64 protein-coding genes and 5 tRNA genes (2 of these 69 only partly in view) are annotated in these 52,795 nt (G+C 64.9%); 54 read left to right on the top strand and 15 right to left on the bottom strand.

The window, feature by feature from the left end:
* From U5N23_RS18330 to U5N23_RS18235, 20 genes are all read left to right on the top strand, one after another.
* Positions 1 to 656 carry the 3' portion of a VanZ family protein gene (locus tag U5N23_RS18330; RefSeq protein WP_322594171.1) on the top strand. The gene continues 442 nt to the left of window position 1, outside the view, so only the last 656 of its 1,098 coding nucleotides appear in the window; its start codon lies off the left edge, out of view; it ends in the stop codon at positions 654 to 656.
* 58 nt (positions 657 to 714) lie between these two features.
* A complete protein-coding gene (locus U5N23_RS18325) occupies positions 715 to 1,080 on the top strand; it encodes a (2Fe-2S) ferredoxin domain-containing protein (protein WP_322594170.1) in 366 nt (121 codons plus the stop codon).
* A gap of 89 nt (positions 1,081 to 1,169) precedes the next feature.
* On the top strand, positions 1,170 to 1,811 hold the full coding sequence (locus U5N23_RS18320; protein ID WP_322594169.1) for an alpha/beta hydrolase: 642 nt from the start codon (positions 1,170 to 1,172) through the stop codon (positions 1,809 to 1,811).
* A 96-nt stretch (positions 1,812 to 1,907) separates the two neighbouring features.
* The gene (locus U5N23_RS18315) at positions 1,908 to 3,077 is read left to right on the top strand and encodes a D-alanyl-D-alanine carboxypeptidase family protein (protein ID WP_322594168.1); all 1,170 of its coding nucleotides are present in this window, start codon (positions 1,908 to 1,910) and stop codon (positions 3,075 to 3,077) included.
* Between the two features lie 310 nt (positions 3,078 to 3,387).
* Positions 3,388 to 3,765 (top strand): 30S ribosomal protein S12, encoded by a 378-nt coding sequence (rpsL, locus tag U5N23_RS18310; RefSeq protein WP_007851137.1) that lies wholly within the window; start codon positions 3,388 to 3,390, stop codon positions 3,763 to 3,765.
* Positions 3,766 to 3,928: 163 nt separating this feature from the next.
* Positions 3,929 to 4,402: a 30S ribosomal protein S7 gene (gene rpsG / locus U5N23_RS18305; protein WP_005798541.1), complete on the top strand. Its 474-nt coding sequence runs from the start codon at positions 3,929 to 3,931 to the stop codon at positions 4,400 to 4,402.
* Positions 4,403 to 4,553: 151 nt separating this feature from the next.
* On the top strand, positions 4,554 to 6,656 hold the full coding sequence (gene fusA, locus U5N23_RS18300; protein ID WP_322594167.1) for an elongation factor G: 2,103 nt from the start codon (positions 4,554 to 4,556) through the stop codon (positions 6,654 to 6,656).
* Positions 6,657 to 6,837: 181 nt separating this feature from the next.
* Complete coding sequence (tuf, locus tag U5N23_RS18295; protein WP_322594131.1) at positions 6,838 to 8,028, top strand: elongation factor Tu; 1,191 nt, start codon at positions 6,838 to 6,840, stop codon at positions 8,026 to 8,028.
* 27 nt (positions 8,029 to 8,055) lie between these two features.
* A complete protein-coding gene (gene rpsJ, locus U5N23_RS18290) occupies positions 8,056 to 8,367 on the top strand; it encodes a 30S ribosomal protein S10 (protein WP_005796953.1) in 312 nt (103 codons plus the stop codon).
* 255 nt (positions 8,368 to 8,622) lie between these two features.
* Positions 8,623 to 9,297 carry a 50S ribosomal protein L3 gene (gene rplC, locus U5N23_RS18285; RefSeq protein ID WP_322594166.1) on the top strand — a complete coding sequence of 225 codons (675 nt, stop codon included), beginning with the start codon at positions 8,623 to 8,625 and terminating at the stop codon, positions 9,295 to 9,297.
* Complete coding sequence (rplD, locus tag U5N23_RS18280) at positions 9,297 to 9,917, top strand: 50S ribosomal protein L4 (RefSeq protein WP_322594165.1); 621 nt, start codon at positions 9,297 to 9,299, stop codon at positions 9,915 to 9,917. The genes rplC and rplD overlap by 1 nt, the downstream gene beginning before the upstream one ends.
* Positions 9,914 to 10,228 carry a 50S ribosomal protein L23 gene (gene rplW, locus U5N23_RS18275; RefSeq protein ID WP_007847815.1) on the top strand — a complete coding sequence of 105 codons (315 nt, stop codon included), beginning with the start codon at positions 9,914 to 9,916 and terminating at the stop codon, positions 10,226 to 10,228. Before rplD ends, rplW begins: the two co-directional genes overlap by 4 nt.
* Positions 10,229 to 10,230: 2 nt before the next feature.
* Positions 10,231 to 11,055, top strand: a complete 825-nt coding sequence (gene rplB, locus U5N23_RS18270; protein ID WP_007847814.1) for a 50S ribosomal protein L2 — start codon at positions 10,231 to 10,233, stop codon at positions 11,053 to 11,055.
* Between the two features lie 10 nt (positions 11,056 to 11,065).
* On the top strand, positions 11,066 to 11,341 hold the full coding sequence (gene rpsS / locus U5N23_RS18265) for a 30S ribosomal protein S19 (RefSeq protein WP_027997031.1): 276 nt from the start codon (positions 11,066 to 11,068) through the stop codon (positions 11,339 to 11,341).
* Positions 11,342 to 11,350: 9 nt separating this feature from the next.
* Entirely contained in the window at positions 11,351 to 11,683 is a 333-nt protein-coding gene (rplV, locus tag U5N23_RS18260) for a 50S ribosomal protein L22 (RefSeq protein ID WP_007847806.1), read from the top strand.
* A 14-nt stretch (positions 11,684 to 11,697) separates the two neighbouring features.
* Positions 11,698 to 12,582 (top strand): 30S ribosomal protein S3, encoded by an 885-nt coding sequence (gene rpsC, locus U5N23_RS18255; RefSeq protein ID WP_305743748.1) that lies wholly within the window; start codon positions 11,698 to 11,700, stop codon positions 12,580 to 12,582.
* A 2-nt stretch (positions 12,583 to 12,584) separates the two neighbouring features.
* Positions 12,585 to 13,001 (top strand): 50S ribosomal protein L16, encoded by a 417-nt coding sequence (gene rplP, locus U5N23_RS18250; protein WP_007847799.1) that lies wholly within the window; start codon positions 12,585 to 12,587, stop codon positions 12,999 to 13,001.
* 16 nt (positions 13,002 to 13,017) lie between these two features.
* Positions 13,018 to 13,212 (top strand): 50S ribosomal protein L29, encoded by a 195-nt coding sequence (rpmC, locus tag U5N23_RS18245; protein ID WP_226446519.1) that lies wholly within the window; start codon positions 13,018 to 13,020, stop codon positions 13,210 to 13,212.
* Between the two features lie 9 nt (positions 13,213 to 13,221).
* On the top strand, positions 13,222 to 13,491 hold the full coding sequence (gene rpsQ / locus U5N23_RS18240; RefSeq protein ID WP_007847796.1) for a 30S ribosomal protein S17: 270 nt from the start codon (positions 13,222 to 13,224) through the stop codon (positions 13,489 to 13,491).
* 132 nt (positions 13,492 to 13,623) lie between these two features.
* Positions 13,624 to 14,133, top strand: a complete 510-nt coding sequence (locus tag U5N23_RS18235) for a peroxiredoxin (protein WP_322594164.1) — start codon at positions 13,624 to 13,626, stop codon at positions 14,131 to 14,133.
* Positions 14,134 to 14,255: 122 nt separating this feature from the next.
* On the opposite strand, the gene U5N23_RS18230 is transcribed toward U5N23_RS18235, so the two are convergent.
* Together U5N23_RS18230 and U5N23_RS18225 are read right to left on the bottom strand one after the other, a co-directional pair.
* The gene (locus tag U5N23_RS18230) at positions 14,256 to 14,747 is read right to left on the bottom strand and encodes a GNAT family N-acetyltransferase (protein WP_322594163.1); all 492 of its coding nucleotides are present in this window, start codon (positions 14,745 to 14,747) and stop codon (positions 14,256 to 14,258) included.
* Between the two features lie 69 nt (positions 14,748 to 14,816).
* The gene (locus U5N23_RS18225; protein WP_322594162.1) at positions 14,817 to 15,491 is read right to left on the bottom strand and encodes a cytochrome b/b6 domain-containing protein; all 675 of its coding nucleotides are present in this window, start codon (positions 15,489 to 15,491) and stop codon (positions 14,817 to 14,819) included.
* A gap of 165 nt (positions 15,492 to 15,656) precedes the next feature.
* On the opposite strand from U5N23_RS18225, the gene U5N23_RS18220 reads away from it, so the two are divergent.
* Positions 15,657 to 16,112 carry a cytochrome c gene (locus U5N23_RS18220; RefSeq protein WP_322594161.1) on the top strand — a complete coding sequence of 152 codons (456 nt, stop codon included), beginning with the start codon at positions 15,657 to 15,659 and terminating at the stop codon, positions 16,110 to 16,112.
* Positions 16,113 to 16,194: 82 nt separating this feature from the next.
* On the opposite strand, the gene U5N23_RS18215 is transcribed toward U5N23_RS18220, so the two are convergent.
* Positions 16,195 to 16,698 carry a TlpA disulfide reductase family protein gene (locus U5N23_RS18215; protein ID WP_322594160.1) on the bottom strand — a complete coding sequence of 168 codons (504 nt, stop codon included), beginning with the start codon at positions 16,696 to 16,698 and terminating at the stop codon, positions 16,195 to 16,197.
* 172 nt (positions 16,699 to 16,870) lie between these two features.
* On the opposite strand from U5N23_RS18215, the gene U5N23_RS18210 reads away from it, so the two are divergent.
* From U5N23_RS18210 to U5N23_RS18185, 6 genes are read left to right on the top strand one after another with little or no spacing between them, the layout of a single operon-like run.
* Positions 16,871 to 17,407 carry a hypothetical protein gene (locus U5N23_RS18210; protein WP_322594159.1) on the top strand — a complete coding sequence of 179 codons (537 nt, stop codon included), beginning with the start codon at positions 16,871 to 16,873 and terminating at the stop codon, positions 17,405 to 17,407.
* Complete coding sequence (locus U5N23_RS18205) at positions 17,404 to 18,651, top strand: MFS transporter (RefSeq protein WP_322594158.1); 1,248 nt, start codon at positions 17,404 to 17,406, stop codon at positions 18,649 to 18,651. The genes U5N23_RS18210 and U5N23_RS18205 overlap by 4 nt, the downstream gene beginning before the upstream one ends.
* Positions 18,648 to 19,097, top strand: coding sequence for a PTS fructose transporter subunit IIA (locus tag U5N23_RS18200; protein WP_322594157.1), 450 nt, complete (start codon positions 18,648 to 18,650; stop codon positions 19,095 to 19,097). The genes U5N23_RS18205 and U5N23_RS18200 overlap by 4 nt, the downstream gene beginning before the upstream one ends.
* Positions 19,066 to 19,335 (top strand): HPr family phosphocarrier protein, encoded by a 270-nt coding sequence (locus U5N23_RS18195; protein WP_057203523.1) that lies wholly within the window; start codon positions 19,066 to 19,068, stop codon positions 19,333 to 19,335. Before U5N23_RS18200 ends, U5N23_RS18195 begins: the two co-directional genes overlap by 32 nt.
* A gap of 30 nt (positions 19,336 to 19,365) precedes the next feature.
* Entirely contained in the window at positions 19,366 to 21,123 is a 1,758-nt protein-coding gene (gene ptsP / locus U5N23_RS18190; protein ID WP_322594156.1) for a phosphoenolpyruvate--protein phosphotransferase, read from the top strand.
* 55 nt (positions 21,124 to 21,178) lie between these two features.
* Positions 21,179 to 22,441, top strand: coding sequence for an MFS transporter (locus tag U5N23_RS18185; RefSeq protein WP_322594155.1), 1,263 nt, complete (start codon positions 21,179 to 21,181; stop codon positions 22,439 to 22,441).
* A 23-nt stretch (positions 22,442 to 22,464) separates the two neighbouring features.
* Here the strand turns inward: U5N23_RS18185 and U5N23_RS18180 are convergent, their stop codons facing one another.
* The 5 genes from U5N23_RS18180 to U5N23_RS18160 form a co-directional block, all read right to left on the bottom strand.
* Complete coding sequence (locus U5N23_RS18180; RefSeq protein WP_322594154.1) at positions 22,465 to 23,298, bottom strand: DMT family transporter; 834 nt, start codon at positions 23,296 to 23,298, stop codon at positions 22,465 to 22,467.
* Positions 23,299 to 23,365: 67 nt separating this feature from the next.
* Complete coding sequence (locus U5N23_RS18175) at positions 23,366 to 24,070, bottom strand: AraC family transcriptional regulator (RefSeq protein WP_322594153.1); 705 nt, start codon at positions 24,068 to 24,070, stop codon at positions 23,366 to 23,368.
* Positions 24,071 to 24,102: 32 nt separating this feature from the next.
* Entirely contained in the window at positions 24,103 to 25,083 is a 981-nt protein-coding gene (gene lipA, locus U5N23_RS18170) for a lipoyl synthase (RefSeq protein ID WP_322594152.1), read from the bottom strand.
* A gap of 14 nt (positions 25,084 to 25,097) precedes the next feature.
* Complete coding sequence (lipB, locus tag U5N23_RS18165; RefSeq protein ID WP_322594519.1) at positions 25,098 to 25,736, bottom strand: lipoyl(octanoyl) transferase LipB; 639 nt, start codon at positions 25,734 to 25,736, stop codon at positions 25,098 to 25,100.
* Between the two features lie 61 nt (positions 25,737 to 25,797).
* Positions 25,798 to 26,118: a YbeD family protein gene (locus U5N23_RS18160; protein ID WP_322594151.1), complete on the bottom strand. Its 321-nt coding sequence runs from the start codon at positions 26,116 to 26,118 to the stop codon at positions 25,798 to 25,800.
* Between the two features lie 273 nt (positions 26,119 to 26,391).
* Between U5N23_RS18160 and U5N23_RS18155 the strand changes: the two genes are divergently transcribed.
* The 9 genes from U5N23_RS18155 to U5N23_RS18115 all read left to right on the top strand — a co-directional run bounded on the left by U5N23_RS18155 (position 26,392) and on the right by U5N23_RS18115 (position 33,572).
* A complete protein-coding gene (locus tag U5N23_RS18155; RefSeq protein WP_322594150.1) occupies positions 26,392 to 26,865 on the top strand; it encodes an ATP synthase subunit I in 474 nt (157 codons plus the stop codon).
* 19 nt (positions 26,866 to 26,884) lie between these two features.
* On the top strand, positions 26,885 to 27,763 hold the full coding sequence (gene atpB, locus U5N23_RS18150) for a F0F1 ATP synthase subunit A (RefSeq protein WP_322594149.1): 879 nt from the start codon (positions 26,885 to 26,887) through the stop codon (positions 27,761 to 27,763).
* A 59-nt stretch (positions 27,764 to 27,822) separates the two neighbouring features.
* Complete coding sequence (gene atpE / locus U5N23_RS18145; protein WP_007847749.1) at positions 27,823 to 28,092, top strand: F0F1 ATP synthase subunit C; 270 nt, start codon at positions 27,823 to 27,825, stop codon at positions 28,090 to 28,092.
* 34 nt (positions 28,093 to 28,126) lie between these two features.
* On the top strand, positions 28,127 to 28,597 hold the full coding sequence (locus U5N23_RS18140; protein WP_007847746.1) for a F0F1 ATP synthase subunit B: 471 nt from the start codon (positions 28,127 to 28,129) through the stop codon (positions 28,595 to 28,597).
* Positions 28,598 to 28,607: 10 nt separating this feature from the next.
* Entirely contained in the window at positions 28,608 to 29,150 is a 543-nt protein-coding gene (locus U5N23_RS18135) for a F0F1 ATP synthase subunit delta (protein WP_322594148.1), read from the top strand.
* Between the two features lie 42 nt (positions 29,151 to 29,192).
* Positions 29,193 to 30,746 carry a F0F1 ATP synthase subunit alpha gene (gene atpA / locus U5N23_RS18130; RefSeq protein ID WP_322594147.1) on the top strand — a complete coding sequence of 518 codons (1,554 nt, stop codon included), beginning with the start codon at positions 29,193 to 29,195 and terminating at the stop codon, positions 30,744 to 30,746.
* 18 nt (positions 30,747 to 30,764) lie between these two features.
* Positions 30,765 to 31,631, top strand: coding sequence for a F0F1 ATP synthase subunit gamma (gene atpG / locus U5N23_RS18125; RefSeq protein ID WP_322594146.1), 867 nt, complete (start codon positions 30,765 to 30,767; stop codon positions 31,629 to 31,631).
* 33 nt (positions 31,632 to 31,664) lie between these two features.
* Positions 31,665 to 33,071 (top strand): F0F1 ATP synthase subunit beta, encoded by a 1,407-nt coding sequence (gene atpD, locus U5N23_RS18120; protein ID WP_305743730.1) that lies wholly within the window; start codon positions 31,665 to 31,667, stop codon positions 33,069 to 33,071.
* Positions 33,072 to 33,155: 84 nt separating this feature from the next.
* Positions 33,156 to 33,572: a F0F1 ATP synthase subunit epsilon gene (locus tag U5N23_RS18115; RefSeq protein WP_057203545.1), complete on the top strand. Its 417-nt coding sequence runs from the start codon at positions 33,156 to 33,158 to the stop codon at positions 33,570 to 33,572.
* 78 nt (positions 33,573 to 33,650) lie between these two features.
* Here U5N23_RS18115 and U5N23_RS18110 read toward each other — a convergent pair whose 3' ends face one another.
* The 3 genes from U5N23_RS18110 to U5N23_RS18100 all read right to left on the bottom strand — a co-directional run bounded on the left by U5N23_RS18110 (position 33,651) and on the right by U5N23_RS18100 (position 35,338).
* Positions 33,651 to 34,487, bottom strand: a complete 837-nt coding sequence (locus U5N23_RS18110) for a hypothetical protein (RefSeq protein WP_322594145.1) — start codon at positions 34,485 to 34,487, stop codon at positions 33,651 to 33,653.
* Between the two features lie 202 nt (positions 34,488 to 34,689).
* Positions 34,690 to 34,983 (bottom strand): DUF4148 domain-containing protein, encoded by a 294-nt coding sequence (locus tag U5N23_RS18105; protein ID WP_322594144.1) that lies wholly within the window; start codon positions 34,981 to 34,983, stop codon positions 34,690 to 34,692.
* A 61-nt stretch (positions 34,984 to 35,044) separates the two neighbouring features.
* Positions 35,045 to 35,338, bottom strand: coding sequence for a DUF4148 domain-containing protein (locus U5N23_RS18100; RefSeq protein ID WP_322594143.1), 294 nt, complete (start codon positions 35,336 to 35,338; stop codon positions 35,045 to 35,047).
* Positions 35,339 to 35,717: 379 nt separating this feature from the next.
* On the opposite strand from U5N23_RS18100, the gene U5N23_RS18095 reads away from it, so the two are divergent.
* The 3 genes from U5N23_RS18095 to U5N23_RS18085 are packed head-to-tail and all read left to right on the top strand — an operon-like array spanning position 35,718 to position 37,731.
* A complete protein-coding gene (locus U5N23_RS18095; RefSeq protein WP_322594142.1) occupies positions 35,718 to 36,167 on the top strand; it encodes a YybH family protein in 450 nt (149 codons plus the stop codon).
* Positions 36,168 to 36,179: 12 nt separating this feature from the next.
* Positions 36,180 to 37,205 carry a YheT family hydrolase gene (locus U5N23_RS18090; protein ID WP_322594141.1) on the top strand — a complete coding sequence of 342 codons (1,026 nt, stop codon included), beginning with the start codon at positions 36,180 to 36,182 and terminating at the stop codon, positions 37,203 to 37,205.
* Positions 37,198 to 37,731 (top strand): DUF2946 family protein, encoded by a 534-nt coding sequence (locus tag U5N23_RS18085; protein ID WP_322594140.1) that lies wholly within the window; start codon positions 37,198 to 37,200, stop codon positions 37,729 to 37,731. Before U5N23_RS18090 ends, U5N23_RS18085 begins: the two co-directional genes overlap by 8 nt.
* Positions 37,732 to 37,791: 60 nt before the next feature.
* Here the strand turns inward: U5N23_RS18085 and U5N23_RS18080 are convergent, their stop codons facing one another.
* From U5N23_RS18080 to U5N23_RS18065, 4 genes are all read right to left on the bottom strand, one after another.
* Positions 37,792 to 38,358 (bottom strand): c-type cytochrome, encoded by a 567-nt coding sequence (locus tag U5N23_RS18080; RefSeq protein ID WP_322594139.1) that lies wholly within the window; start codon positions 38,356 to 38,358, stop codon positions 37,792 to 37,794.
* A gap of 153 nt (positions 38,359 to 38,511) precedes the next feature.
* Positions 38,512 to 39,948 carry an efflux transporter outer membrane subunit gene (locus U5N23_RS18075; RefSeq protein WP_322594138.1) on the bottom strand — a complete coding sequence of 479 codons (1,437 nt, stop codon included), beginning with the start codon at positions 39,946 to 39,948 and terminating at the stop codon, positions 38,512 to 38,514.
* Positions 39,941 to 43,096, bottom strand: a complete 3,156-nt coding sequence (locus tag U5N23_RS18070; RefSeq protein ID WP_322594137.1) for an efflux RND transporter permease subunit — start codon at positions 43,094 to 43,096, stop codon at positions 39,941 to 39,943. The genes U5N23_RS18075 and U5N23_RS18070 overlap by 8 nt, the downstream gene beginning before the upstream one ends.
* 9 nt (positions 43,097 to 43,105) lie before the next feature.
* Complete coding sequence (locus U5N23_RS18065; protein ID WP_416208631.1) at positions 43,106 to 44,407, bottom strand: efflux RND transporter periplasmic adaptor subunit; 1,302 nt, start codon at positions 44,405 to 44,407, stop codon at positions 43,106 to 43,108.
* Positions 44,408 to 44,568: 161 nt separating this feature from the next.
* On the opposite strand from U5N23_RS18065, the gene U5N23_RS18060 reads away from it, so the two are divergent.
* From U5N23_RS18060 to rplA, 15 genes are all read left to right on the top strand, one after another.
* Positions 44,569 to 45,219 carry a TetR family transcriptional regulator gene (locus tag U5N23_RS18060; protein WP_322594136.1) on the top strand — a complete coding sequence of 217 codons (651 nt, stop codon included), beginning with the start codon at positions 44,569 to 44,571 and terminating at the stop codon, positions 45,217 to 45,219.
* A 67-nt stretch (positions 45,220 to 45,286) separates the two neighbouring features.
* Positions 45,287 to 45,362 (top strand) — tRNA-Arg (locus tag U5N23_RS18055).
* Between the two features lie 260 nt (positions 45,363 to 45,622).
* Positions 45,623 to 45,964, top strand: coding sequence for a hypothetical protein (locus tag U5N23_RS18050; RefSeq protein WP_322594135.1), 342 nt, complete (start codon positions 45,623 to 45,625; stop codon positions 45,962 to 45,964).
* Positions 45,965 to 46,199: 235 nt separating this feature from the next.
* Positions 46,200 to 46,442: a FeoA family protein gene (locus U5N23_RS18045; RefSeq protein ID WP_322594134.1), complete on the top strand. Its 243-nt coding sequence runs from the start codon at positions 46,200 to 46,202 to the stop codon at positions 46,440 to 46,442.
* On the top strand, positions 46,439 to 48,334 hold the full coding sequence (gene feoB, locus U5N23_RS18040; protein ID WP_322594133.1) for a ferrous iron transport protein B: 1,896 nt from the start codon (positions 46,439 to 46,441) through the stop codon (positions 48,332 to 48,334). The genes U5N23_RS18045 and feoB overlap by 4 nt, the downstream gene beginning before the upstream one ends.
* Before the next feature lies 1 nt (position 48,335).
* The gene (locus U5N23_RS18035; RefSeq protein WP_322594132.1) at positions 48,336 to 48,593 is read left to right on the top strand and encodes a DUF6587 family protein; all 258 of its coding nucleotides are present in this window, start codon (positions 48,336 to 48,338) and stop codon (positions 48,591 to 48,593) included.
* Between the two features lie 235 nt (positions 48,594 to 48,828).
* Positions 48,829 to 48,914 (top strand) — tRNA-Tyr (locus U5N23_RS18030).
* Between the two features lie 69 nt (positions 48,915 to 48,983).
* A tRNA-Gly gene (locus U5N23_RS18025) sits at positions 48,984 to 49,057 on the top strand.
* A gap of 64 nt (positions 49,058 to 49,121) precedes the next feature.
* Positions 49,122 to 49,196 (top strand) — tRNA-Thr (locus U5N23_RS18020).
* Positions 49,197 to 49,272: 76 nt separating this feature from the next.
* Positions 49,273 to 50,463 carry an elongation factor Tu gene (gene tuf / locus U5N23_RS18015; protein ID WP_322594131.1) on the top strand — a complete coding sequence of 397 codons (1,191 nt, stop codon included), beginning with the start codon at positions 49,273 to 49,275 and terminating at the stop codon, positions 50,461 to 50,463.
* 9 nt (positions 50,464 to 50,472) lie between these two features.
* Positions 50,473 to 50,548: transfer RNA gene (locus tag U5N23_RS18010), tRNA-Trp, on the top strand.
* 89 nt (positions 50,549 to 50,637) lie between these two features.
* The gene (gene secE / locus U5N23_RS18005) at positions 50,638 to 51,021 is read left to right on the top strand and encodes a preprotein translocase subunit SecE (protein WP_322594130.1); all 384 of its coding nucleotides are present in this window, start codon (positions 50,638 to 50,640) and stop codon (positions 51,019 to 51,021) included.
* A 4-nt stretch (positions 51,022 to 51,025) separates the two neighbouring features.
* Entirely contained in the window at positions 51,026 to 51,622 is a 597-nt protein-coding gene (nusG, locus tag U5N23_RS18000) for a transcription termination/antitermination protein NusG (RefSeq protein ID WP_007850053.1), read from the top strand.
* Between the two features lie 120 nt (positions 51,623 to 51,742).
* Positions 51,743 to 52,174, top strand: a complete 432-nt coding sequence (gene rplK / locus U5N23_RS17995) for a 50S ribosomal protein L11 (RefSeq protein ID WP_322594129.1) — start codon at positions 51,743 to 51,745, stop codon at positions 52,172 to 52,174.
* A 1-nt stretch (position 52,175) separates the two neighbouring features.
* On the top strand, positions 52,176 to 52,795 hold the 5' portion of the coding sequence (rplA, locus tag U5N23_RS17990) for a 50S ribosomal protein L1 (protein ID WP_007850049.1). Its footprint extends 76 nt past the window's final position; 620 of the gene's 696 nt are visible here — the first part of the coding sequence; it begins with the start codon at positions 52,176 to 52,178; its stop codon lies off the right edge, out of view.

Below are 52,795 nucleotides of genomic sequence, written 5' to 3'. Positions count from 1 at the left end.
AGGATGCCCATGGCGCGCTGGTGCTGCTGGCCTTGTGGCCGCTGGCCCTGCTGTTCCCGGCGGCCCTGCCCTTTGGCCTGGGGCAGGTGCTTGAGCGGCTGGAAGGGGCCCTGGTCGAGATCCTGGCCGACACCCCGTTCCTGGACTGGCTGCCCATGCGCGACACCGCGCTCGACCCGCTGTCCCCCGGCGGCGAGCTGCTGTGCGTGACGCTGGGTCTGCTGATTCCCTGCCTGCTGGGCTACTGCGTGATCCGCCAGGCATCGCGCCGGGCGCTGTTCGCGCTGGCCGTGGTGGTGGTGGGCGTGGTGCTCACGGCGCTGTCGGCGGCGCTGAGCTGGGGCCCTGCCCATGCATGGGAATGGATGGGTTTGCCCGTGCGCGTGGGCGTGTGGAGCGCGCTTGCTCTTGCGGTCGTGCTGCTGGCTTTGCCCCGGCGCGCCTGCGCGGCCGTGCTGCTGCTGGTGCTGGTGTGGCACCTGGGCCTGCTCAACCAGGCGCCCACCAGTGCCTATTTTGCCCAGACGCTGCAGGCCTGGGAGCAGGGGCGCTTCATCCGCTTCTACGGCCTGGGCCAGTGGCTGGGCTGGGTCTGGCCCTATGCGGCGCTGGCCTATGTGGTGGTGCGCGTGGCCCGGCGCGACGGCCCGGCCTGAGCTCCTTTTGGGGGTTATGGGCATAGGCCGTGCCGGGCGCCGCTCCTAAAATGGCTGCATGACCGACACTTCCACGACAACCGCACCGGCTGCACAGCCGGGCTACTACCAGCGCCACATCTTCTTTTGCCTGAACGACCGCATCAACGGCGAGGACAGCTGCGCACACCACGGCGCGCAGGCGGCCTTCGACCGCTGCAAATCGCAGGTGAAGGCGGCCGGCCTCTCTGGCGCCGGCAAGGTGCGCGTGAACAAGGCGGGCTGCCTGGACCGCTGCGCGGGCGGGCCGATCGCGGTGGTCTACCCCGAGGCGGTCTGGTACACCTTCGTGGACAACGCCGACATCGACGAGATCGTCGAGTCGCACCTCAAGAACGGCCAGGTGGTGGAGCGCTTGCGCACACCACCGGAACTTGGCCGCTGATTTCCATTCAGAGCGCTGTCCACCCCTGATTTCCAGCCGCCGGATCGGCCAGATCTGCGCAGGCTGCTATTGACCTGGTAGCAAACCCCGTGAATTCACAGACCGAACGCCTGACCCTCACCGGCGCCGCCGGCGCCATCGAGGCGGTGCGCGACGCTGCCGTGCTGCCCGAGGGCGCGGCCCCGCGCGGCATCGCCGTCATCGCCCACCCCCATCCGCTGTTCGGCGGCACCATGGACAACAAGGTGGTGCAGACCCTGGCACGCGCCTTCGTGCACAGCGGCTGGACGGCGGTGCGCTTCAACTTCCGCGGCGTGGGCGGCAGCGCCGGCACACACGACGAAGGCCGGGGCGAAGCCGAGGACTTTCTGGATGTGGTGCGCCAGGCGGCGCCCGAGGGGCCGTTGGCGCTGGCCGGCTTCTCCTTTGGGGCCTTCGTCACGAGCCAGGCGCTGGCCAGCCTGTGGGGCGAGCGCGCCATCGAGCGCGTGGTGTTGGTGGGCACGGCGGCCAGCCGCTTCACCGTGGCCCCGGTGCCGCCCGAGGCGCACGACCGCACCCTGGTCGTGCATGGCGAACAGGACGACACGGTGCCGCTGGCCGCCGTGATGAACTGGGCGCGCCCCCAGATACTCCCTGTGACAGTCGTTCCCGGTGGGGGGCATTTCTTTCACGGACAATTGCCGCTTTTGAAAAACCTGGTGACCCGCCACCTGCTGGCCGGGGCCTGACCTCCTGCAGCTTCTGGGCATGCCGCGCAGGCTGCTCGCCGCTTTTTGCTGCTTTCTGTCGCCTTCTTTCTTTTTCTCACCTGAATGCCCGTTTCCATGAAGTCCCTTTTGCCCACGTTGCGCTCTGTCTTTCTCGCTGCGGTGCTCGCGCCTGCCGCCCTGTGGGCGCAGGTGCAGGCCCCGCAGCCGCCCGAGATCGCCGCGCGCAACTACCTGCTGCTGGACATCACGGCCGGGCAGGTGCTGGCCGCCAAGGACATCGATGCGCCGGTGGAGCAGGCTTCGCTGACCAAGCTGATGACCGGCTACCTGGTGTTCGACGCCTTGCGCGCCAAGAAGGTCGCCCTGGACCAGAAGCTGCCGGTGAGCGTGCTGGCCTGGAAGATGCCCGGCTCGCGCATGTTCATCGACCCCAAGATGCAGGTGCCGGTGGATGACCTGATCAAGGGCATGATCGTCCAGTCGGGCAACGACGCCACGGTGGCGCTGGCCGAGGGTGTGGGCGGCACGGTCGAAAACTTCGTCAAGCTGATGAACGACCAGGCCAAGGCCCTGGGCATGAAGAACACCGCCTACAAAAACCCCGAGGGCCTGACCGAGCCCGGCCACACCACCACCGCGCGCGACCTGGGTGTGCTGGCCAGCCGGCTCATGAAGGACTTCCCGGAGTACATGCACTACTACGCGACGAAGCAGTACAGTTACCCGGGCACGCCGGTTTCCAACGGCAACAACCGCAACGCGCTGCTGTTCCGCGACCCGACGGTGGATGGCCTCAAGACCGGGCACACCGCCGCCGCCGGCTACTGCCTGGTGGCCACCTCCAAGCGCGATTTCCCCAATGTCGGCCAACGCCGCCTGCTGTCCATCGTGCTGGGCGCCGCCAGCGAGAACGCCCGCGCCAATGAAAGCCAGAAGCTGTTGAACTGGGGCTACACGGCCTTCGAGGCGGTCAAGCTGTTCGATGCCGGCCAGCCCGTGGCGACCCCCGCCGTCTGGAAAGGCACGGAAAACACCCTCAAGATCGGCCGTGCCGAAGCCATCGTGGTGGCCGTGCCTTCGGGCAGCGGCGGCAAGATCAAGACCGAGATCGCCCGCCCCGATCCGCTGGTCGCCCCTTTTACCAAGGGCCAGGCCGTGGGTACGCTGAAGGTGGTGTTGGGTGACCAGGCGCTGGCCGAAGTGCCGCTGGTGGCGCTGGATGGGGTCGAGCAGGCCGGCATCCTGGGCCGCGCCTGGGACTCCATTCGCCTCTGGATAAAGTAAGGCTACCCCTGGGGCGCTTGCGCGCCTTCACCCCTTCTCTCGATTGGCTGCGCCATTCGGGCAGGGGGGCGCAGTCTATGCGGCGGGGCGGCCCTTGTACGGTTGCCCTGGCATGGGCCGCGCGCTTTCAATGGCCATCGGCGAAGCATCGCACGCTGGCTGTGCTCAATTTGCCCCAGTCTTGTGTACACCCTTCCAGGGGAAAGTCGCATGGTGCTTGCCTGGTGGGACCCATGCTGCTACATTAGAAGGCTTTTCGGAAATTCCGAAGGGTTTCACGTTTTCGTTTTTTACGTTTAGGGACGTATTCATGCCAACCATCAATCAACTAGTCCGTCAGGGGCGCGAGGTCGAAAAGATCAAGTCCAAGAGCCCTGCGATGGAAAACTCTCCCCAGCGCCGCGGCGTGTGCACCCGTGTGTACACCACGACGCCAAAGAAGCCTAACTCCGCGCTGCGCAAGGTCGCCAAGGTTCGCCTGACCAACGGGTTCGAAGTCATCTCCTACATCGGCGGTGAAGGCCACAACCTGCAGGAACACAGCGTGGTGCTGGTTCGTGGCGGTCGTGTCAAGGACTTGCCCGGTGTGCGTTACCACATCGTGCGCGGTTCGCTCGACTTGCAAGGCGTGAAAGACCGCAAGCAGTCGCGCTCCAAGTACGGTGCCAAGAAGCCAAAGGCCAAGTAAGCCCTGGCGCTTGTGTCTCCATCGGTGTTTGATTCGCCTGGCAGGCGCAGTCAAGCGAAGTGACCCCAAGCGCGGAGTGTTCCGTGTGGGTCGAGTAAGTGGGGTTCTGAATGAATCTCGCGGTGTCTGAAAAGATGCCAACTGAAGCAATATGAGGTGAAAAATGCCACGTCGTCGCGAAGTCCCCAAACGTGAAATCCTGCCGGATCCCAAGTTCGGCAATGTAGAGCTGTCCAAATTCATGAACGTGATCATGGAAGGCGGCAAGAAAGCTGTTGCAGAACGCATCATTTACGGTGCCCTGGAACTGATCGAGAAGAAGCACCCTGACAAGGACCCGCTGGAAGCGTTCACGGTTGCCATCAACAACGTGAAGCCCATGGTCGAAGTGAAGTCCCGCCGCGTCGGCGGTGCCAACTACCAGGTGCCCGTCGAAGTGCGCCCTGTCCGTCGCCTGGCCCTGTCCATGCGCTGGATCAAGGAAGCCGCCCGCAAGCGCGGCGAAAAGTCGATGGCCCAGCGTCTGGCCAACGAGCTGCTCGAGGCCACCGAAGGCCGTGGTGGTGCCATGAAGAAGCGTGACGAAGTTCACCGCATGGCCGAAGCCAACAAGGCATTCAGCCACTTCCGCTTCTAAATCGACGAACTGCTTTCGTCGCCAAGCGCAAGGCTGCCGGCATTTTTGCCTGCAGCCTTGTGGCGATTGAGGCGGTCACAAAATTGACGGGTTGCAGCGCCACAATGCTGGGCCCCTCCCCCGAATAACACGACCCATCCAAGGATCCACCATGGCTCGCAAGACTCCCATCGAGCGCTACCGCAATATCGGTATCTCGGCCCACATTGACGCTGGCAAGACCACGACCACCGAACGTATCCTGTTCTACACGGGCGTGAGCCACAAGATTGGTGAAGTGCACGACGGCGCTGCCACCATGGACTGGATGGAGCAGGAACAAGAGCGCGGCATCACGATCACCTCGGCTGCCACGACCTGCTTCTGGAAGGGCATGGACAACTCCTACGAGGAGCACCGCTTCAACATCATCGACACCCCCGGTCACGTGGACTTCACGATCGAAGTGGAGCGTTCGATGCGCGTGCTCGACGGCGCCTGCATGGTGTACTGCGCTGTGGGTGGCGTGCAGCCCCAGTCGGAAACCGTCTGGCGCCAGGCCAACAAGTACAAGGTGCCCCGTCTGGCCTTCGTGAACAAGATGGACCGTACCGGTGCCAACTTCTTCAAGGTCTACGAGCAGATGAAGCTGCGCCTGAAGGCCAACCCCGTGCCCGTGGTGATCCCGATCGGCGCCGAAGACAAGTTCACCGGCGTGGTCGACCTGCTCAAGATGAAGGCCATCCTGTGGGATGAAGCCTCGCAGGGCATGAAGTTCAGCTACGAAGAAATTCCAGCCGACCTGCTCGAATCCGCCAAGGAATGGCGCGAGAAGATGGTGGAAGCCGCTGCCGAAGCCTCCGAAGAGCTGATGAACAAGTACCTGGAAGAGGGCGACCTCTCCGAAGCCGAAATCAAGTTCGGCCTGCGTACGCGCACCATCGCCACGGAAATCCACCCGATGCTGTGCGGTACCGCCTTCAAGAACAAGGGTGTGCAGCGCATGCTGGACGCCGTGATCGACTACCTGCCAGCACCGACGGACATCGCTGACGTGACCGGTACCGATGAAGACGAAAACCCCGTCACCCGCAAGGCGGACGACAGCGAGAAGTTCTCGGCCCTGGCATTCAAGCTGATGACCGACCCGTTCGTGGGCCAGCTGACCTTCGTGCGTGTGTACTCCGGCGTTTTGAGCAAGGGCGATACCGTCTACAACCCCATCAAGGGCAAGAAGGAACGCATCGGCCGTATCGTGCAGATGCACGCCAACGAGCGCCAGGAAGTCGAAGAAATCCGTGCCGGTGACATCGCTGCCTGCGTGGGCCTGAAGGATGTGACGACCGGTGAAACGCTGAGCGACATCGACTCCCAGATCATTCTGGAGCGCATGGTGTTCCCTGAGCCCGTGATCACCCAGGCCGTGGAACCCAAGACCAAGGCCGACCAGGAAAAGATGGGCATCGCACTGCAGCGCCTGGCTGCAGAAGACCCATCCTTCCGCGTGAAGACCGACGAAGAATCGGGCCAGACGCTGATCGCCGGGATGGGCGAGTTGCACCTGGAAATCATCGTCGACCGCATGAAGCGTGAATTCGGCGTGGAAGCCAACGTGGGCAAGCCCCAGGTTGCCTACCGCGAAACCATCCGCAAGACGGTGGAAGAGGCCGAAGGCAAGTTCGTGCGCCAGTCCGGCGGCAAGGGCCAGTACGGTCACGTCGTGCTCAAGATCGAACCCAACGAAGCCGGCAAGGGCATCGAGTTCGTCGACGCGATCAAGGGCGGTGTGGTTCCTCGCGAATTCATCCCCGCCGTGGAAAAGGGTATCAACGAAGCCGTCACGCAAGGCGTGCTGGCCGGCTACCCCGTGGTGGACGTCAAGGTCACGCTGCACTTCGGTTCGTACCACGATGTGGACTCGAACGAACTGGCGTTCAAGATGGCCGCCATCTTCGGCTTCAAGGAAGGCTGCCGCAAGGCCAACCCGGTCATCCTGGAACCCATGATGGCCGTGGAAGTGGAAACGCCTGAAGACTACGCTGGCACGGTGATGGGTGATCTGTCCTCCCGCCGCGGCATGGTCCAGGGCATGGACGACATCCCGGGCGGTGGCAAGGCCATCCGCGCCGAGGTGCCGCTGTCGGAAATGTTCGGCTACTCGACCTCGCTGCGTTCCGCAACGCAAGGCCGCGCCACGTACTCGATGGAATTCAAGCACTACAGCGAAGCGCCTCGCAACGTGTCCGAAGCCATCATGGCTTCGCGCGCCAAGTAAGCAGCCCGCTGCGAGACTGCCGCCAGCGCCTGCCTGCAGGTGCCGGTGGCCGCCTCGCCCCTCTTGCGCAAGATTTTGCAGTCTGCGATCCGGTGCCGCCCCGTTGCCTGTGCAGGGCGAACCAGCAACCGGATGCAGACGTTAAACCACAACACAGGCATTGCTCTTTGGAGAACTGAAAATGGCAAAAGGTAAATTCGAACGGACCAAGCCCCACGTCAACGTGGGCACGATCGGCCACGTGGACCACGGCAAGACGACCCTGACGGCGGCCATCGCCACGGTGCTGTCTGCCAAGTTCGGCGGCGAAGCCAAGGCATACGACCAGATCGACGCAGCACCTGAAGAAAAGGCCCGCGGCATCACGATCAACACCGCACACGTGGAATACGAAACGGCCAACCGCCACTACGCCCACGTGGACTGCCCCGGCCACGCCGACTATGTGAAGAACATGATCACCGGCGCTGCCCAGATGGACGGCGCCATTCTGGTGTGCTCGGCCGCTGACGGCCCCATGCCCCAGACCCGCGAGCACATCCTGCTGGCCCGCCAGGTGGGCGTGCCTTACATCATCGTGTTCCTGAACAAGTGCGACATGGTCGACGACGAAGAGCTGCTCGAACTCGTCGAAATGGAAGTACGCGAACTCCTGGACAAGTACAACTTCCCAGGCGACGACACCCCCATCGTGCGCGGTTCGGCCAAGCTGGCCCTGGAAGGCGACAAGGGTCCCCTGGGCGAAGAAGCCATCATGAAGCTGGCTGAAGCGCTGGACACCTACATCCCCACGCCAGAGCGCGCTGTGGACGGTGCCTTCCTGATGCCCGTGGAAGACGTGTTCTCGATCTCCGGCCGCGGCACCGTGGTGACCGGCCGTATCGAGCGCGGCATTGTCAAGGTCGGCGAAGAAATCGAAATCGTCGGTATCAAGGACACCGTCAAGACCACCTGCACCGGCGTGGAAATGTTCCGCAAGCTGCTGGACCAAGGCCAGGCTGGCGACAACGTTGGCCTGCTGCTGCGCGGCACCAAGCGTGAAGACGTGGAACGCGGCCAAGTGCTGTGCAAGCCCGGCTCGATCAAGCCACACACCCACTTCACGGCTGAAGTGTATGTGCTGAGCAAGGACGAAGGCGGCCGCCACACCCCGTTCTTCAACAACTACCGTCCTCAGTTCTACTTCCGCACGACCGACGTCACCGGCGCGATCGAGCTGCCAGCGGACAAGGAAATGGTCATGCCAGGCGACAACGTGTCGATCACTGTGAAGCTGATCAACCCCATCGCCATGGAAGAAGGCCTGCGCTTCGCCATCCGTGAAGGCGGTCGTACCGTCGGCGCCGGCGTCGTGGCCAAGATCATCGCCTGATCGATCCAATAAAAAGAAGGAACTGACATGTCCAAGCAAAAGATCCGCATCCGTCTGAAGGCATTCGATTACAAGCTGATCGACCAGTCCGCCGCCGAAATCGTTGACACCGCCAAGCGCACCGGCGCCATCGTCAAGGGCCCCGTGCCCCTGCCGACGCGCATGAAGCGTTTCGACATCCTGCGCTCGCCGCACGTCAACAAGACCAGCCGCGACCAGCTCGAAATCCGCACGCACCAGCGTCTGATGGACATCGTGGACCCCACCGACAAGACGGTGGACGCCCTGATGAAGCTCGACCTGCCCGCCGGCGTGGACGTCGAGATCAAGCTGCAGTAATGATCCCTTCCTGGCGGGCTTGCCCGCCAGGGGTGGTCTCGTATAACGCGAACTTGCTTGCAAAAGCAGTTCGCGTTATACTTTAGGGCTTCGCTTAATTTGCGTGCACTTTGGGGTGCGCGTGAATTGATCATGGTCAGTGCGTCTTGGTCTTACCAGGGCGCGCGAGCGGAGTTTTAATAACCCTCTTTCATGCACGCGAGTGCAACGCCGCAGCCAATTGAAGTTGCGGCGGTGGAAGTTTTGGAGAAACAAATGAGTCTGAGCAACTCCCTCGGGTTGCTGGGTCGCAAGGTGGGCATGATGCGTCTGTTCACCGATGACGGGGACGCAGTGCCTGTCACGGTGGTGGATGTGTCCAACAACCGCGTAACCCAGATCAAAACCCAAGAGAACGATGGCTACGTGGCCCTGCAGGTCACGTTCGGTTCGCGCAAAGCATCGCGCGTGACCAAGCCAGAAGCCGGCCACCTTGCCAAGGCAGGTGTGGAAGCCGGTGAAATCATCCAGGAATTCCGCGTGACCGCCGACACCGCAGCCCAGTACCAAGCTGGCGCATCGGTCGTTGTGACGTCCGTGTTCTCCGTGGGTCAGAAGGTCGACGTGCAAGGCACCTCGATCGGTAAAGGCTACGCCGGCACCATCAAGCGCCACAACATGAGTTCGCAACGCGCGTCGCACGGTAACAGCCGTTCGCACAACGTTCCCGGCTCCATTGGTATGGCGCAGGATCCAGGCCGCGTGTTCCCTGGCAAGCGGATGACGGGCCACCTCGGCGATGTCACCAAGACCACGCAAAACCTCGATGTGATCCGCATCGACGAAGCGCGTCAACTGCTCTTGATCAAGGGCGCTATTCCGGGCTCCAAGGGTGGGTTCGTGACGGTGCGTCCAGCGGTCAAGGCCAAAGCCTCCAAAGGAGCGAACTAATGCAGCTCGAACTCCTGAATGACCAAGGCCAGGGCGCGTCCAAGCTGGATGTTCCTGAAACCGTGTTCGGTCGTGAATACAACGAAGATCTGGTGCACCAGATCGTGGTGGCTTATCAGGCCAACGCACGCCAAGGCACTCGCGCCCAGAAGGACCGCGAGCAAGTCCGTCACTCGACCAAGAAGCCTTTCAAGCAAAAGGGTACGGGTAACGCACGTGCAGGTATGACCTCGTCGCCACTGTGGCGCGGGGGCGGTCGGATTTTCCCGAACATGCCTGACGAAAACTTCACGCAAAAGATCAACAAGAAGATGTACCGCGCCGGCATGTCTGCGATCCTGTCGCAGCTCGCCCGTGAAGGCCGTCTGGCTGTGGTCGATTCCCTGAAGGTCGACTCGCCCAAGACCAAGGTCCTGGCCGACAAGTTCAAGGCCATGAATCTGCAATCGGTGATGGTGATCTCCGAGGAAGTGGACGAAAACCTGTACCTGGCTTCGCGCAATCTGGTGAACGTGCTCGTCGTCGAGCCGCGTTACGCCGATCCCGTGTCGCTGGTCCGTTTCAAGAAAGTGCTCGTCACCAAGGGTGCAATCGACAAACTCAAGGAGATGTTCGCATGAGCACACTCAAGTTTGACGAAGGTCGTCTGATGCAAGTGCTGGTCGCTCCCATCGTGTCCGAAAAGGCCACCATGGTTGCCGAGAAGTCCAATGCTGTGACGTTCAAGGTGCTGCAGAACGCTACCAAGCCAGAAATCAAGGCCGCTGTGGAATTGATGTTCAAGGTCGAGGTCAAGGGCGTTTCCGTGGTGAACACCAAAGGCAAGACCAAGCGCTTCGGCAAGACCGTCGGCCGCCGCGACAACGTTCGCAAGGCATACGTCACGCTGCAGCCAGGTCAAGAGCTGAACCTCTCCGGGGAGGCCGCGTAATCATGGCTGTCATTAAGATGAAACCCACTTCGCCCGGCCAACGTGCCGTGGTGAAGGTCACGCGTGACCACCTGTACAAGGGTGAAGCGTACGCCCCCCTGCTGGAACCCCAGTTCCAGAAGGCCGGCCGTAACAACAACGGTCACATCACCACCCGCCACAAGGGCGGTGGCCACAAGCACCACTACCGTGTGGTGGACTTCAAGCGCAACAAGGACGGCATTCCAGCCAAGGTCGAGCGCATTGAGTACGACCCGAACCGTACGGCCCACATCGCTCTGGTGTGCTATGCCGACGGCGAGCGTCGCTACATCATCGCTCCCCGCAACCTGGAAGTGGGCGCAACCCTGCTGTCCGGTTCGGAAGCCCCGATCCGCGCTGGCAACACGCTGCCTATCCGCAACATCCCCGTGGGTTCGACCATCCACTGCATCGAGCTCAAGCCCGGTGCCGGTGCTCAGATCGCCCGCTCGGCTGGTGCTTCGGCAACCCTGCTGGCCCGCGAAGGCACCTACGCTCAAGTGCGCATGCGCTCGGGTGAAGTGCGCAAGATCCACATCGAATGCCGCGCCACCATTGGCGAAGTGGCCAACGAAGAACACAGCCTGCGCCAACTCGGCAAGGCCGGTGTGAAGCGCTGGATGGGTATTCGTCCTACGGTTCGCGGCGTTGCCATGAACCCAGTGGATCACCCTCACGGTGGTGGCGAAGGCCGCACCGGCGAAGGCCGCCATGCAGTCGATCCTTGGGGCAATCTGACCAAGGGTTATCGCACCCGTAACAACAAGCGCACACAGATCATGATCGTGTCGCGTCGCAAGAAGTAAGGGGTAACAGATGACTCGCTCTCTCAAAAAGGGTCCATTTGTTGACCATCACTTGCTGGCCAAGGTCGAAAAGGCCGTTGCCACCAAGGATAAGAAGCCAGTGAAGACCTGGTCGCGTCGCTCCATGGTTCTGCCCGATTTCATCGGTCTGACCATCGCCGTGCACAACGGCAAGCAGCACGTACCTGTCTACGTTACCGACCAGATGGTGGGCCACAAGCTCGGCGAATTCGCCCTGACGCGCACCTTCAAGGGTCACCCCGCTGACAAAAAAGTCAAGAAATAAGGAACGACCATGTCTGAAACACGTGCAGTCCTCCGGGGCGTCCGTCTGTCGGTCGACAAGGGCCGTCTGGTCGCTGACTTGATCCGCGGCAAGAAGGTGGACCAGGCTCTGAACATCCTGAACTTCACGCAGAAAAAAGCTGCGGGAATCGTCAAGAAGGTTCTGGAGTCCGCCATCGCCAACGCTGAGCACAACGACGGCGCCGACATCGACGAACTGAAGGTCAAGACCATCTACGTCGAGCAAGGCACCACGCTCAAGCGCTTCACCGCGCGCGCCAAAGGCCGCGGCAATCGCATCAGCAAGCCCACGTGCCATGTGTACGTGACGGTTGGCAACTAAAGGCTCGGAAGACTATGGGACAAAAAATCCATCCTACCGGCTTCCGCCTTGCGGTCAGCCGCAACTGGTCCAGCCGTTGGTACGCCAGCAACCGCGACTTCGCGGGCATGCTGGCCGAAGACATCAAGGTGCGCGAGTACCTGAAGGCCAAGCTCAAGAACGCCGCCGTGTCGCGCATCCTGATCGAGCGCCCCGCCAAGAACGCCCGTATCACCATTTACTCGGCCCGTCCTGGTGTGGTGATCGGCAAGAAGGGTGAAGACATCGAGAACCTCAAGAAGGAACTCGCTCTTCGTCTGGGCGTGCCCGTCGCAGTGAACATCGAAGAAGTGCGCAAGCCCGAAATCGATGCCAAGCTGATCGCCGACAGCATCACGCAGCAGCTCGAAAAGCGCATCATGTTCCGCCGCGCCATGAAGCGCGCCATGCAGAACGCCATGCGTCTGGGTGCCCAGGGCATCAAGATCATGTCGTCTGGCCGTCTGAACGGTATCGAAATCGCTCGCTGCGAGTGGTACCGTGAAGGCCGCGTGCCGCTTCACACGCTGCGCGCCGACATCGACTACGGTACCTCCGAAGCCAAGACCACCTACGGTGTGATCGGCGTCAAGGTCTGGGTCTACAAGGGCGACACGCTGGGTCGCAACGACCTGCCTGCCGTGGAAACCCCACGTCCAGACGAAGAACGCCGCCCACGCGGTCCACGCCGTGATGGCCGCCCAGGTGGCGACCGTCCAGGCGCTGGCCGTGGAGGCCCACGTCGTCCAGCCGGTGTGAACACCGGCCCGGCCGACGGCAGCGACAAGCCAGCGGAAGCTGGTGGCGCTGATAACACCGCCGTTAAGCGCGTACGCAAAGTCGCCGCGCCCGCTACAGCAGCGGACGGAAAAGGAGAATAAGTATGCTGCAACCTGCTCGCCGCAAATACCGCAAGGAGCAAAAGGGCCGTAACACTGGTGTTGCAACGCGGGGTGCCTCCGTTGCTTTCGGTGATTTCGGTCTGAAGTGCACCGACCGTGGCCGTCTGACGGCCCGCCAGATCGAGGCTGCACGCCGTGCAATCTCCCGTCACGTCAAGCGTGGCGGCCGCATCTGGATCCGCGTGTTCCCGGACAAGCCGATCTCTACCAAGCCCGCAGAAGTGCGTATGGGTAACGGTAAGGGCAACCCCGAGTACTACGTGGCCGAAATCCAGCCCGGCAAGATCGTGTTCGAGATCGTCGGCGTGCCCGAAGAACTGGCCCGTGAAGCGTTCCGCCTGGCTGCCGCCAAGCTGCCGCTGCGCACCACGTTCGTCAGCCGCCACATTGGCTCGTGATTCAGGAGAACAAGCAATGAAGACTACTGAACTGCGCCAAAAAGACGTTGCCGGCATCGAAACCGAAATCAAGGCGCTGCAGAAGGCCCACTTCGGCCTGCGCATGCAGAAGGCTACCCAGCAGTTGGCCAACACCAACACGCTGCGTACCACCCGCCGCGACATCGCCCGTGCAAAAACCATCCTTGCTGAAAAGCAAGCCGCCAAGTAAGGAGCCGACATGACGGAAGCTAAAAAATCCCTCAAGCGCACCTTGATTGGCAAGGTGGTCAGCGACAAGCGCCAAAAGACCGTGACCGTGCTGATCGAGCGCCGTGTGAAGCACGAGCTCTACGGCAAGATCGTGGGCAAGTCGAGCAAGTACCACGCCCATGATGAAAATGGCGAGTACAAGCTGGGCGACGTGATCGAAATCACCGAGAGCCGTCCGCTCTCCAAGACCAAGAACTGGGTTGCCACCCGCTTGGTGCAAAAGGCCGGCCTGCTCTAAGCCCTCCCGGCTTGTTGGCAGCACTGCCCTCCAAAACGACCCACAATGTGGGTCGTTTTGCTTTGGGGGCCTGCTTTTTGTGCACGCCGCCCCGGGCATGCGGATACCAACCAACAACCCTAGGAGAGATCAATGATCAAAGTCGGTGACACCCTGCCAGCCAGCACCCTGATGGAATACTCGGAAGTCGAGGGCGAAGGCTGCTCCATTGGCCCGAACCCCGTGCCGGTGGACAAGGCCACGGCAGGCAAGACCATTGCGCTGTTCGCGCTGCCCGGCGCCTTCACGCCCACCTGCTCGGCCAAGCACGTGCCCGGCTATGTGGAAAAGGTGGAGGAGTTCAAGGCCGCCGGTGTGGACGAAATCTGGTGCGTGAGCGTGAACGACGCCTTCGTGATGGGCGCCTGGGCGCGCGACCAGAAGACCGACGGCAAGGTGCGCATGCTCGGTGACGGCGACGCCACCTTCGCCAAGGCCACCGGCCTGACGCTGGACCTCAACGGCAAGGGCCTGGGCCTGCGCAGCAACCGCTACTCGATGCTGGTGCGCGACGGCAAGGTCGTCACCCTCAACATCGAAGCACCGGGCAAGTTCGAAGTCAGCGACGCGGCCACGCTGCTGGCCCAGGCCAAGGCGTCCTGAACGGCCAGGTCTGGAAAGACCCAGGATGCCGCTGCGCAAGCAGTGGCGTCCCCCTGGCGGCCCCTGCGCAACACGCGGCGGGCCGCTTTTTCATGGCCAGGCCGCTGCCTAAGACACCCGGCTTACGAGATGTCCGCCTTGAGGTAATGCGAGCCCGCAATGGGGTTGTGGTAGTACGGCGGGATCTCCTCGAAGCCCAGGTCGGTGTAGAGCGCGCGCGCCGACTCCATGCCATCGAGCGTATCGAGCAGCACGCAGGCGTAGCCGGCACGGCGCGCCTGGTCCAGCATGGCCTCGGCCAGTTCGCGGCCCAGGCCAAACCCCCGGAAGGCCTTGCGCACGTACAGGCGCTTCATCTCGCTGGCATTGGGGTAGTCGGCGGCATCCAGCGGCCGCAGGGCGCAGCAGCCCGCAATGGCCCCCTCCACCACGGCCAGCAACAGGTGGCCGCGCGGTGCGGCATAGTCGCCGGGCAACTGGGCCAGTTCGTTCTCGAAATCCTGGAATGCCAGGTCCACATCCAGGGTGCCGGCGTATTCCCGGAAGATGTCGCGCACCGCCTCCATCTCGGCGGCGGACGACGGATTGAGGAGGGTGACGACGGGCTTGTCCAAGGCGGGAACTCAGGGGGCTGGGGAAGGGGCAGTGTAGCGGCTCGACCCGGGCGATCCTGGAACAGGCGCTTAGAACGCCACTGCCCCGAGGGTCGACACCCACCAGGCCAGGCCCGCGCCCAGGGCCAGGGCCACCACCGCTGCGATGCGGCTGGCCAGGTCGTCGCGCGAAGGTGCCACGGGTTGGGGCAGTTCCTTGTCGCCATGCAGCATGGGCCGCACCAGCCGGTGCTTGCGCACCACCACGTAGAAGACGATGGCCAGCAGGTGCAGCGCGACCAGGCCCAGCACCAGGTACTGGCCGATCTCCTTGTGGTAGCCCGTGGCCTGGCCCACCACCGCGTTGGAGACGAAGCGGGTCAGCGGTCCCGAAAAGGCGATTTCGTCGTCGCTGAGCAAACCGGTCCCCACCTGGGCGGCGAGCACGGCCAGCAGGGCGAAGACCGAGAGTGCGCCCAGCGGACTGTGGCCCACCGCGTCCTCGGGGTGGCCGGCGCCGCGCAGGTAGCGCACCAGGCGGGCAGGCGAGTACAGGAAGGCCGCAAAGCGCGACCAGCGCCCGCCCACCAGGCCCCACACCAGGCGAAAGACCAGCAGCGCCAGCACCACATAGCCCAGGCGCTGGTGCCAGACCATGGCGTTGCCACCCACCTTGGCCGTGACCACCAGGGCGATCACGCTGGCGGCCAGGGCCCAGTGGAAGAGGCGGGTGGGCAGATCCCAGATGCGGACAGTGTGTGTCATGGTCTTGCTCCGGCGCTTGCCGTGCCGTGGGGTGTCGTTGGCCGCATTGTGCGCGAGATGGCCGGCGCCGCCAACGCGCACCGACAGGCATGCCAAAGCCGCCGCAAAGCGGCATACTGGCGGCGGCTGGTTGGTATTTGCTCCCCACGATCAAAGGAAAATCCGATGAAAACCCTCGCTGTAGTCGCCTTTGCCGCGGCCGTCGTCACCCTGTCGGCGCCCGCATCTGCCCAGTTCGCCAAACCCGAAGACGCCATCAAGTACCGCCAGAGTGCGCTGTTCGTGATGGGCCAGCACTTCGGCCGCCTCGGGGCCATGGCCAATGGCCGCATTCCCTTCGATGCCAAGGCGGCGCAGGAAAATGCGGACGTCGTCGCCGAGATGGCCAAGCTGCCCTGGGCCGGCTTTGGCGCTGGCACCGACAAGGGAGCACCGACCAAGGCATTACCCGAGATCTGGACCCAGCAGGCCAAGTTCAAGGAGCACTCCGACAAGCTCGAAGCCGAGACCGTCAAACTCGCCGCAGCCGCCAAGACCGGCAACCTGGACAACCTGAAGACGGCCTTCGGCTCGGCTGCCAACACCTGCAAGGCCTGCCACGACAACTATCGCGCCAAGTGAAGCCGGCCGCTGCGGCGGCCCCCAAACGCAAAAAGCCTCTTCCGTACGGAAAGAGGCTTTTTTTGCGTCGCGGGAGAGCGGTTCAGGTCTCAGCCAGCAGCTTCTCGATCAACTGGTGCAGTTCCGGGAAGTTGGGTGCACCCACATAGGTCTTCACGATCTCGCCGCGCTTGTTGACGATGAAGGTCGAGGGCGTGAGCCGCACGTCGCCCCAGGCCTGGGCCACGGCGCCGGTGTTGTCGATGGCCACCTTGAAGGGCAGCTTGCGCGTTTCGGCGAAGTTCACCACGTAGCTCGGTGGGTCGTAGCTCATGGCCACGGCCAGGGTGTCGAAGCCCTTGGGCTGGTACTTGCGGTAGGTGGCAATGATTTCGGGCATCTCGGCCACGCAGGTGGTGCAGCTCGTGGCCCAGAAGTTCACCAGCGTCACCTTGCCGCGCAGGTCGGCCGTCGACTGGCGCGAGCCGTCGAGCAGCACGAAGGTGGACTCGGGCGCCGCAGAGCGGCCCGTGCCCAGGTACACGTAGGCCCCCACGGCGGCAAAAGCCACCACCGCTGCACCTGCTGCCCACTGCTTGATACCCATGGCGTCATCCCATCCCGAAAGCGCGGGCTCCAACCCGCACGGTATTGTGCCGGACAAGGCCCCCGCCTGCTGGCAGGCCCTGTCCACTCCTGGATGGAGTGCGGTGCGGGGTAAAAGTTCGCCGTGCCGGGTGCCGCGCACGAAATATCCGGCCACTGCCGATAATGGGCCCATGAACTGGACACTGACCGGCGCCGCCAGCGCCCTCCTGGGACTGGCCGCATGCAGCCCGGCACTCAACTGGCGCACCGTGGCCCTGCCCGAGGCGGCCCTCACCATCACGCTGCCCTGCAAGCCCGACCATGCCACGCGCAAGGTGGAACTGGCGGGCACACCGGTCGACCTGTCCATGGTGGGCTGCGAGGCCGATGGCGCGACCTTCGCCGTGTCCCACGCCTCGCTGGCCGATCCGGCGCAGGTGGGCGTGGCACTCACGCACTGGCGGTCCGCCATGCTGGCGCGCCTGGGCGGCGCACAGGCCCAGGCCACCGATGCGCCATTTGGCCCCCGCAACGCCTTGCCGTTGCCCCAATCGGTGCGGACCGTGGCGCAGGGGAGGGGTCCCGATGGGCAGGCCGTCACCGCACAGGCGGTCTGGTTTGCCCGGCCCGTGGGGCCGCAGATGCGGCTGTACCATGCCGTGGTCTACACGCCCAAACCCCGCCCCGAGGTGGCCGATACCTTCTTCACCGGGCTGGTGCTGCCATGAGCGCCGGTGTTCTGCCCCGGCGCGCGGCCGTCATCGTCTTCCTCGCCTTTGCATTCGCCTACTTCCTGTCGGCCCTGCTGCGCGCCGTCACGGCCACGCTGGCACCCACGCTGTCGCAGGAGTTCACTCTGCACGCCAGCGACCTGGGCCTGCTGGCGGGCGGCTACTTCCTGGGTTTCTCGGCCACGCAGTTGCCGCTCGGCACCTGGCTGGACCGGCATGGCCCGCAAAAGGTGCTGCTCGGCTTTCTGGGTGTGGCCGTCGCCGGCTGCCTGGTGTTCTCCATGGCCACGGGTTTTTCGGGCCTGCTCGCGGGGCGCGTGCTGTGCGGCGCGGGCGTCAGCGCCTGCCTGATGGCGCCGCTCACCGGCTACCGCCGCTGGTTCGATGCCACGGCGCAGATGCGCGCCAACTCCTGGATGCTGATGACCGGGTCGCTGGGCATGGTGGCCTCCACCCTGCCGGTGCAGTGGGCCCTGCCGCTGGTGGGTTGGCGCCCACTCTTTTGGGGCCTGGCCGTGCTGATCGGCGTGGCCATGGTGGGCATCGCGCTCTGGGTGCCGCGCTGGCACGCCGCTGCGCCGACCCCGGTGGCGGACGCACCGGCCGCTCCAGGCGGCTATGCCGTGGTCTGGCGCCACCCCTATTTCCAGCGCATGGCCCCGCTGGGTTTCTTCGTCTATGGCGGCATGGTGGCCATGCAGACCCTGTGGGCAGGCCCCTGGATGCAGCAGGTGGCCGGCTACACCGCGCTCGAGTCGGCCACCGGCCTGTTCTGGATCAACCTGTCCATGCTGTGCACGTTCTGGGCCTGGGGCATGGTCAACCCCTGGTTGCTGCGCCGGGGCTTCGGGGCCGACCGGCTCATCCTCGCGGGCCTGCCGCTGTCCCTTTTCATCCTGCTGGCCATCATCGTCGCCGGGCCTGCGGCGGGGGGCGCTGCCTGGGCGCTGTTCTGTGTCTCATGCACCTTTGTCTCGCTGTCGCAGCCGGCGGTGGGCATGGCCTTTCCGCAGGCCCTGGCGGGGCGTGCGCTGTCGGCCTTCAACCTGGTGATCTTTGCCGGGGTGTTCGTGGTGCAGTGGGGCATCGGCCTGGCGGTGGATGCCTTTGCGGCCGCAGGCCTGTCGACGACCGCATCGTTCCAGGCGGCCATGGGGGTTTTCCTGGCCTGCAACACGGGGGCCTACCTGTGGTTTGCGCGGACCCAGCGCCATAATGTGCTTCAAACCTCTGTCCCATGAGCACCAGCATCCTGATCATCGCCCACGCCCCTTTGGCCCATGCCCTGCGCGAATGCGTGCTGCACGTGTTTGCCGACTGTGGCGACAGCGTGGCCGCACTCGATGTGCAGCCCAATGAGCGGCCCGAAGAAACCCTGGCCCAGGCGCAGATCCTGCTGGAGCAGTTGGGCGCAGACTCCACCCTGGTGCTGACCGACGTGTTCGGCGCCACCCCCTGCAATGTGGCGCAGCGCCTGGTGGATGGTGTGCGCTCGCGTTTGGTGACAGGGGTCAATCTTCCGATGCTGCTGCGTGCCGTGAGCTACCGGGCAGAACCCCTCGATTCGGTCGTCACCCGCGCGGTGGTGGGCGGCACGCAAGGGGTGATGCAGGTGGCCATCGCCGCGCCGCAGAACCAGTCCCGACGCAACCGACATGATCAAGACTCGTACGACCATCAGCAATAAACTGGGCCTGCATGCCCGCGCCTCCGCCAAGCTCACCAAGCTGGCCGGCAGCTTCCCCTGCGACGTGTTCATGAGCCGCGGCGACCGCCGCATCAATGCCAAGAGCATCATGGGCGTGATGATGCTGGCCGCCGGCCTGGGCAGCGAGGTCGAGGTGGAGACGAATGGCGAGCGCGAGCAGGAGGCCATGGACGCCCTGCTGGCGCTGATCGCCGACAAGTTCGGCGAAGGCGAGTAAGCACGCCATGACCGCAGAAAGGGGCTTCCGATGACCTTCGCCGTCCACGGCCTGGCGGTGGCGCGTGGCATTGCCATCGGCCGTGCCGTGCTCGTGGCTTCGAGCCGCGTCGACGTCGCGCACTACTTCATCCAGCCCGAGCAGGTACCGGCCGAGATCGAGCGCGTGCGCCAGGGCCGCAATGCGGTGGTGGAGGAACTGCAGCGCCTGCAGACCGACATGCCGGCAGACGCCCCGCACGAGCTCACCGCGCTGCTCGACGTGCACCTGATGCTGTTGCAGGACGAGGCCCTCACGGGCGGCGTCAAGCACTGGATCACCGAGCGCCTGTACAACGCAGAGTGGGCGCTCACCACCCAGTTCGAGGTGATTGCGCGCCAGTTCGACGAGATGGAGGACGAGTACCTGCGCGAACGCAAGGCCGACCTGGAGCAGGTGGTCGAGCGCATCCTGCGCTACATGAAGGGCGTGGCCAGCCCGGTGGCGCCACCGGCCAGCAGCCCGCGCCGCAAGACCCAGCAGGACCTGCTGCTCGACGACACGGTGGACGTGCCCCTGGTGCTGGTGGCGCATGACCTGTCGCCGGCCGACATGCTGCAGTTCAAGCAGAGCGTGTTCGCCGGCTTCGTGACCGACGTGGGGGGCAAGACCTCGCACACCGCCATCGTCGCGCGCAGCATGGACATCCCGGCCGTGGTCGGTGCGCGCGCGGCCAGCCAGCTGGTGCGCCAGGACGACTGGGTCATCATCGATGGCGATGCCGGTGTGATCATCGTCGATCCCTCGCCCATCATCCTGGCCGAGTACGGCTTTCGCCAGCGCCAGACCGAGCTCGAACGCGAGCGCCTGTCGCGCCTGCGGCACACGCCGGCCGTCACCATCGACGGCCACCGCATCGAGTTGCTGGCCAACATCGAACAGCCCGGCGATGCCGTGGGGGCCGTGCGCGCCGGTGCCGTGGGCGTGGGCCTGTTCCGCAGCGAATTTTTGTTCATGGGCCGCACCGGCAACCTGCCGGGTGAGGACGAGCAGTACCGCGCCTACCGCGAGGCCCTGGACGGCATGCAGGGCCTGCCGGTCACCATCCGCACCATCGACGTGGGGGCCGACAAGCCGCTGGACAACAAGGTCCACAAGGACACGCACCTGAACCCTGCGCTGGGCTTGCGCGCCATCCGCTGGAGCCTGGCCGACCCGGCCATGTTCCGCACCCAACTGCGCGCGGTGCTGCGCGCTGCGGCGCACGGCAAGGTGAACCTGCTGTTCCCCATGCTGGCGCACACCAACGAGATCCACCAGACCCTGGCCCAGGTGGACCTGGCGCGCGCCGAGCTCGATGCCCGGGGCGAACCCTATGGCCCGATCCAGCTGGGCGCCATGATCGAGGTGCCGGCCGCGGCGCTGATGGTGCGCACCTTTCTGCGCTATTTCGACTTCCTGTCCATCGGCACCAACGACCTGATCCAGTACACCCTGGCCATCGACCGGGCCGACGAAGCCGTGGCCCACCTCTACGACCCGCTGCACCCGGCCGTGCTGCGCCTGGTGGCCGACGTGATCGCCGAAGGCGAGCGCCAGGGCAAGAGCGTCTGCGTCTGCGGCGAGACCGCAGGCGACGTGGGCATGACGCGCCTGCTGCTGGGTCTGGGGCTGCGCAGCTTCTCCATGCACCCGGCGCAGATCCTGGCCGTCAAGCAGGAGGTCCTGCGCGCCGACACGCGCAAGCTCGTGCCCTGGGCGCAGCAGGTGCTGGACGGCGAAGACCCCGCAGCCTTGCTTGTATCGTAGACAAATTTCGGATCAATCCCCGCCAGCGCCTGCTGGACCAGCGCTGGAGTTCGATGTGGCCCCTATCCCGGTAGCTCCCGCAGACGCGTCCCTGATCGACTCGCGGCAGGCCTTCCAGCGCCTGTTGGTCACCCTGGGCCTGGTGGTGCTGGGCAACAGCAGCATGTACGTGGTGTCGGTCGTGCTCCCGGCCGTGCAGACCGAGTTCGGCATCGGTCGCGCCAGCGCGTCGCTGCCCTACACCTTGATGATGGTCTGCCTGGGCCTGGGCGGCTTGCTCACGGGCCGCCTGGCGGACCGCCATGGCCTCACGCCCGTGCTTTGGCTGGGCGCGCTGGCCGTGCTGGGCGGCTTTGTCGGCGCGGCCTTTTCCAACAACATCTGGGCCTTCGGCCTGGCGCACGCGGTGATGGGTTTCATCGGCAGTTCGGCCACGTTCGCCCCTTTGCTCGCCGACACGGCGCTGTGGTGGAACCGGCGGCGCGGCATTGCGGTGGCGGTGTGCGCCAGCGGCAACTATGTGGCGGGCGCGGTCTGGCCGCCCATCGTGCAGTACGGCATTGACACCATCGGCTGGCGGCCGACCTACATGGCGCTGGGCGTCGTCTGCGGCCTGGGCATGCTCGCGCTGTCGCTGCGCATGCGCCAGCGCCCGCCCGCCATCCAGGCCGCCGTGGCCGACGGCCAGGCTGGCGCGGTGGACCGCGCACGCCCCTTCGGCCTTGCGCCGGGCACCGCGATGGCGTTGCTGTGCGTGGCAGGTGTGGCGTGCTGCGTGGCCATGGCCATGCCACAGGTCCACATCGTGGCCTATTGCACCGATCTGGGCTTCGGCGCCGCCCAGGGTGCGCAGATGCTGTCGCTCATGCTGGCCTGCGGCATCGTGAGCCGACTGGTCTTCGGGCTGGTCTGCGACCGCATCGGTGGCATCCGCACCCTGCTGCTGGGCTCTGCGCTGCAGGGCATCGCGCTGCTGCTTTTCTTGCCCTATGACGGCCTGGTGCCGCTGTACGTGATCTCGGCGCTGTTCGGCCTGTTCCAGGGTGGCATCGTGCCGACCTACGCCATCATCGTGCGCGAGCACTTCGCGCCGGCACAGGCGAGCGTGCGGGTGGGGGCGGTCATCATGGCCACGCTCGTCGGCATGGCCCTGGGCGGCTGGCTGTCGGGCTTCATCTTCGACATCACCGGCAGCTACCATGCCGCCTTCCTCAACGGCATCGGCTGGAACCTGCTGAACCTGTCCATCACGGGCTGGCTCTTTTGGCGATTGCGCAGGGTGCGCGTGCACACTGGAGTGCCCACAGGGGCGGCCTGAGCCGTACGCGGGCCGTTAGGACCCTACTTCACGCGCATGCCCAAGATGGCCGCACTGATGATCAGGACCGTGGCCAGGGCGATGCTGGCGCTGAACGCGCGGCCGCTCACCACGATCAGCAGGGCGGTCGAAGCCAGCGGCGTGATGTAGCTCAGTATGCCGATGTGCCGGGCATCGCCCAGCTTGAGCGCCTTGTCCCACAGGAAGAACGAGGCACCGAGCGGCCCCAGGCCCATCACGGCCAGCAGCAGCCAGTCGCGCGAGGCAAGGGTTGCCGCAGGCTCCAGCGCCACGTGGCACAGCAGCGAGAGCACGCCCGAGACCAGGCCGAACAGGCCGATGGCCGTGGTCGGAAACGCGGCGACGCGCTTGGTCATCAGCGAATAGGTGGCCCAGATCAGCGCCGCCGCGAAAGCCGGCACATAGCCCCAGGCCAGCGTGCCACTCAATTCGCGCCCACCCACGATGGCGATGGCCGCGCCGCCGAAGCCCAGCAATGCCGCGAGCACATGCGGCCAGCGCAGCGATACGCCGGGCAGCACCACGGGCGTGAGCACCACGATGAACAGCGGCCACAGGTAGTTGACCAGGTTGGCCTCCACCGGCGGCGCATGGCGCAACGCGATGAACAGCAGAAAGTGGTAGGCGAACAAGCCGTACACCCCCAGGGCCAGCGTGCGCAGCGGAATGCGCCACTGCGACGGGTCGCGCAGCACGAAGGGCCAGGCGGGAATGCTGCCGATGATGAGGGCAATGCCCGTCAGCAGGAACGGGGGCACGTGGGCGAGCGAAACACCCAGCGAGGCGAGGGAGGCCCACAGCGCGATGGCGCCCAGGGCATGGAGATTGGCTTGCATGCGGGCACTGTAAGCGCGCCGGGTATCGCGCAACGACGGAGCATCGTCGCAGCCCTGCGGTCCGGCATCAGCCCCGGCGCAGCGCAGCCGTCAGGGCCGATGGCGATCGGTAGCCGGTGCGCCGCGCCACCTCGGCCACGGCCATGCCGCCTGAGCGCAGCAATCGCGCATGCCCGAGCCGCTGGCTGCGCAGCCAGGCCATCGCGCCCTGGCCCTGCTCCTCGCGGCAGCGCGCAGCGAACTGGCTGGGGCTCAGGTGCACCTTCTGCGCCATGTCCGCCACCGACAGCGGGCGGTGCCAATGCAGTGCGGCCCATTCGCGCAGCGCCGGCCAGTCGATGGCGCGGCGGCGCGCACCGGCATCCGGCGGCTGGGGTATCCAAGGGGAGGAGGGCTGCCAGGCCTCCAGCAGCAGCGCGGGCCCATGGGCCTGGGCCAGGGGGTGGCCCTGCTGCAGGGCGCTGGCGAGATAGCGGGCCAGGGTCAGCGCCGGGGGCGGTGGTGCGCTTTGCAGTGCAGGGGCGGAGCAGTGCGTCCAGCCCATGTCGCTGCTGTCCAGCACCAGGCACAGGCTGCCGCCGCTGGCCTCGAAATCATGGCGCGCACCGGGTGCGATCACGCAGCCGCTGCCGGTGGCCACGCGCATGCCGCGCCCGTCGATCTCCAGCTCCAGCGCGCCGGCCAGGCCCAGCAGCACCTGGAAATGTTCGTGGCTGTGGCTGCCGGGGGAGGGGCCGTACTGGCGCAGCGAGAGCGAGCCGGCGCTGTCCATGGGCCGGGGGCGCGTTGGCGGCGCAGCGGGGCCTACACGCCGGCGGCGTGCGCCTGCTGGTCGGCGTGGTAACTGCTGCGCACCATGGCACCCACGGCGGCGTGGCTGAAGCCCATCTTGTAGGCCTCTTCCTCGAACATCTTGAAGGTGTCGGGGTGCACGTAGCGGCGCACGGGCAGGTGGCTGTTGCTGGGCGACAGGTACTGGCCGATGGTCAGCATGTCGATGTCGTGCGCGCGCATGTCGCGCATCACCTGCAGGATCTCTTCGTCCGTCTCACCCAGGCCCACCATGATGCCGCTCTTGGTCGGCACCTTGGGGTGCAGGGCCTTGAACTTCTTGAGCAGGTTCAGGCTGAACTGGTAGTCGGAGCCTGGGCGCGCTTCCTTGTACAAGCGCGGCGCGGTTTCCAGGTTGTGGTTCATCACGTCGGGCGGCGCGGCCTTCAGGATCTCGAGCGCGCGGTCGTCGCGGCCGCGGAAGTCGGGCACCAGGATCTCGATCTGCGTGAGCGGCGAGAGCTCGCGGATGTTCTGGATGCATTCCACGAAGTGGCCGCTGCCGCCATCGCGCAGGTCGTCGCGGTCGACGCTGGTGATCACCACGTACTTCAGGCGCAACTGGGCGATGGTCTTGGCCAGGTTCAGCGGCTCGTCCTTGTCCAGCGGGTCGGGGCGGCCGTGGCCCACGTCGCAGAACGGGCAGCGGCGGGTGCACTTGTCGCCCATGATCATGAAGGTGGCCGTGCCCTTGCCGAAGCACTCGCCGATGTTGGGGCAGGAGGCCTCCTCGCACACCGTGTGCAGATTGTTCTGGCGCAGGATGTCCTTGATCTCGTAGAAGCGCGTGGTGGGCGAGCCAGCCTTGACGCGGATCCACTCGGGCTTCTTGAGCACCTCACCCTGTTCGACCTTGATCGGAATGCGCGACAGCTTGGCCGCAGCCTTCTGCTTGGCCAGCGGGTTGTAGGCTTCGGTGGACTGCGCTTCGCGGACGACGTCGGTGGTGCTCATGGCTTGGTAGCGGTTCAGGGAGACAGGCGGATGCCGAGCTGCTGGCCCAGCACCTTGGCGGCATCGTCCCAGGTGGTTTGGACCCCGATTGTAGAAAGGTCCACGGTTTGCAGTCCCGCGTAGCCGCAAGGGTTGATACGGCCGAAGGGTTCCAGGTCCATCGCCACGTTCAGCGCAGCGCCGTGGTAAGTGCTGTGGCGGCTGACCTTGATGCCCAGTGCGGCGATTTTTCCCAGGCCTGTGAAATCGGGCTCGACCGACCCTGTGCCGTCCCGCTTTTGCGGGCGCTGGGGCAGCAGGGCGTGGCTGTGCGGGTCATCCAGGCGCACATAGATGCCGGGCGCGCCGGCCACGCGGTGGCCCGTGACGCCGAAGTGCGCGAGCGTGCGGATCAGCGCTTCTTCCACCCGGTAAACATATTCCTTGACGTAGTAGCCAGCGCGCTGCAGGTCGATGAGTGGGTAGGCCACCACCTGGCCCGGCCCGTGGAAGGTGACCTGGCCGCCCCGGTTGGTGGGCACCACCGGAATCGCGCCGGGATTGAGCAGGTGATCGCTCTTGCCGGCCAGGCCCTGCGTGTAGAGCGCGTCGTGCTCGCACAGCCACAGGGCATCGGGCGTGTCTGCCGTGCGCGTGGCCGTGTACTCCTGCATGGCCTGCACCGTGGCGGCATAGTCCACCCGACCGAGCGTGCGCAGATCGATGGCCACGGCCTTACAGCACGACCTTGACCAGGGGGTGCGAGGAGAGCGCGCGGTACAGGTCGTCGAGCTGCTCGCGGCTGGTGGCCGTGACGGTGACGGTAACTCCGAGGTAATTGCCCTTGCTGCTGTCGCGCAGTTCAATGGTGGCGGGGTCGAAGGCAGGGTCGTACTGGCGGGCCAGCTCGGTGACCGCATGGACGAAGCCGTCCACCTTCGCGCCCATGACCTTGATCGGGAACTTCGAGGGGTACTCGATCAGCGAGTCCTTGCGGGTGTCCGCAGCGCTCGAGTCGAGGATGGTGAGGTTGGGCGGCAAAGGAGAAGACGTCATGTGCAGGTGCTTCGGTTTTTGGTGGCGGTGCCAGCGGGGCCATTGTGCGACAAGCCCTTCGCACTGTCGTGGATCTGTCACACGGATGTGCGCCTTTTCGGTGCATAACCGGGGGCGTGGCGCTATGGAAGGCGTTGGCGGGTCACCACAAAGGTGCTGGCGCGCAGGCGGCATTCAGACCTTGATTGCAGGTCTTTGTCGTTCGCCACGGGTTTTTACTTATAATTAGAGGCTTTGTGAAATTCGCAGTCTGTAACATGGGCGTTACCAACAATGAAAACAATCGCCCCTGAGACTGAAACTGAGGCTGAAGATTCTGACTTCAAGCCCCTGTCCGCGCAGGAAGCGGACCAGTGGCGCAGCCGCAACCCTCCCGTCTCGATGTGGAAGGTGGTGGCAGGTCAGGCGCTCGTCGGCGTGCTCGTGGCCCTGGTGGCCTGGGGGCTGACGGGCAGGACCGAGGTGGGCTGGTCTGCCGCCTACGGCGCGCTTGCAGTGGTGGCTCCGGCCGCATTGTTTGCCCGCGGTATGTCGCGCCAGATGGCGTCCGGGAAGGCCGGCGCTTCCATGGCGGGGTTCTTTGGTTGGGAGATGGCCAAGATCGTGTTCACCATCGCACTGCTGGCGGCAGCCCCCTGGGTTGTGCCGGGGCTGGTATGGCTGGCCTTGTTGGCGGGCATGGTGGTCACGATGAAAACGTATTGGGTCGCGCTCATGGTGCGGCCTGGTGTCCGAAAAACCGATTGATATAGAGAAGAGTTGTCCGATGGCCGCAGAAGCGCACGCTCCGACTGCAAGTGAATACATCGTTCACCACCTGCAGCATCTTCAAAACGTCAACCAGACCAAGATTGTTGACTTCACTGTCATCAACTATGACTCGATCATCGTGGGTTTGGTTCTGGGCGCCCTGACCCTTTTGATTCTGTGGTCCGCTGCGCGCAAGGCGACTTCCGGCGTGCCCGGCCGCTTCCAGGCTGCGGTGGAAATGCTGGTCGAGATGGTGGACAACCAGGCCAAGGCCAACATCCACAACGCCGAGAGCCGCAAGTTCATCGCTCCCCTGGGCCTGACGGTGTTCGTCTGGATCTTCCTGATGAATTTCATGGACATGCTGCCCGTGGACCTGCTGCCCGCCATCTGGGCCCAGATCTACGGCGCTGCCGGCCATGACCCGCACCACGCCTACCTGCGCGTCGTGCCCACGGCCGACCTCTCCACCACCCTGGGCCTGGCATTCGCCATCCTGATCCTGCGCTTCTGGTACAGCGTGAAGATCAAGGGCGTCGGCGGCTGGGGCCATGAACTCGTGTCGGCCCCGTTCGGCACCAGCAAGAATCCCATCTTCGCCCTGATCCTGGGCGTGGTGAACCTGCTGATGCAGGTCATTGAATATGTCGCCAACACCGTCTCGCATGGCATGCGGTTGTTCGGCAACATGTACGCCGGCGAACTGGTGTTCATGCTGATCGCCCTGATGGGTGGTGCGGCTGCACTGTCGCTGTCGGGTGTGCTGCTGCCTGTGGGCCACGTCATCGCTGGCACCATCTGGACGCTGTTCCACATTCTGGTGATCTCGCTGCAGGCCTTCATTTTCATGATGCTTGCGCTGATCTACCTCGGTCAGGCGCACAACGCGCACTAACGGTTCCCTTTCGTTTCTCTTTCCTTTTCAACCTTTCTTTTTTTAACTCAGGAGTCATCATGGAAAACATTCTCGGTCTCGTCGCTCTGGCTTGTGGTCTGATCGTTGGCCTCGGCGCTATCGGCGCTTCCATCGGTATCGCACTGATGGGTGGCAAGTTCCTCGAATCGTCGGCACGTCAGCCTGAGCTGATCAACGAACTGCAAACCAAGATGTTCATCTTGGCCGGTCTGATCGACGCTGCTTTCCTGATCGGTGTGGCCATCGCCCTGCTGTTCGCTTTCGCCAACCCCTTCGCTTCCACGTTCTTGGCCAACCTGCCCAAGTAATTCCCACTCAACGCCACTCTAGAAAGGTGTTGCCGTGAGTATCAACGCGACCCTGTTCATTCAGGCCATCGTCTTCCTGATCCTGGTGTGGTTCACGATGAAATTCGTGTGGCCCCCGATCGCGAAGGCGTTGGATGAACGAGCCCAGAAAATCGCCGAAGGCCTCGCTGCTGCCGACCGTGCCAAGTCCGAGCTGACCGCTGCCAACCAGCGCGTCGAGAAGGAACTGTCACAGGCACGCAACGAAACGGCTTCGCGTCTTGCGGACGCCGACCGACGTGCCCAGGCCATCATCGAAGAAGCCAAGGCACGCGCCACGGAAGAAGGCAACAAGATCGTTGCCTCCGCCCGTGCCGAAGCCGAGCAGCAAACGGTGCAAGCCCGCGAGGCCCTGCGTGAGCAGGTCGCCGCGCTGGCCGTCAAGGGTGCTGAGCAGATTCTCCGCAAGGAAGTCAATGCCGGCGTTCACGCCGACCTGCTCAACCGCCTGAAGACCGAGCTGTAAGGGGACACACATGGCTGAACTCGCCACCATTGCCCGCCCTTACGCCGAAGCCCTGTTCAAGGCCGCTACTGCGGGTGCGGGCATGGACCTGGCCAGCACCGCTGACTGGGTCGATGAACTGGCGGCCATTGCCGCCAACCCCCAGTTGCGTCAGCTGGCAGACAGCCCCAAGGTGACGGCAGACCAGGTGTTTGCCGTCGTCACGGGTGTTGCGCGTTCGGCGCTGTCCGATACGGCCAAGAACTTCCTGCGCACGGTCATCGACAACGGGCGCCTGAACGCGCTGCCGGAAGTCGCCGTGCAATTCCGTGCCCTCGTGAATCGCCGCAGCGGCTCTTCGGATGCCGTGGTGCACAGCGCCTTCCCGATGGACGCCGCAGCGCTGGCTGAGGTCGGCTCGGCGCTCGACAAGCGCTTCGGCCGCAAGCTCAACCTCACCGTTCAGCTGGACCCGTCCCTGATCGGTGGCATTCGCGTAGTGGTGGGTGACGAGGTGCTGGACACTTCGGTCAAGGCCCGTCTTGAACAAATGAAAGCGGCCCTCACCGCGTAACGCGCGGCGAGGACAGCGAACCAAAGAAAGAAGGAAAGAGTCATGCAACTCAATCCCGCAGAAATTTCTGAACTCATCAAGAGCCGCATCGAAGGTCTGGCCGCCAGCAGCGATATCCGCAACCAGGGTACCGTGGTGTCCGTGTCCGACGGTATCGTGCGCGTGCACGGCCTGTCGGACGTGATGGCCGGTGAAATGCTCGAGTTCCCCGCCACCAAGGACGGCCAGCCCTCCTTCGGCCTGGCCCTGAACCTCGAGCGCGACTCCGTCGGCGCCGTGATTCTGGGTGAGTACGAACACATCTCCGAAGGCGACACCGTCAAGTGCACGGGCCGCATTCTGGAAGTGCCGGTCGGTCCCGAACTGATCGGCCGCGTGGTGAACGCCCTGGGCCAGCCTATCGACGGCAAGGGCCCCATCAACGCCAAGCTCACCGACGTGATCGAAAAGGTCGCTCCGGGCGTGATCGCCCGTAAATCGGTGGACCAACCTCTGCAGACCGGCCTGAAGTCCATCGACTCCATGGTGCCCGTGGGCCGTGGCCAGCGCGAGCTGATCATCGGTGACCGCCAGACCGGCAAGACGGCCGTGGCCATCGACGCCATCATCGCCCAGAAGGGCCAGGGCGTCAGCTGCATCTACGTCGCCATCGGCCAGAAGGCTTCGTCGATCAAGAACGTGGTGCGCGCACTGGAACAAGCCGGTGCCATGGACTACACGATCGTGGTGGCCGCATCGGCCTCCGAATCTGCAGCCATGCAGTACGTGTCGGCCTACTCGGGCTGCACGATGGGCGAGTACTTCCGCGACCGCGGCCAGGACGCCCTGATCGTTTATGACGACCTGTCCAAGCAGGCTGTGGCCTACCGCCAGGTTTCGCTGCTGCTGCGCCGCCCACCAGGCCGCGAAGCCTATCCCGGCGACGTGTTCTATCTCCACAGCCGCCTGCTCGAGCGCGCAGCCCGCGTGAACGCCGACTATGTCGAAGCCTTCACCAAGGGTGAAGTCAAGGGCAAGACCGGTTCGCTGACGGCACTGCCCATCATCGAAACGCAAGCCGGCGACGTGTCCGCCTTCGTTCCGACCAACGTGATCTCGATCACGGACGGCCAGATCTTCCTGGAAACCAGCCTGTTCAACGCCGGTATCCGCCCCGCCATCAACGCCGGTATCTCGGTGTCGCGCGTCGGTGGTGCTGCCCAGACCAAGCTGGTGAAGAACCTGTCCGGCGGTATCCGTACCGACCTGGCCCAGTACCGTGAACTGGCTGCGTTCGCGCAGTTCGCTTCCGACCTGGACGAAGCCACCCGCAAGCAGCTGGACCGCGGTGCCCGCGTGACCGAACTGCTCAAGCAGGCACAGTACAGCCCCCTGTCCATCTCGCTGATGGGCGCGACGCTGTTCGCTGTGAACAAGGGCTTCATGGACGACATCGACGTCAAGAAGGTTCTCGACTTCGAACACGGCCTGCACCAGTTCCTGAAGACCAGCCACGCCGCACTGCTGGCCAAGCTGGAACAGGCCAAGGCCATGGACAAGGATGCTGAAGCCGAATTGACCGCCGCTGTCGCCGCGTTCAAGAAGTCGTTCGCTTAAACCGGACGAGGAGCCATCATGGCAGCAGGCAAGGAAATACGCGGCAAGATCAAATCGGTGGAAAACACCAAGAAGATCACCAAGGCCATGGAGATGGTGGCTGCATCCAAAATGCGCAAGGCGCAGGAACGGATGCGGTCTGCCCGCCCCTACAGCGAGAAGATCCGCAACATTGCAGCCAACCTCGGCCACGCCAATCCGGAGTATGTGCACCCGTTCATGAAAGTGAACGATGCCAAGACGGCCGGCGTGATCGTGGTGACGACCGACAAGGGCCTGTGCGGTGGCATGAACACCAACGTGCTGCGCATCGTGACGGCCAAGCTGCGTGAGCTGCAGGTCGCCGGCGTGTCCACCGAGGCGGTTGCCATCGGCAACAAGGGCCTGGGTTTCCTGAACCGTGTCGGTGCCAAGGTGGTTTCGCACGTGACGGGCCTGGGCGACAAGCCCCACCTGGACAAGCTGATCGGCCCTGTGAAGGTGCTGCTCGACGCCTACGCAGAAGGCAAGATCAACGCGGTGTACCTGAGCTACACCAAGTTCATCAACACCATGAAGCAGGAATCGGTGGTGGAGCAGTTGCTTCCCCTGTCGTCCGAGCAGATGCAGGCCGAGAAGACCGAACATGGCTGGGACTACATCTACGAGCCCGATGCACAGACCGTGATCGACGATCTGCTGGTCCGCTATGTCGAGTCCCTGATCTACCAGGCGGTTGCGGAAAACATGGCGTCCGAGCAGTCGGCACGCATGGTGGCCATGAAGGCCGCCACCGACAACGCCGGCAGCGTCATTGGCGAGTTGAAGCTGGTCTACAACAAGACGCGCCAGGCAGCGATCACGAAAGAACTTTCGGAAATCGTGGCTGGCGCCGCTGCTGTGTAAGCAGCTCAACCAACATCTAAATTGGAGCGAAAAATGGCTCAAGTGCAAGGCAAGATTGTTCAATGTATCGGCGCGGTGGTGGACGTTGAGTTCCCACGTGACCAGATGCCCAAGATTTACGACGCTCTGAAGCTCGAAGGTTCCAACCTGACGCTGGAAGTGCAGCAGCAGCTGGGCGACGGCGTGGTGCGTACGATTGCGCTGGGTTCGTCCGACGGCCTGCGCCGCGGCCTCATGGTGACCAACACCGGCAACGCCATCACCGTGCCCGTGGGCAAGGCGACGCTGGGCCGCATCATGGACGTGCTGGGTGCGCCCATCGACGAACGTGGTCCCGTGAGCCAGGAACTGACGGCATCCATCCACCGCAAGGCCCCTGCGTACGACGAGCTGTCGCCTTCGCAAGAGCTGCTGGAAACCGGCATCAAGGTGATCGACCTGGTGTGCCCGTTCGCCAAGGGCGGCAAGGTGGGTCTGTTCGGTGGCGCCGGCGTGGGCAAGACCGTGAACATGATGGAACTCATCAACAACATCGCCAAGGCCCACTCGGGTCTGTCGGTGTTCGCTGGTGTGGGCGAGCGTACCCGCGAAGGGAACGACTTCTACCATGAAATGGCCGATTCCGGCGTGGTGAATCTGGAGAAGCTCGAAGAGTCCAAGGTCGCCATGGTGTACGGCCAGATGAACGAGCCCCCAGGCAACCGTCTGCGCGTGGCGCTGACCGGCCTGACCATCGCCGAGTCCTTCCGTGACGAAGGCCGTGACGTGCTGTTCTTCGTGGACAACATCTACCGCTACACGCTGGCCGGTACCGAAGTGTCCGCTCTGCTGGGCCGCATGCCTTCCGCCGTGGGCTACCAGCCTACGCTGGCCGAGGAAATGGGCCGCCTGCAAGAGCGCATCACCTCGACCAAGGTCGGTTCGATCACTTCCATCCAGGCCGTTTACGTGCCAGCCGATGACTTGACCGATCCTTCGCCCGCCACGACCTTTGCCCACTTGGACTCCACCGTGGTGCTGTCCCGTGACATCGCGTCGCTGGGTATCTACCCTGCGGTGGACCCGCTGGACTCCACCAGCCGCCAGCTGGACCCGAACGTCGTGGGCGAAGACCACTACGCCACGGCCCGTGCGGTGCAGGGCACGCTGCAGCGCTACAAGGAGCTGCGCGACATCATCGCCATTCTCGGCATGGACGAACTGGCTCCTGACGACAAGCTGGCCGTGGCCCGCGCGCGCAAGATCCAGCGTTTCCTGTCGCAGCCGTTCCATGTGGCCGAAGTGTTCACGGGCTCGCCAGGCAAGTACGTTCCCCTGTCCGAGACCATCCGTGGTTTCAAGATGATCGTCAGCGGCGAATGCGATCACCTGCCGGAACAGGCGTTCTACATGGTCGGCACCATCGACGAAGCCTTCGAAAAGGCCAAGAAGGTGGCCTGATTGCCCGGCGGCTGAGCAGCGCAATGGCGCTGCCCAGCCTTCCACTGCAATCGAGCAACCCATCCCCTTTTCCTAGGAGCAATGATGAACACCATCCACGTTGATGTGGTCAGTGCCGAAGAGTCCATCTTCTCCGGTGAAGCACGCTTTGTCGCGCTGCCTGGTGAGTCTGGCGAACTGGGCATCTTTCCCCGCCACACCCCGCTGATCACGCGCATCAAGCCGGGCTCGGTGCGCATCGAAATGGCCGACGGCCGCGAAGAGTTCGTGTTCGTGGCCGGTGGCATTCTGGAAGTGCAACCCAACCGCGTGACTGTGCTGTCCGACACCGCCATCCGTGGCAAGGACCTGGACGACGAGAAGGCCAACGCTGCCAAGGCATCTGCCGAGGAAGCGCTCAAGAACGCCAAGAGCGAGATCGACCTGGCCCGGGCCCAGTCCGAGCTGGCCGTCATGGCTGCGCAGATCGCAGCCCTGCGCAAGTTCCGCCAGAAGAAGTGAGAAGAGAAAACAAGTAAGCAAGCAAGCCCTCCAGATCCTTGCGGATCTGGCCTGAAAACCCGGCCTGGCCGGGTTTTTTTATGCCTGCGCGCCGCCGGGGCCCTGCACCAGTCGAATCGGCAGACCCTCACATGCCAGCGAAAGCATGTCCTCGGTGGTGCCTGCCTGCAGCAAGTGCCGGCTGCCAAGGAACGCGCGCGCTGCGGCCAACGAATGCACGCTGAACGTGAGCGAAGCGATGTGCAACTGTTCGGCAGAAAACAGCTCCAGCCCGACGCCGGGCGCGAGCGCAAGGGCCTGGCCGGGCAAGGAGCCACTGAGTGCCTGCCAGTGGCGCTGGTGTGCCGGCAGGTCCGGCGTGCCCATGTGCACCGTCTGCAGCCCGATCAGCCCCAGCGGGCCGCCGCCTTGTGCCTGCAGCACCTGCCTGTGCTGCGCGCGGCGCTGCGCTGGTGTGGCAGCTTCGTCCCAGGGGTAAATGCTTCCCCGGGGATCCCATTCGCAAAAGAACACGCAGCAGCCCGTGGCCGAGAGGTCGAGCAGGACACAGTTGGTGAAGTTTGTGACCACTTCTCCTTGGGGGTTGATGGTTTGGGCAGGGCGGGGCGATTTGCACTGGATCCCGAGGGCGGTGGTGTGCGCCATGGCCTGTGGCAAAGGGCCGGCGGGCTCGAGAGCGAACCCGTGCACGACTGGCGGCTGCGCATGGGGCGGCAGGTCGGCGTTGGACGCCGCCGCCCAGAACTCCAGGTCCGTGTTGCCCACGTGTACCCAGCCATAGGTGGCGAAGGCGGCGTGCTGCAATGGCCAGGCCACGGGCAATTCGAACACGCGGCTGAACAGATCGAACAAAGGCTCTGCGGCGCTAAGGCGCAGCATGATGTGGTCGATGGACCGGTAGGGCGGTGGTGGCATCGGGGGGCGTGTGCAGATGGCAGGCACAGCCATTGTGACCGGCTCCGCATTCGGCCGGAGACCTCCGGGCTCGGGTGAGCCATCACTTCCAGTTGTCAGCGCGTGGCCCCTGCCAGAAATGCAAAAGCCGGGACCCCTTGCGGAGTCCCGGCTTTCTTGCGCTGGGGCTGCAGTGCGGTCTGCAGCCTTGTCGCGCTGTGAATTACATCGAGCCGATTTCGCCCGAAGGGATCTGGCCCAGGCGCACGGCTTCGGCAGCGGCGGCACGCACGGCAGCACGGTCAGCCGTCGATTGGTAGGTCACGACGCGCGAGCCTGCTGGCTCGATGCTGCGCGTCTTAGCCACGGTGGCGGCTTCGGCAGCCACTTCGGCACGGGTGCGGTTCGTGTCGAACTTCAGGGCGAACTGCGAGCCATCGGCTTCGTCGGCATGGGCACCGAAAGCGGAGAAGGCAGCCACGGCAGCGATGGAGAGGAAACGTGCAGTCTTGTTCATGGTGATCTCGATTCTTTATTGGGTTTGACAGGGGGTCAGGGCAGTTCGATTTCGGGGCGGCTTACAGCGCGCCGATTTCGCCAAAAGAGATCTGGCCGGTGCGCACAGCGTCAGCAGCCTGGGCACGCACGGCAGCGCGGTCAGCAGTCGACTTGTAGGTCACGACGCGGGAGCCAGCAGGCTCGATGCTGCGGGTCTGGGCCACGGTAGCGGCCTCAGCGGCCACTTCGGCGCGGGTGCGGCTGGTTTCGAATTGGGTGGCGAATTGCGAAGCATCGGCTTCGTCGGCCTGGGCACCGAAAGAAGCGAAAGCGGCAACAGCGGCGATGGAGAGGAAACGTGCGGTCGTGTTCATGATGAAATCCTTGGAAGAAAAAAGTGACTCAAAAAACCGGGACAAAACCATTTCGAACCGGGTTCGGTGAGTCGCCTTGCGGGTTCGGCTCATCGATGGGTTGAACTGTACGCCGCAGGTGATCAAAGAAAAACCACCCAGTCGCGAACTAACTGTTCCAGTATTGGAAACAATGCGCCGGGAACTTTGGAGGGTTTACCCGTGCCCCAATCGAGCAATGGGTGCCTATGCGCCGCCAGGTACAGGAAAACCCGGTAGTGCCATCGGGACAATGCCGCAAGCTATCCACATGCGGCCCCTGGGGGGACGGCCCTTGCCGTGCCACAGGGGCAGTGGACCGCGCACAATAGGCGCACTGCCCACCATCCCCCCATTGCCCATGCCACGCGCACGACCCACAGCTGCCACCCTGGGCGGCTCTTCGGATGAAACCGAAGCCGCCTTCTACGACGCGCTCCAGCGCGGCGACATCGAACTGCTGATGTCGTGCTGGGCCGACGAAGAGGACATCGTCTGCGTGCACCCGGGCGGGCCCCGGCTGGTGGGTGCAGGGTCCATCCGCACGGCGTTCGAGGCCATGTTCGCCAACGGCACCGTGCGCGCCCGGCCGACCCAGGTGCGCCGCGTGCAGGCGTTGTCCAGCGCGGTGCACAGCGTGGCCGAGCATGTGGAGGTGATGCTGCCCGACGGCGTGCACCGGGCCATCGTGATCGCCACCAACGTGTACCACAAGACCCCCCAGGGCTGGCGCCTGGTGGTGCACCACGCCAGCGCAGGCGTGGTGGAGGATGTGCAGGCCATGCAGGCGCAGCAACCGGTGCTGCATTGACGCGTGTCTCCCATGCACTCCCTGCACTACACGGCCCCGCGGTGGCTGCCCGGCGGGCAGTTGCAGACCATCTGGCCCGCGCTGTACTCGCGCCGCGCGTTCGGCGTGCCGCCGCCCTACCGGCGCGAGCGCTGGGACACGCCCGACGGTGATTTCGTGGATGTGGATTTTCTGGACGACGGGGTGGCGCCCGGCGCGGAGCGACCCTTGCTGGTGGTGTTCCACGGCCTCGAAGGCTCCTCGCGCAGCCACTACAGCGAGGCCTTTGCCGACTTTGCGCGCGAGCGTGGCTGGGCCTGTGCGCTGCCGCATTTCCGTGGCTGCAGTGGGGAGATCAACCGGGCACCGCGCGCCTACCACTCGGGCGACCATGCCGAGATCGGCTGGATGCTGCAGCGCCTGCGCCGTGGGCACCAGGGGCCGCTGATGGCCGCAGGCGTGTCGCTGGGGGGCAACGCCCTACTGCGCTGGGCCGCCGAGGTGGGCGAGGAGGCTGGCCTCAGCGCCGACGCTGTCGCGGCCGTGTGCTCGCCCATCGATCTGGCCGCGGGTGGGCATGCGATCGGGCGTGGCTTCAACCGGCAGGTCTACACCCGCATGTTCATGCGCACGCTGGTCCCCAAGGCCTTGCAGAAGCTGGCCCAGCACCCCGGCCTGTTCGACCGCCAAGCCCTGCTGGCGGCGCGCGATCTGTACGAATTCGACAACGTCTTCACCGCGCCGGTGCATGGCTTTCGCAACACCGAGGACTACTGGCTGCGGGCTTCGGCCAAGCCGATGCTGCACCGCATCCGCATCCCGGCCCTGGTGGTGAACGCGCGCAACGACCCCTTCGTTCCGGCCAGCAGCCTGCCCAGGGTGAGCGAGGTGGGCCCGTGCGTCACCCTCTGGCAGCCCGCGCATGGCGGCCACGTGGGCTTTGCCAAGGGGCGGCTGCCGGGCCATGTGCGGGCCATGCCCGATAGCGTGGGCACCTGGCTCGCGGCGCAGGCTGACACGCAAAGCCGCGCAGCGGGGGCACAATTGCAGCATGGATGACATCGTCAAACAAGCCCTGGCCAAATGGCCCAACGTGCCCGACTGCTACGGCTGGCTGGGGCTGGACGCGCGCGGGCGCTGGTACATGCGCGACGACAGGACGCAGGCCGCCGGCCCCTTCCCCGAGGCCAAGGGCTCGCTGCTGCAGCACGAAAAGCTGATCGACTTCATCCACCGCAACTACGAGGCCGACGAAGCGGGGCAGTGGTTCTTCCAGAACGGGCCGCAGCGCGTGTATGTGGAGCTTGAGGCCACGCCGCTGGTCTGGCGCTTGGCGGCCGATGGGTCGGTGACCTCCCACACCGGCAAGCCCGCGACCGTGGAGCAGTGCCTGCTCGATGCGCAAGGCCGGGTTTACCTGGCCACGCCCCTGGGCCTGGGCCTCGTGCACACCCTGGACGTGGGGCTGGCCGCCGACGCCGTGGAGCAAGGACGCTGGACGCCGGCGGAGGTGCAGGCGCAGGAGCTGTCGGCCCGCTATGGCTTTGTGCCCAGCCCGGCAGCGCGGCACGCCACCCCCTCCTGACTGTCCACAAAAAAGCCGACCTCGCGGGGTCGGCTTTTTTTGGAAGCGCGTGCGCTGCGCTTACTGCGAGGCGCCCGATGCAGGGGCCGCAGCGGCCGACGCACCGTCACCTGCCGCAGAAGCTGCTGCCGCCGGGGCGGCAGGCTCATCGAACTTGGCACCCGCGGAATTGGCCATGAAGGCCACGGCGCGCGCGATCTCGGTGTCGCTGAAGTCGCCACCACCCTGGGGTGCCATGGCGCCCTTGCCCTTGAGGGCCGACTGCACCAGCGTTTCAAAGCCGGTCTGGATGCGGGCCGACCAGGCAGCGGCATCGCCAAACTTCGGTGCCCCGGCTGCACCGGTGGCGTGGCAGGCGGCGCACTGGGCCTTGTAGACGGCTTCGCCATTGGCCAGCGGCCGGTTGGCATCGCGCACCTCGACCATGCCCACCTTCTGGATGCGCGCGGCCGTTGCCTTCTGGGTGTCCACCGCGCCAGCGGCAGGTTTGTTGTCCGAGGTGACGTAGAGGACCAGGCCGATGATGGCAAAGATCGGAATCACAAACGAGGCAAGTACCGCGATCAGCAACTGCTTGGGGTTCTTGATCGGGCCGGTATGGGCTTCTTCGTGGTGGGTGTCGCTCATGACTTCCTCGGGTTTATCGTGGGGCTTTGATGCAATCAACCTTCAATTATATCTGCCGGTGCCCCCGGCCCTTGCAGCACGGGCGACCTGCGTGCCGAAAGGCAGAGAAAACATTTCCGGGCGGCACACCGCGGAAGGGGCCGCCCGGGGGGCTCAGGAGCCCGCAGCCGCCAGGGCCGCTGGTTCGGCCGTGGCGCCGCCGCCCAGGGCCTTGTACAGCACCACCTGGTTTTGCAGCTGGGCCAGTCGCACCTGCACCACACCTTGCTGGGTGGCGAACAGCGAGCGCTCGGCATCCAGCAGGTCCAGGTAGCTGGACACGCCGTTGCGGTAACGCAGGTCGGCCAGGCGCAGGCGGGCTTCCTCGGCCTCGGCCTGGCGCTGTTGGGCCTCGGACTGCTCGGCCAGGGTGGACTGTCCGGCCAGTGCGTCGGACACCTCGCGGAACGCCGTCTGAATGGCCTTCTCGTACTGCGCCACCGCGATGTTGCGCGCAGCCCGCGAGCTCTCCAGGTTGGCCTGGTTGCGGCCGGCGTCGAAGATCGGCAGCAGCAGCGAGGGCGCGATGGTGAAACCCCAGGAGCCGCTCTTGAACAGGCCCGACAGCTCACCGCTGGCCGTGCCAGCCTGTGCTGTCAGCGAGATGCGCGGGAAGAACGCGGCGCGTGCGGCGCCGATGTTGGCATTGGCGGCGATCAACTGCTGCTCGGCCTGGCGGATGTCGGGGCGCTGCGTGAGCAGCTCCGAAGGCAGGCCCGCAGGCAGGGCGGCCATGGCCGGCGCATTGGCCAGCGTGCTGCCCGCCAGGCTGGCCAGCACATCGGCCGGCACCGGCTGGCCCAGCAGCAGGGCCAGGGCGTTCTCGTCCAGCGCCCGCTGGCGCTGCTGTTGCGCCAGGGTGGCACGCGCTGCCTGGGTCAGCGACTCGGCCTGGCGGAAGTCGAGTTCCGAGGCCACGCCCGCATCCAGGCGCAGGCGCGTGAGGCGCACCGACTCCTCGCGCGAGGTCAGGGTGCGGCGCGAGAGCTTGAGCAGTTCTTCGTCGGCCAGCAGCGTCAGCCAGCCGTTGGCCACGGCCGCCACCAGGCTGACCTGGGCGGCGTTGCGGCCTTCCTCGCTGGCGAGGTACTGCGCCAGGGCCTGTTCCTTGAGGCTGGCGATGCGGCCGAAGAAGTCGATCTCCCAGGCCGAGAGGGCCAGGCCCACGCTGAACGAGTTGGTCAGGTCGCCATTGGAGGCCGAGGGCCCCCGGCTGGCATTGGCGCCCAGGCCCACGCTGGGGAACTGGTCGGCACGGCGGATCTGGAACTGCGCGCGTGCCTGCTCGATGTTGAGCGCGGCCACGCGCAGGTCGCGGTTGTTGGCCAGCGCCGCGCCGATCAGGGTCTGCAGACGCGGGTCGGCGAAGTAGTCCTTCCAGGGCACGGCGGCGGCGGCAGCGGTGCCGGCAGGCGTGGCCGCGCCCGCCGGGTAGGAGCCCGGCACGGGCGCTGCAGGGCGCTCGTACGTGGGAATGAAAGAGCAGCCGGAGAGCAGCAGCGCCACAGCGGCGGCCACAGCCAGGGGCAGGGGGGTACGTCGATCAGTCATGGGTTCCAACTCCTGCTTCTTCTGCATGGCGGCGGTTCATCTCCTGCTGGCGTGCGCTGCCCTTGAACAGGCTGCGCACCACCACGAAGAACACGGGCACGAAGAACACGGCCAGTGCCGTGCCGGTGATCATGCCGCCCAGCACGCCGGTGCCGATGGCGCGCTGGCTTGCCGAACCTGCGCCCGAGGCGATCGCCAGGGGCAGAACCCCCAGGCCAAAGGCCAGCGAGGTCATCACGATGGGGCGAAAGCGCAGGTGGGCTGCGGCCAAAGCCGACTCGACCACACCCCGGCCCTGGGCCTGCAGGTCCTTGGCGAACTCGATGATCAGGATGGCGTTCTTCGCGGACAAGCCGATGATGGTGATCAGCCCCACCTGGAAGTACACGTCGTTGGCATAGCCGCGCAGCAGGGTGGCCAGCAGCACGCCCAGCACACCGAGCGGCACCACCAGGATCACGGCCAGCGGGATCGACCAACTCTCGTACAGCGCGGCCAGGCACAGGAACACCGCCAGGATGGCAAAGCTGTACAGGATCAGCGACTGCGAGCCGGCGAGCTTTTCCTCGCGCGACATGCCCGTCCATTCATAGCCGAAGCCCGGTGGCAGCTGGGCCGCGAGCTTTTCCATCTCGGCCATCGCAGCGCCGGTGCTCATGCCGGGAGCGGGTGAGCCCGAGATGCGCACGGCAGGGTAGCCGTTGTAGCGCACGGTCTGCTGTGCCCCCTTGACCCAGCGCGTGCTGGCAAAGGCCGACAGCGGTACGGGCTTGCCCTGGCTGTTGCTGGCGTTGAGCTTGAGCAGATCGTCGGGCTGCATGCGCGCTGGCGCATCGGCCTGTACCACGACGCGTTGCAGACGGCCCTGGTTCGGGAAGTCGTTCACATAGGTGGAGCCCAGCGCGGTCGACAGCGTCGAGTTGATCGCGTCGAACGGCACGCCCAGGGCGTTGGCCTTGTCGCGGTCGATATCGATCTGCAGCTGTGGCGCGTCTTCCAGGCCGTCGGGGCGCACCTGGGTGATCACCTTGCTCTGCGAGGCCATGCCCAGCAACTGGTTGCGGGCGTTGATCAGGGCTTCATGCCCGGCGCCGCTGCGGTCCTGCAGGCGGAACGAGAAGCCGCTGGCGTTGCCGAGTTCCGGAATGGGCGGCGGGCTCAGCGGGAAGATGAAGGCATCGCGGATGCCCATCAGCCCGCCGAAGGCGCGGCCTGCCACGTCCTGGGCCGACTGGCCCGGGCCGTGGCGCTCTTTCCAGTCCTTCAAGGTCACGAAGGCGAGCGCGGCGTTCTGGCCCTGGCCGGAGAAGCTGAAGCCCAGCACGCCGACCATGCTCTGCACCTCGGGTTGCTTGAGGATGAACTCTTCGACCTGCTGCATCACGGCCAGCGTGCGCTCCTGGGTGGCCCCTGGTGGTAACTGCACGTTGACGATGATGTTGCCCTGGTCCTCGCCCGGCAGGAACGAGGTGGGCACGCGCATGTAGACCACCACCACGGCACCGATGATGGCCGCGTAGATGACCAGGTAGCGCGCCGCCTTGCGGAGCATGCGCGAGACCATGCCTTCATAGCCCTTGGCGGTGCGCGAGAAGCCCCGGTTGAACCAGCCGAAGAAGCCGCTCTTTTCATGGTGGTGGCCGGCTTCCACCGGCTTGAGCAAGGTGGCGCACAGGGCTGGCGTGAGCGACAGGGCCATGAAGGCCGAGAAGCCGATGGAGGTCACCATCACCGCCGAGAACTGGCGGAAGATGTTGCCGGTGGAGCCCGAGAAGAAGGCCAGCGGCACGAACACCGAGATCAGCACCACGGTCACGCCGATGATGGCGCCCGAGATCTGGCGCATGGCCTTGCGGGTGGCTTCCAGCGGCGGCAGGCCTTCCTCGCTCATGATGCGCTCGACGTTCTCCACCACCACGATGGCATCGTCCACCACGATACCGATCACCAGCACCATGCCGAACATGGTCAGCACGTTGATCGAGAAACCCAGCGCCAGCAGCGTGGCGAACGTGCCCAAGAGGGCGATGGGCACCACGATGGTCGGGATGATGGTGTAGCGCCAGTTCTGCAGGAACAGGAACATCACCAGGAACACCAGGGCCACGGCCTCCAGCAGCGTGATGGCGACCTGGGTGATGGAGATGTCCACGAAGCGCGAACTGTCGTAGGGGATGCTCCATTCCGTGCCTTCAGGGAAGAAGCGGGACAACTCGTCCATCTTCACGCGCACGGCCTTGGCGGCCTCCAGCGCATTGCCGCTCGGGGACAGTTGCACGCCGATACCCACGGCGGGCTTGCCGTTCAGGCGTGCCGAGGTGGAATAGGCCTGGCCCCCGAGTTCCACGCGCGCCACGTCCTTGAGGCGCACGGTGGAGCCATCGGTGTTGGCGCGCAGCACCACGTTGCCGAACTGCTCGACACTGGACAACTGGCCGTTGACCACCACCGTGGCGGCGATGCCCTGGCCGGCCACGTTGGGCAGGTCACCGATGGTGCCGCTGGCCACCTGGGCGTTCTGCGCCCGGATGGCCGCCGTGATCTCGGCCGACGACAGGTTGAAGCTGACCATCTTGGCCGGGTCGATCCAGATGCGCATGGAGCGCTCGGTACCGAACAGCTGCGCCTGGCCGATGCCGGGAAGGCGCTGCAGCTCGGGCACGATGTTGCGCGAGGCGTAGTCGCCCAGGGCCACGGTGTCCATCTTCGGGTTGGTCGACGAGAGCATCGTGAACAGCAGGAAGTTGGAGCGCGACTTGTCCACGCGCACGCCCTGCTGCGTCACGGCCGAGGGCAGCCGTGGCGAGGCGCGCGAGAGGCGGTTTTGCACGTCCACCTGTGCCAGCTCGGCATTGGTGCCGGGCTGGAAGCTCAGCGTGATGCTGCCCGAGCCATCGGCCTGGGCCACGGACTCCATGTAGATCAGGCCGGGTGAGCCGTTCATCTCGCGTTCGATGACGGACAGCACGCTGTCCTCCAGTGTCTGCGCCGAGGCACCGGGGTAGGCGGCATTGATGACGATCGATGGCGGTGCCACCGGCGGGTATTGCGCGATCGGCAGCTGCGTGATCGCCACGCCGCCCATCACCATGATGAACAGGGCGATCACCCACGCGAAGATCGGGCGGTCGATAAAGAACTTGGCCATGGATGCCCCTTACTTCGACGCGGCGGCGGAGGCTGCAGGCGCGGCACCGGATGCCGCAGCGGCCGCTGGGGCTGCAGCGGGCGCGGCACCGGCGGCCTGCCATGGAACGGGCTTCACGGGTGTGCCCGGGGGCAGCATCTGCAGCTTCTGGAAGCCGTCGACCATGACCTTCTCACCGGCCTTCAGACCGTCGAGCACCACCCAGCGGTTGTTCTGCGCGGCGCTGATCTTCACGCTGCGCGGGCTGATCTTGCCGTCTTCGCCCACCACGCTCACCGTGTCACCCTGCTGGGTGCGCGTCACGGCCTGCTGGGGCAGGGTGATGGCGTTGCTGACCTCCGCCTGCTCGATCTGCACGCGCAGGTACAGGCCGGGCAGCAGCTCGCCCTTGGGGTTGGGCACTTCGGCGCGCAGCGTGACCTGTCCCGTCGACGCATCGACCGACAGGTCCGAGAACAGCAGCTTGCCCGGATGGGCGTACACCGAGCCATCGCCCAGCAGCAGCTTGACACTGGCGGCGTCGCCGCTGGCGCGCTTGAACTGGCCGCTTTCCATGGCGCGGCGCAGCGCGAACACGTCGCTGGCCGACTGGGTGAAGTTCACGTACACCGGGTCGATCTGCTGGATGATGGCCAGGGGCGTGGCTTCGCCCTGGCCGACCAGCGCGCCCTCGGTCACCAGGGCACGACCGATGCGCCCGGAGATGGGGGCCGTCACGCTGGCATAGCCGAGGTTGATGCCCGCCGTGCGCGTAGCCGCGCGACCGACCTCCACGTCGGCCTGGGCCTGCTTCTGGGCGGCCTCGGCGTTCACGAAGTCCTGCTTGCTGATGGCGTTGGCGGCCACCAGGGGGCGGTAGCGTTCCACCGTGGCGGTGGCCTGGGCCAGGTTGGCCTCGGCCTTGGCCAGGCTGGCCTTGGCGCTGTCGGCGGCCGCCGCGTAGGTGGCCGGGTCGATGCGGAACAGGGGCTGGCCGGCCTTCACGTCGCTGCCTTCACGGAACTGGCGCTGCAGCAGGATGCCGGCGGCCCGTGCACGCACCTGGGCGACGCGCGAGGCTTCCACCCGGCCGGGCAGTTCGGTGATCAGGCCCACATCGCCCGGCGTGGCGACCACCACACCCACTTCGACGGGAGGCATCTGGGGGCCGCCGCCGGCCGCGGCCGGGGCATCGGACTTGCCGCATGCGGCGAGAAAGATGGTCATGGTGCACAGAGCGGCCACTGGCAGCATTCGCGCCAGGGCAGGGATGCGCGCAATGCGGGGGGAGGGGTCACGCAGGCGAGGCATGGGAGTCCTTGTGTTGGGCATCAACGGTGATCACGGCAGGCTTCGCCGAGCAGCGGTGTGCGTCGGCGACTAAGAGTTTCTACCAATAGACGGGCAATTATACATACAACCATGGATGTATAATAGAGCGGGCACCAAATCCTGGCTGCCTGTGAAATTGCAATGAATGGGAGCTTGCATCCATGGTGCGCAGAACCAAAGAGGACGCGATTGCCACGCGCAACAGCCTGATCGATGCGGCCGAAAAGGTGTTCTATGACAAGGGTGTCTCCCGCGCGTCGTTGAGCGACATCGCCCTGGCTGCGGGCACGACCCGCGGGGCCATCTACTGGCACTTCAAGGACAAGGTCGATCTCTTCAATGCCATGATGGACCGGGTGACCCTGCCGCTGGAGCAGGGCTATGGCGAGTTCGAAGCCAGCGCCTGCCTGGATCCGCTGCAGCGCCTGCGCGCGGTGATGGCCCTGGTGCTGCAGAGCGTGGCCTCGGACGAGCGCACCCGCCGGGTGTTCGAGATCGCGATGCACAAGGTGGAATATGTGGGGGAACTGGTGGCCGTGCGCGAGCGCCACCTGGCCGCCAGCGACGGGTTCATCCGCCAACTGGCCCGCGACTTCGAGCTGGCCGCCCAGGCGCAGCAGGTGGGCATGCCGGTGCCGCCCATGGGCGCCGCGGTGGGGCTGCATGCATTGTTCGATGGCCTGATCCAGAACTGGATCCTTTCCAACGGCGTATTCGATCTCGCCGGGATCGGCCGGGTCTGTACCGACGCCTTCATCTCCGGCCTGGGCCTGCGGCTCGGGCCCCCGGCGCCGGCCCTGGACAGGCCGTGAACGGCGGGCCGGCCCCGCTTGTGCCGGGGCGGGCCTGCTGCATGCGATAATCCAGAGCTACACGCATGCGGCTGTAGCTCAGTGGATAGAGTATTGGCCTCCGAAGCCAAGGGTCGTGGGTTCGATCCCCGCCAGCCGCACCAACCCTTCTTGTGGAACGAATCGGGTCCCCTGCGTGGGCAGATCCGTCCCTCACGTATTGCTACTGCTGCGGAGAGCGTCCTTGCCTGCACCTGTGCACTCCCTGCCATCCATGGTCTCCACGCGGTCTCCATGCACTCCGTGGCAGATTCGTTTCCTCCTCTGCGCCCACATCCGTCCCCGCTGACGCCTTCCTGCGGGACCCGCGCGGCAGTGCTGCTGCTGCCGGTGGGTCCGATGCACCCCCAGACCACTGCTTTCCATGCCGCACCTGCTGTTCAAATGGGTCCTTCGCGAGGACCGCTACGAGTTTTCCGGCCAGGCGCAGACGCCGCGCGCGATGGAGTCCGAGGTCAACGAAGAGATCGTTGCCATCTGGGCATGGATCCAGCGCCAGAAACTGCGCCCCGGCCAGTTCGGCTGGGAGGCCACCCGGCGCACCATGACCAGCAAGGACGAGACCCTCACCGTGAGCCATGGCGCCATCGTTGCCGATGGCGGCACGGTTCTGCATCCGCAGGAAACACGTCTGGTCGTGACCCTGCCCGAGAAGGTGGCGGTGCAGTTCCGCTTCGAGTTCAACGTGGTGGATGACCGGCGCTGAGGCAGTCCACCCGTGTTGAGGCCAGGGGGTCGCCGGCGCGATGGCGGAACTTTGGCGGCCCCGCCGAATTCCATCCACCCCGCGAGGGCACGCTGGGTGAGGGGGCTGAATCGATGCAGATCCAGCGCAAACCCCCCGGTCGCCTGATATCCTAAAATACAAATAATTCTCGTTCATCCCTGGCGAACCCGACTGCACGGCATCGCGTGCCGTGGCTGGTGGCTGCCCTGTTCCCATGAAACTACCTGATCTTCCCGATGGCGCGCGGGCCGTGGTGGAGGGCGTTGTCTCCTCCCATCCCTTGATCGATGCCACGGCGCTGCGCCGGCTCGAGGAACTCGGATTTCTGGAGGGCGAACCGCTGACCGTGCTGCGCCGCGGCCCCGGCGGCGTGGAGCCCATCGCCGTGCAGATCGGCGATACGCAGTTCGCGCTGCGCATGCTGGAAGCCCAGTGCATCGCGGTGCGCCTGGTATGACGGCCCCAGCACTTTCTTCTGCCGCTGGCGCCTTGCCCAGTCTGGCGCTGGTGGGCAATCCCAATTGCGGCAAAACGGCGCTGTTCAACCTGATGACCGGGGCGCGCCAGAAGGTCGCCAACTATGCCGGTGTCACGGTCGAGCGCAAGACCGGCACCACGCAGCTGCGCGACGGGCGCAGCGCTGCGGTGATCGACCTGCCCGGCACCTACAGCCTGACGCCGGCCACGCCCGACGAGCAGGTGACGCTCGAAGTGATCGAAGGCCAGCGCGCGGGCGAAGCGGTGCCCGACCTGATCGTGGCGGTGGTCGACGCCACCAACCTGCGCATGAACCTGCGCCTGGTGCTGGAGCTGCGGCGCCTGGGCCGGCCCATGGTCCTGGCCCTCAACATGGCCGACGTGGCGCGCTCTCAGGGCCTCCAGATCGAAGTGCAGCGCCTGTCGGCCGAACTGGGCTGCCCGGTGGTGGAAACGGTGGCCGTCAAGCGCGACGGGCATGCCGCATTGATGGCGGAAATCGCTGCCCAACTCACCCGCCAGCCGGGTGGCGCACCGGTGTTGGCCCCTTTGGCCGCGCAGGCTGCGGGCACGGCCAGCGACCTGCAGCGCGAGGTGCGCCGCATCCTGGCGGCCGCAGCGCCTGCCGGGGGGCGCAACCAGCGCGTGCAGAACCGGCTCGACGCCCTGGTGATGCACCCGGTGTGGGGACTGGTGGTGCTGGCGCTGCTGCTGTTCCTGATGTTCCAGGCGGTCTTCTCGTGGGCCAACCTGCCCATGGATGCCATCAAGGACCTGATGGCCTGGCTGTCCACCCGGATCACCGACCACATGGCCGACGGCCCGCTGCGCAGCCTGCTGGTCGATGGCGTGATCGCGGGCGCGGGCGGGGTGCTGGTGTTCCTGCCGCAGATTCTCATCCTGTTCTTCTTCATCCTGGTGCTCGAAGATTCGGGCTACCTGCCGCGCGCAGCCTTCCTGCTGGACCGGCTGATGGGCAAGGTGGGGCTGTCGGGCCGTGCCTTCATCCCGCTGCTGTCGAGCTTTGCCTGCGCGGTGCCGGGCATCATGGCCACGCGCACCATCGGGCCGTGGAAGGACCGTCTGGCCACCATCATGATCGCGCCGCTGATGACCTGCTCGGCCCGGCTGCCGGTGTATGCGCTGCTGATCGGCGCCTTCATCCCCGCCACCCCGGTGGGCTGGTTCGACCTGCGCGGACTGGTGCTCTTCGCGTTGTACGTGGCGGGCGTGGTGTCGGCCATGGCCGTGGCCTGGCTGTTCAAGCGCCTGTGGATGAAGAGCAGTTACCAGCCGCTGATGCTGGAGCTGCCGCCGTACCGCATGCCGAGCCCGCGCAACCTGCTGCTGGGCCTGTGGGAGCGTGCACGCATCTTCATCGTGCGGGTGGGCACCATCATCTTCGCGCTGACGGTGGTGTTGTGGTTCCTGTCGAGCTATCCGGCGCCCCCCGAGGGCGCCACCGGAGCCGCCATCCAGTACAGCGCCGCGGGCTGGATGGGCCAGGCGCTGCAGCATGTGTTTGCGCCCATCGGCTTCAACTGGCAGATTTCCATCGCCCTGGTGCCAGGCCTGGCCGCGCGCGAGGTGGCGGTGGGTGCCTTGGGCACGGTGTATGCGCTGTCCGCGGCCGGCGACTCGGTGGCCGATGCGCTGGCACCCGTGATCGCGCAGACCTGGCCGCTGGCCACGGCGCTGTCGCTGCTGGCCTGGTTTGTGTTCGCGCCGCAGTGCCTGTCGACACTGGCCGTGGTGCGCCGCGAGACCAATTCCTGGCGCTACCCGGCGCTGATGGCGGGCTACCAGTTCGCGCTGGCCTATGGGGCCGCCTTCGCGACCTACCGTACCGCCCTGGTGATGGGAGGGGGCTGACATGAGTGCACAGATGCTGGTCGTACTGGTGGTCGTGGCCGCCTGCGCGGTGTATGCGGGCTGGAGCCTGGCGCCGGCCGTGGCTCGCCAAGCCGTGGCCAAGGCCGCGCTGCGGTTGCCGTTGCCCGGTTTCATGGCCCGCTATTTCGGCCAGGTCGCCTTGCGCGCCCGTGCGGGCTGCGGTTGCGATGGCTGCGATGCACCAGCGCCTGTTGCCAGGGAGCAGTCGATCCGCATCCATCGGCGCTCCGGGCCCTGAGCGCACGTCCGGGGTGCGGCGTTTGCCTGCAGGCGCCCACTTTTTTTTGCGCCCGACATGCACGACTGCGGTGCCAGGGCATTCCAGGCTGGCATAGAATCGCAGTCTCGGACAAAAACGCCGGTGCCCTCGCGAGAGGCGACGCGCAATGCCCGGGATGAAAAGTGGCACAGGAATTTTTCGGCATGCGCTTTTGCGAAGTGCAAAAATTCAGTGCTATAATTCGAAATTCTCCGGAGGGGTGCCCGAGTGGCTAAAGGGGGCAGACTGTAAATCTGTTGGCTTACGCCTACACTGGTTCGAATCCAGTCCCCTCCACCAGTAGAAGAAAATGAAAGCAGGTTGCGGCAGGTCCTTTGTGGGGCTGGGGTCGCAGGGCCAGTTGGCAGTGCGGGAGTAGTTCAATGGTAGAACCCTAGCCTTCCAAGCTAATGACGCGGGTTCGATTCCCGTCTCCCGCTCCATTGTTCGGTTTGCTGGTTGGTTGAGAAGTAGAAGTCTTTTGATGCTGTGAGAGCGGCTTCAATTGCCCATGTGGCTCAGTGGTAGAGCACTCCCTTGGTAAGGGAGAGGTCGCGGGTCCGATTCCCGCCATGGGCACCAAAAATTCTGGTGCATCCGCTTCAGGTTGCGCCGAAACCTTGTTGTGTAGTTGTAGATTTTTTTCGGAGTCGGAAAAATGGCAAAAGGTAAATTCGAGCGCACGAAGCCTCACGTCAACGTGGGCACGATCGGCCACGTGGACCACGGCAAGACGACCCTGACGGCGGCCATCGCCACGGTGCTGTCTGCCAAGTTCGGCGGCGAAGCCAAGGCATACGACCAGATCGACGCAGCACCTGAAGAAAAGGCCCGCGGCATCACGATCAACACCGCACACGTGGAATACGAAACGGCCAACCGCCACTACGCCCACGTGGACTGCCCCGGCCACGCCGACTATGTGAAGAACATGATCACCGGCGCTGCCCAGATGGACGGCGCCATTCTGGTGTGCTCGGCCGCTGACGGCCCCATGCCCCAGACCCGCGAGCACATCCTGCTGGCCCGCCAGGTGGGCGTGCCTTACATCATCGTGTTCCTGAACAAGTGCGACATGGTCGACGACGAAGAGCTGCTCGAACTCGTCGAAATGGAAGTGCGCGAACTCCTGGACAAGTACAACTTCCCAGGCGACGACACCCCCATCGTGCGCGGTTCCGCCAAGCTGGCCCTGGAGGGCGACAAGGGTCCCCTGGGCGAAGAAGCCATCATGAAGCTGGCTGAAGCGCTGGACACCTACATCCCCACGCCAGAGCGCGCTGTGGACGGTGCCTTCCTGATGCCCGTGGAAGACGTGTTCTCGATCTCCGGCCGCGGCACCGTGGTGACCGGCCGTATCGAGCGCGGCATTGTCAAGGTCGGCGAAGAAATCGAAATCGTCGGTATCAAGGACACCGTCAAGACCACCTGCACCGGCGTGGAAATGTTCCGCAAGCTGCTGGACCAAGGCCAGGCTGGCGACAACGTTGGCCTGCTGCTGCGCGGCACCAAGCGTGAAGACGTGGAACGCGGCCAAGTGCTGTGCAAGCCCGGCTCGATCAAGCCACACACCCACTTCACGGCTGAAGTGTATGTGCTGAGCAAGGACGAAGGCGGCCGCCACACCCCGTTCTTCAACAACTACCGTCCTCAGTTCTACTTCCGCACGACCGACGTCACCGGCGCGATCGAGCTGCCAGCGGACAAGGAAATGGTCATGCCAGGCGACAACGTGTCGATCACTGTGAAGCTGATCAACCCCATCGCCATGGAAGAAGGCCTGCGCTTCGCCATCCGTGAAGGCGGTCGTACCGTCGGCGCCGGCGTCGTGGCCAAGATCATCGCCTAATAGCGTTAAAGGGGTATAGCTCAATTGGCAGAGCGTTGGTCTCCAAAACCAAAGGTTGTAGGTTCGATTCCTACTGCCCCTGCCACTTGAATGTGGCCCCCAACAAGCCCGCCAGACCCTGGCGGGCTTCGGCGTCTTGGGCGACGCCGCGAATCGGAGCAGGAAACAATACACATGGCCACTTCCCAGGTTGAAACCGTCAATACCGGTGCTGACAAAGCCAAGCTCGCTGCTGTGGCCGCGCTGGTCATTGCGTCGGTCGCTGGCTTTTACTTGCTGAGCAAGCAGGGTGCGATCGCCCAGTGGGCCGCATTGATCGTCGGGCTGATTGCTGCCGCTGCCGTGTTCCTGGTGTCCGAGCCAGGCCGGCAGTTTGTCGCGTTTGCACGCGAAGCCTGGCGCGAGGTGAAGAAGGTCGTCTGGCCGACCCGCAAGGAGACCTTGCAGATGACGGCCTACGTGTTCGCGTTCGTCGTCATCATGGCGCTTTTCCTGTGGTTCACCGACAAGACCCTCGAATGGGTTTTGTACGACCTGGTTTTGGGCTGGAGGAAGTAACGCCATGACGACCACCCCTGTGGATACCACCGGAGCCGAGGCTCTGGCACCTGCAACGCCGGGCAATCCCGATCTGCGCTGGTACATCGTCCATGCCTACTCGGGCATGGAAAAGGCGGTCGAGCGCAACATTGTGGAGCGCATCGGCCGTTCGGGCATGGAGACCAAGTTCGGTCGCATCCTCGTTCCCACCGAAGAAGTCGTGGAAATGAAGAATGGCCAGCGCAAGACCACCGAGCGCCGCCTGTTCCCTGGCTACGTCTTCGTCGAAATGGTCATGGACGACGATACCTGGCACCTGGTGAAGCACACCAACAAGGTCACGGGTTTCGTGGGCGGTGCCAAGAACCGTCCTGCCCCCATCTCGGAAGACGAAGTGCAGAAGATCGTCAGCCAGATGCAGGAAGGCACCGAGAAGCCCCGCCACAAGGTGGAGTTCATGGTGGGCGAGCTGGTCCGCGTCAAGGAAGGCCCATTCACCGACTTCAACGGTTCGGTGGAAGAGGTGAACTACGAGAAGAGCCGTGTACGGGTGTCCGTCATGATCTTCGGCCGCTCCACTCCGGTGGAGCTCGAATTCGGCCAGGTCGAGAAGACCTGACCCTGTCGTTTTTTGGATGCCGCACCTTTCGACTCGGTGCGGATGAAAGTGTCGTGAGTCGTCAACCCCGGGGAGCTGCGGCCACATGGCCAAGGCGTTATCACCCGCAAGGAGTAAAGCATGGCGAAAAAAATCGTCGGTTTTATCAAGCTGCAAGTCCCAGCTGGTAAGGCCAATCCATCCCCACCGATCGGCCCAGCACTGGGTCAGCGTGGCCTCAACATCATGGAGTTCTGCAAGGCATTCAATGCGCAGACCCAGGGCGTTGAGCCAGGCCTGCCATTGCCCGTGGTCATCACGGCTTTCGCAGACAAGAGCTTCACCTTCATCATCAAGACGCCGCCTGCGACGACCTTGATCAAGAAGGCCATCAAGCTCGACAAGGGTTCTGCGAACCCGCTGAAGACCAAGGTCGGCAAGATCACGCGCGAACAGCTCGAAGAGATCGCCAAGACCAAGATGAAGGACATGAACGCTGCCAACGTCGACGCCGCTGTGCGCACGCTGGCTGGCTCTGCACGCTCGATGGGCGTGACGGTGGAGGGTTTGTAAGATGGCCAAGCTGACCAAGAAGCAAAAAGCCCTGCAAGGCAAGGTCGACAGCACCAAGCTGTACGCATTCGCCGAAGCAGTTGCGATCGTGAAGGAAGCCGCTACGGCCAAGTTCGACGAATCCATCGACGTGGCCGTTCAGCTTGGCATCGATGCCAAGAAGTCCGACCAGGTGGTTCGCGGCGCCGTGGTGCTGCCCAACGGTACCGGCAAGACGACCCGCGTGGCCGTGTTCGCCCAGGGCGCCAAGGCTGAAGAAGCCAAGGCCGCTGGCGCCGACATCGTCGGCATGGACGACCTGGCCGCCATGGTCAAGGCTGGCGACATGCCTTTCGACGTGGTGATCGCTGCCCCTGACGCGATGCGCGTCGTGGGTACGCTGGGCCAGATCCTGGGCCCACGCGGCCTGATGCCCAACCCCAAGGTGGGCACCGTGACGCCTGACGTCGCTACGGCCGTGAAGAACGCCAAGGCAGGTCAAGTGCAGTTCCGCGTCGACAAGGCCGGTATCGTGCACAGCACGATCGGTCGCCGCTCGTTCGACAACGACAAGCTGCAAGGCAACCTGGCTGCACTGATCGAAGCGCTGACCAAGGCCAAGCCTGCAACCAGCAAGGGTGT

Origin of the sequence: Acidovorax sp., from assembly GCF_034519795.1 — a bacterium.
Taxonomy (GTDB): Bacteria; Pseudomonadota; Gammaproteobacteria; order Burkholderiales; family Burkholderiaceae_C; genus Acidovorax.
Note: the sequence above shows the minus strand (reverse complement) of the source record. Positions and strands in the feature narration are given on the sequence as shown.

Excerpts from the sequence above, each read along its gene's own strand:
- U5N23_RS18325 (WP_322594170.1), top strand. The coding sequence starts at position 715 with ATGACCGACACTTCCACGACAACCGCACCGGCTGCACAGCCGGGCTAC.
- U5N23_RS18315 (WP_322594168.1), top strand. The coding sequence starts at position 1,908 with ATGAAGTCCCTTTTGCCCACGTTGCGCTCTGTCTTTCTCGCTGCGGTG.
- rpsL (WP_007851137.1), top strand. The coding sequence starts at position 3,388 with ATGCCAACCATCAATCAACTAGTCCGTCAGGGGCGCGAGGTCGAAAAG.
- rpsG (WP_005798541.1), top strand. The coding sequence starts at position 3,929 with ATGCCACGTCGTCGCGAAGTCCCCAAACGTGAAATCCTGCCGGATCCC.
- fusA (WP_322594167.1), top strand. The coding sequence starts at position 4,554 with ATGGCTCGCAAGACTCCCATCGAGCGCTACCGCAATATCGGTATCTCG.
- tuf (WP_322594131.1), top strand. The coding sequence starts at position 6,838 with ATGGCAAAAGGTAAATTCGAACGGACCAAGCCCCACGTCAACGTGGGC.
- rpsJ (WP_005796953.1), top strand. The coding sequence starts at position 8,056 with ATGTCCAAGCAAAAGATCCGCATCCGTCTGAAGGCATTCGATTACAAG.
- rplC (WP_322594166.1), top strand. The coding sequence starts at position 8,623 with ATGAGTCTGAGCAACTCCCTCGGGTTGCTGGGTCGCAAGGTGGGCATG.
- rplD (WP_322594165.1), top strand. The coding sequence starts at position 9,297 with ATGCAGCTCGAACTCCTGAATGACCAAGGCCAGGGCGCGTCCAAGCTG.
- rplW (WP_007847815.1), top strand. The coding sequence starts at position 9,914 with ATGAGCACACTCAAGTTTGACGAAGGTCGTCTGATGCAAGTGCTGGTC.
- rplB (WP_007847814.1), top strand. The coding sequence starts at position 10,231 with ATGGCTGTCATTAAGATGAAACCCACTTCGCCCGGCCAACGTGCCGTG.
- rpsS (WP_027997031.1), top strand. The coding sequence starts at position 11,066 with ATGACTCGCTCTCTCAAAAAGGGTCCATTTGTTGACCATCACTTGCTG.
- rplV (WP_007847806.1), top strand. The coding sequence starts at position 11,351 with ATGTCTGAAACACGTGCAGTCCTCCGGGGCGTCCGTCTGTCGGTCGAC.
- rpsC (WP_305743748.1), top strand. The coding sequence starts at position 11,698 with ATGGGACAAAAAATCCATCCTACCGGCTTCCGCCTTGCGGTCAGCCGC.
- rplP (WP_007847799.1), top strand. The coding sequence starts at position 12,585 with ATGCTGCAACCTGCTCGCCGCAAATACCGCAAGGAGCAAAAGGGCCGT.
- rpmC (WP_226446519.1), top strand. The coding sequence starts at position 13,018 with ATGAAGACTACTGAACTGCGCCAAAAAGACGTTGCCGGCATCGAAACC.
- rpsQ (WP_007847796.1), top strand. The coding sequence starts at position 13,222 with ATGACGGAAGCTAAAAAATCCCTCAAGCGCACCTTGATTGGCAAGGTG.
- U5N23_RS18235 (WP_322594164.1), top strand. The coding sequence starts at position 13,624 with ATGATCAAAGTCGGTGACACCCTGCCAGCCAGCACCCTGATGGAATAC.
- U5N23_RS18225 (WP_322594162.1), bottom strand. The coding sequence starts at position 15,491 with ATGACACACACTGTCCGCATCTGGGATCTGCCCACCCGCCTCTTCCAC.
- U5N23_RS18220 (WP_322594161.1), top strand. The coding sequence starts at position 15,657 with ATGAAAACCCTCGCTGTAGTCGCCTTTGCCGCGGCCGTCGTCACCCTG.
- U5N23_RS18215 (WP_322594160.1), bottom strand. The coding sequence starts at position 16,698 with ATGGGTATCAAGCAGTGGGCAGCAGGTGCAGCGGTGGTGGCTTTTGCC.
- U5N23_RS18210 (WP_322594159.1), top strand. The coding sequence starts at position 16,871 with ATGAACTGGACACTGACCGGCGCCGCCAGCGCCCTCCTGGGACTGGCC.
- U5N23_RS18205 (WP_322594158.1), top strand. The coding sequence starts at position 17,404 with ATGAGCGCCGGTGTTCTGCCCCGGCGCGCGGCCGTCATCGTCTTCCTC.
- U5N23_RS18200 (WP_322594157.1), top strand. The coding sequence starts at position 18,648 with ATGAGCACCAGCATCCTGATCATCGCCCACGCCCCTTTGGCCCATGCC.
- U5N23_RS18195 (WP_057203523.1), top strand. The coding sequence starts at position 19,066 with ATGATCAAGACTCGTACGACCATCAGCAATAAACTGGGCCTGCATGCC.
- ptsP (WP_322594156.1), top strand. The coding sequence starts at position 19,366 with ATGACCTTCGCCGTCCACGGCCTGGCGGTGGCGCGTGGCATTGCCATC.
- U5N23_RS18180 (WP_322594154.1), bottom strand. The coding sequence starts at position 23,298 with ATGCAAGCCAATCTCCATGCCCTGGGCGCCATCGCGCTGTGGGCCTCC.
- U5N23_RS18175 (WP_322594153.1), bottom strand. The coding sequence starts at position 24,070 with ATGGACAGCGCCGGCTCGCTCTCGCTGCGCCAGTACGGCCCCTCCCCC.
- lipA (WP_322594152.1), bottom strand. The coding sequence starts at position 25,083 with ATGAGCACCACCGACGTCGTCCGCGAAGCGCAGTCCACCGAAGCCTAC.
- lipB (WP_322594519.1), bottom strand. The coding sequence starts at position 25,736 with ATGCAGGAGTACACGGCCACGCGCACGGCAGACACGCCCGATGCCCTG.
- U5N23_RS18160 (WP_322594151.1), bottom strand. The coding sequence starts at position 26,118 with ATGACGTCTTCTCCTTTGCCGCCCAACCTCACCATCCTCGACTCGAGC.
- U5N23_RS18155 (WP_322594150.1), top strand. The coding sequence starts at position 26,392 with ATGAAAACAATCGCCCCTGAGACTGAAACTGAGGCTGAAGATTCTGAC.
- atpB (WP_322594149.1), top strand. The coding sequence starts at position 26,885 with ATGGCCGCAGAAGCGCACGCTCCGACTGCAAGTGAATACATCGTTCAC.
- atpE (WP_007847749.1), top strand. The coding sequence starts at position 27,823 with ATGGAAAACATTCTCGGTCTCGTCGCTCTGGCTTGTGGTCTGATCGTT.
- U5N23_RS18135 (WP_322594148.1), top strand. The coding sequence starts at position 28,608 with ATGGCTGAACTCGCCACCATTGCCCGCCCTTACGCCGAAGCCCTGTTC.
- atpA (WP_322594147.1), top strand. The coding sequence starts at position 29,193 with ATGCAACTCAATCCCGCAGAAATTTCTGAACTCATCAAGAGCCGCATC.
- atpG (WP_322594146.1), top strand. The coding sequence starts at position 30,765 with ATGGCAGCAGGCAAGGAAATACGCGGCAAGATCAAATCGGTGGAAAAC.
- atpD (WP_305743730.1), top strand. The coding sequence starts at position 31,665 with ATGGCTCAAGTGCAAGGCAAGATTGTTCAATGTATCGGCGCGGTGGTG.
- U5N23_RS18115 (WP_057203545.1), top strand. The coding sequence starts at position 33,156 with ATGAACACCATCCACGTTGATGTGGTCAGTGCCGAAGAGTCCATCTTC.
- U5N23_RS18110 (WP_322594145.1), bottom strand. The coding sequence starts at position 34,487 with ATGCCACCACCGCCCTACCGGTCCATCGACCACATCATGCTGCGCCTT.
- U5N23_RS18105 (WP_322594144.1), bottom strand. The coding sequence starts at position 34,983 with ATGAACAAGACTGCACGTTTCCTCTCCATCGCTGCCGTGGCTGCCTTC.
- U5N23_RS18100 (WP_322594143.1), bottom strand. The coding sequence starts at position 35,338 with ATGAACACGACCGCACGTTTCCTCTCCATCGCCGCTGTTGCCGCTTTC.
- U5N23_RS18095 (WP_322594142.1), top strand. The coding sequence starts at position 35,718 with ATGCCACGCGCACGACCCACAGCTGCCACCCTGGGCGGCTCTTCGGAT.
- U5N23_RS18090 (WP_322594141.1), top strand. The coding sequence starts at position 36,180 with ATGCACTCCCTGCACTACACGGCCCCGCGGTGGCTGCCCGGCGGGCAG.
- U5N23_RS18085 (WP_322594140.1), top strand. The coding sequence starts at position 37,198 with ATGGATGACATCGTCAAACAAGCCCTGGCCAAATGGCCCAACGTGCCC.
- U5N23_RS18080 (WP_322594139.1), bottom strand. The coding sequence starts at position 38,358 with ATGAGCGACACCCACCACGAAGAAGCCCATACCGGCCCGATCAAGAAC.
- U5N23_RS18075 (WP_322594138.1), bottom strand. The coding sequence starts at position 39,948 with ATGACTGATCGACGTACCCCCCTGCCCCTGGCTGTGGCCGCCGCTGTG.
- U5N23_RS18070 (WP_322594137.1), bottom strand. The coding sequence starts at position 43,096 with ATGGCCAAGTTCTTTATCGACCGCCCGATCTTCGCGTGGGTGATCGCC.
- U5N23_RS18065 (WP_416208631.1), bottom strand. The coding sequence starts at position 44,407 with ATGCCCAACACAAGGACTCCCATGCCTCGCCTGCGTGACCCCTCCCCC.
- U5N23_RS18060 (WP_322594136.1), top strand. The coding sequence starts at position 44,569 with ATGGTGCGCAGAACCAAAGAGGACGCGATTGCCACGCGCAACAGCCTG.
- U5N23_RS18050 (WP_322594135.1), top strand. The coding sequence starts at position 45,623 with ATGCCGCACCTGCTGTTCAAATGGGTCCTTCGCGAGGACCGCTACGAG.
- U5N23_RS18045 (WP_322594134.1), top strand. The coding sequence starts at position 46,200 with ATGAAACTACCTGATCTTCCCGATGGCGCGCGGGCCGTGGTGGAGGGC.
- feoB (WP_322594133.1), top strand. The coding sequence starts at position 46,439 with ATGACGGCCCCAGCACTTTCTTCTGCCGCTGGCGCCTTGCCCAGTCTG.
- U5N23_RS18035 (WP_322594132.1), top strand. The coding sequence starts at position 48,336 with ATGAGTGCACAGATGCTGGTCGTACTGGTGGTCGTGGCCGCCTGCGCG.
- tuf (WP_322594131.1), top strand. The coding sequence starts at position 49,273 with ATGGCAAAAGGTAAATTCGAGCGCACGAAGCCTCACGTCAACGTGGGC.
- secE (WP_322594130.1), top strand. The coding sequence starts at position 50,638 with ATGGCCACTTCCCAGGTTGAAACCGTCAATACCGGTGCTGACAAAGCC.
- nusG (WP_007850053.1), top strand. The coding sequence starts at position 51,026 with ATGACGACCACCCCTGTGGATACCACCGGAGCCGAGGCTCTGGCACCT.
- rplK (WP_322594129.1), top strand. The coding sequence starts at position 51,743 with ATGGCGAAAAAAATCGTCGGTTTTATCAAGCTGCAAGTCCCAGCTGGT.